This is a genomic window from Pseudomonas sp. ASL9 (genome assembly GCF_056680335.1).
On the sequence record NZ_CM155277.1, the window covers coordinates 173,014 to 230,020 of the forward strand.

General features: G+C 56.9%; 51 protein-coding genes and 1 pseudogene (1 of these 52 cut by a window edge). 34 read left to right on the forward strand and 18 right to left on the reverse strand.

Going from position 1 to position 57,007, the window contains the following annotated elements; genetic code table 11:
- Positions 1–187 precede the first annotated feature (187 nt).
- The 4 genes from AC1ME2_RS00770 (at position 188) to AC1ME2_RS00785 (ending at position 4,252) form a co-directional block, all read left to right on the forward strand.
- Entirely contained in the window at positions 188–1,255 is a 1,068-nt protein-coding gene (locus AC1ME2_RS00770) for a phosphotransferase family protein (protein WP_480438709.1), read from the forward strand.
- A 24-nt stretch (positions 1,256–1,279) separates the two neighbouring features.
- Positions 1,280–2,047 (forward strand): SDR family oxidoreductase, encoded by a 768-nt coding sequence (locus AC1ME2_RS00775; RefSeq protein WP_480438710.1) that lies wholly within the window; start codon positions 1,280–1,282, stop codon positions 2,045–2,047.
- A gap of 129 nt (positions 2,048–2,176) precedes the next feature.
- Positions 2,177–3,322, forward strand: a complete 1,146-nt coding sequence (locus tag AC1ME2_RS00780; protein ID WP_480438711.1) for a Gfo/Idh/MocA family protein — start codon at positions 2,177–2,179, stop codon at positions 3,320–3,322.
- A gap of 150 nt (positions 3,323–3,472) precedes the next feature.
- Positions 3,473–4,252, forward strand: a complete 780-nt coding sequence (locus tag AC1ME2_RS00785) for a TSUP family transporter (protein WP_480438713.1) — start codon at positions 3,473–3,475, stop codon at positions 4,250–4,252.
- Here the strand turns inward: AC1ME2_RS00785 and nudC are convergent.
- Together nudC and AC1ME2_RS00795 are read right to left on the reverse strand one after the other, a co-directional pair.
- Entirely contained in the window at positions 4,220–5,056 is an 837-nt protein-coding gene (gene nudC / locus AC1ME2_RS00790; protein ID WP_480438714.1) for an NAD(+) diphosphatase, read from the reverse strand. The genes AC1ME2_RS00785 and nudC overlap by 33 nt on opposite strands.
- A 20-nt stretch (positions 5,057–5,076) precedes the next feature.
- A complete protein-coding gene (locus tag AC1ME2_RS00795; RefSeq protein ID WP_480438715.1) occupies positions 5,077–5,889 on the reverse strand; it encodes a crotonase/enoyl-CoA hydratase family protein in 813 nt (270 codons plus the stop codon).
- Positions 5,890–6,203: 314 nt separating this feature from the next.
- Here AC1ME2_RS00795 and AC1ME2_RS00800 point away from each other — a divergent pair, with 314 nt between their 5' ends.
- Positions 6,204–8,234 carry a response regulator gene (locus AC1ME2_RS00800; RefSeq protein WP_480438717.1) on the forward strand — a complete coding sequence of 677 codons (2,031 nt, stop codon included), beginning with the start codon at positions 6,204–6,206 and terminating at the stop codon, positions 8,232–8,234.
- Between the two features lie 55 nt (positions 8,235–8,289).
- Here AC1ME2_RS00800 and AC1ME2_RS00805 read toward each other — a convergent pair whose 3' ends face one another.
- The 5 genes from AC1ME2_RS00805 to AC1ME2_RS00825 form a co-directional block, all read right to left on the reverse strand.
- On the reverse strand, positions 8,290–8,667 hold the full coding sequence (locus tag AC1ME2_RS00805) for a response regulator (protein WP_480438718.1): 378 nt from the start codon (positions 8,665–8,667) through the stop codon (positions 8,290–8,292).
- A gap of 89 nt (positions 8,668–8,756) precedes the next feature.
- Positions 8,757–9,938: a hybrid sensor histidine kinase/response regulator gene (locus AC1ME2_RS00810; protein WP_480438719.1), complete on the reverse strand. Its 1,182-nt coding sequence runs from the start codon at positions 9,936–9,938 to the stop codon at positions 8,757–8,759.
- Positions 9,932–10,549, reverse strand: coding sequence for a chemotaxis protein CheB (locus AC1ME2_RS00815; protein WP_480438720.1), 618 nt, complete (start codon positions 10,547–10,549; stop codon positions 9,932–9,934). The genes AC1ME2_RS00810 and AC1ME2_RS00815 overlap by 7 nt, the downstream gene beginning before the upstream one ends.
- Positions 10,550–10,562: 13 nt before the next feature.
- Positions 10,563–11,384, reverse strand: coding sequence for a CheR family methyltransferase (locus tag AC1ME2_RS00820; RefSeq protein WP_480438721.1), 822 nt, complete (start codon positions 11,382–11,384; stop codon positions 10,563–10,565).
- A 68-nt stretch (positions 11,385–11,452) separates the two neighbouring features.
- A complete protein-coding gene (locus AC1ME2_RS00825; RefSeq protein ID WP_480438722.1) occupies positions 11,453–14,950 on the reverse strand; it encodes a response regulator in 3,498 nt (1,165 codons plus the stop codon).
- Between the two features lie 266 nt (positions 14,951–15,216).
- Between AC1ME2_RS00825 and AC1ME2_RS00830 the strand changes: the two genes are divergently transcribed.
- From AC1ME2_RS00830 to AC1ME2_RS00845, 4 genes are all read left to right on the forward strand, one after another.
- Positions 15,217–15,585: a response regulator gene (locus AC1ME2_RS00830; RefSeq protein WP_480438724.1), complete on the forward strand. Its 369-nt coding sequence runs from the start codon at positions 15,217–15,219 to the stop codon at positions 15,583–15,585.
- A 288-nt stretch (positions 15,586–15,873) separates the two neighbouring features.
- The gene (locus AC1ME2_RS00835) at positions 15,874–16,392 is read left to right on the forward strand and encodes an Hcp family type VI secretion system effector (RefSeq protein WP_480438725.1); all 519 of its coding nucleotides are present in this window, start codon (positions 15,874–15,876) and stop codon (positions 16,390–16,392) included.
- A gap of 136 nt (positions 16,393–16,528) precedes the next feature.
- Complete coding sequence (locus AC1ME2_RS00840; RefSeq protein ID WP_480438727.1) at positions 16,529–17,827, forward strand: glycosyltransferase; 1,299 nt, start codon at positions 16,529–16,531, stop codon at positions 17,825–17,827.
- A 63-nt stretch (positions 17,828–17,890) separates the two neighbouring features.
- The gene (locus tag AC1ME2_RS00845; protein ID WP_480438728.1) at positions 17,891–18,352 is read left to right on the forward strand and encodes a hypothetical protein; all 462 of its coding nucleotides are present in this window, start codon (positions 17,891–17,893) and stop codon (positions 18,350–18,352) included.
- A 51-nt stretch (positions 18,353–18,403) separates the two neighbouring features.
- Here AC1ME2_RS00845 and cobF read toward each other — a convergent pair whose 3' ends face one another.
- Positions 18,404–19,162, reverse strand: coding sequence for a precorrin-6A synthase (deacetylating) (cobF, locus tag AC1ME2_RS00850; protein WP_480438730.1), 759 nt, complete (start codon positions 19,160–19,162; stop codon positions 18,404–18,406).
- A 130-nt stretch (positions 19,163–19,292) separates the two neighbouring features.
- Between cobF and AC1ME2_RS00855 the strand changes: the two genes are divergently transcribed.
- The 9 genes from AC1ME2_RS00855 to AC1ME2_RS00895 all read left to right on the forward strand — a co-directional run bounded on the left by AC1ME2_RS00855 (position 19,293) and on the right by AC1ME2_RS00895 (position 29,007).
- The gene (locus AC1ME2_RS00855) at positions 19,293–20,198 is read left to right on the forward strand and encodes a helix-turn-helix domain-containing protein (RefSeq protein WP_480438731.1); all 906 of its coding nucleotides are present in this window, start codon (positions 19,293–19,295) and stop codon (positions 20,196–20,198) included.
- A 241-nt stretch (positions 20,199–20,439) separates the two neighbouring features.
- On the forward strand, positions 20,440–21,750 hold the full coding sequence (locus tag AC1ME2_RS00860) for an ABC transporter substrate-binding protein (RefSeq protein ID WP_480438733.1): 1,311 nt from the start codon (positions 20,440–20,442) through the stop codon (positions 21,748–21,750).
- Between the two features lie 80 nt (positions 21,751–21,830).
- Entirely contained in the window at positions 21,831–22,763 is a 933-nt protein-coding gene (locus AC1ME2_RS00865; RefSeq protein WP_480438734.1) for a carbohydrate ABC transporter permease, read from the forward strand.
- A gap of 10 nt (positions 22,764–22,773) precedes the next feature.
- Positions 22,774–23,607 carry a carbohydrate ABC transporter permease gene (locus AC1ME2_RS00870; RefSeq protein WP_480438735.1) on the forward strand — a complete coding sequence of 278 codons (834 nt, stop codon included), beginning with the start codon at positions 22,774–22,776 and terminating at the stop codon, positions 23,605–23,607.
- 45 nt (positions 23,608–23,652) lie between these two features.
- Entirely contained in the window at positions 23,653–24,756 is a 1,104-nt protein-coding gene (locus AC1ME2_RS00875) for an ABC transporter ATP-binding protein (RefSeq protein WP_480438736.1), read from the forward strand.
- 18 nt (positions 24,757–24,774) lie between these two features.
- Positions 24,775–26,256 (forward strand): mannitol dehydrogenase family protein, encoded by a 1,482-nt coding sequence (locus AC1ME2_RS00880; RefSeq protein ID WP_480438737.1) that lies wholly within the window; start codon positions 24,775–24,777, stop codon positions 26,254–26,256.
- Positions 26,257–26,263: 7 nt separating this feature from the next.
- Positions 26,264–27,745 carry a xylulokinase gene (gene xylB / locus AC1ME2_RS00885; RefSeq protein ID WP_480438739.1) on the forward strand — a complete coding sequence of 494 codons (1,482 nt, stop codon included), beginning with the start codon at positions 26,264–26,266 and terminating at the stop codon, positions 27,743–27,745.
- 15 nt (positions 27,746–27,760) lie between these two features.
- Positions 27,761–28,699, forward strand: coding sequence for a carbohydrate kinase family protein (locus tag AC1ME2_RS00890; RefSeq protein WP_480438741.1), 939 nt, complete (start codon positions 27,761–27,763; stop codon positions 28,697–28,699).
- Complete coding sequence (locus tag AC1ME2_RS00895; protein WP_480438743.1) at positions 28,696–29,007, forward strand: chorismate mutase; 312 nt, start codon at positions 28,696–28,698, stop codon at positions 29,005–29,007. The genes AC1ME2_RS00890 and AC1ME2_RS00895 overlap by 4 nt, the downstream gene beginning before the upstream one ends.
- A gap of 20 nt (positions 29,008–29,027) precedes the next feature.
- Here the strand turns inward: AC1ME2_RS00895 and AC1ME2_RS00900 are convergent, their stop codons facing one another.
- The 4 genes from AC1ME2_RS00900 to AC1ME2_RS00915 form a co-directional block, all read right to left on the reverse strand.
- The gene (locus AC1ME2_RS00900; RefSeq protein WP_480438744.1) at positions 29,028–29,522 is read right to left on the reverse strand and encodes a hypothetical protein; all 495 of its coding nucleotides are present in this window, start codon (positions 29,520–29,522) and stop codon (positions 29,028–29,030) included.
- Positions 29,523–29,635: 113 nt separating this feature from the next.
- Entirely contained in the window at positions 29,636–29,944 is a 309-nt protein-coding gene (locus tag AC1ME2_RS00905; protein ID WP_480438746.1) for an SPOR domain-containing protein, read from the reverse strand.
- 78 nt (positions 29,945–30,022) lie between these two features.
- A complete protein-coding gene (locus AC1ME2_RS00910) occupies positions 30,023–30,697 on the reverse strand; it encodes a type 1 glutamine amidotransferase domain-containing protein (protein ID WP_480438748.1) in 675 nt (224 codons plus the stop codon).
- A 146-nt stretch (positions 30,698–30,843) separates the two neighbouring features.
- The gene (locus AC1ME2_RS00915; RefSeq protein WP_480438750.1) at positions 30,844–31,806 is read right to left on the reverse strand and encodes a LysR substrate-binding domain-containing protein; all 963 of its coding nucleotides are present in this window, start codon (positions 31,804–31,806) and stop codon (positions 30,844–30,846) included.
- An 81-nt stretch (positions 31,807–31,887) separates the two neighbouring features.
- Here AC1ME2_RS00915 and AC1ME2_RS00920 point away from each other — a divergent pair, with 81 nt between their 5' ends.
- On the forward strand, positions 31,888–33,189 hold the full coding sequence (locus tag AC1ME2_RS00920) for a D-serine ammonia-lyase (RefSeq protein ID WP_480438751.1): 1,302 nt from the start codon (positions 31,888–31,890) through the stop codon (positions 33,187–33,189).
- Between the two features lie 245 nt (positions 33,190–33,434).
- On the opposite strand, the gene AC1ME2_RS00925 is transcribed toward AC1ME2_RS00920, so the two are convergent.
- Positions 33,435–34,331, reverse strand: a complete 897-nt coding sequence (locus AC1ME2_RS00925; RefSeq protein ID WP_480438753.1) for a DMT family transporter — start codon at positions 34,329–34,331, stop codon at positions 33,435–33,437.
- 102 nt (positions 34,332–34,433) lie between these two features.
- Between AC1ME2_RS00925 and AC1ME2_RS00930 the strand changes: the two genes are divergently transcribed.
- The 10 genes from AC1ME2_RS00930 (at position 34,434) to kdpE (ending at position 46,781) form a co-directional block, all read left to right on the forward strand.
- Entirely contained in the window at positions 34,434–35,765 is a 1,332-nt protein-coding gene (locus AC1ME2_RS00930) for an aminotransferase-like domain-containing protein (protein ID WP_480441935.1), read from the forward strand.
- A 324-nt stretch (positions 35,766–36,089) separates the two neighbouring features.
- Positions 36,090–36,893 carry a glycosyltransferase family 2 protein gene (locus AC1ME2_RS00935; RefSeq protein WP_480438754.1) on the forward strand — a complete coding sequence of 268 codons (804 nt, stop codon included), beginning with the start codon at positions 36,090–36,092 and terminating at the stop codon, positions 36,891–36,893.
- A gap of 182 nt (positions 36,894–37,075) precedes the next feature.
- Positions 37,076–37,597 (forward strand): OsmC family protein, encoded by a 522-nt coding sequence (locus AC1ME2_RS00940; protein ID WP_480438756.1) that lies wholly within the window; start codon positions 37,076–37,078, stop codon positions 37,595–37,597.
- Positions 37,598–38,117: 520 nt separating this feature from the next.
- Entirely contained in the window at positions 38,118–38,549 is a 432-nt protein-coding gene (locus AC1ME2_RS00945; RefSeq protein WP_480438757.1) for a nuclear transport factor 2 family protein, read from the forward strand.
- A 284-nt stretch (positions 38,550–38,833) separates the two neighbouring features.
- Positions 38,834–38,926 (forward strand): K(+)-transporting ATPase subunit F, encoded by a 93-nt coding sequence (gene kdpF / locus AC1ME2_RS00950; RefSeq protein ID WP_480438759.1) that lies wholly within the window; start codon positions 38,834–38,836, stop codon positions 38,924–38,926.
- Positions 38,923–40,695 (forward strand): potassium-transporting ATPase subunit KdpA, encoded by a 1,773-nt coding sequence (kdpA, locus tag AC1ME2_RS00955; protein WP_480438760.1) that lies wholly within the window; start codon positions 38,923–38,925, stop codon positions 40,693–40,695. The genes kdpF and kdpA overlap by 4 nt, the downstream gene beginning before the upstream one ends.
- A 10-nt stretch (positions 40,696–40,705) precedes the next feature.
- A complete protein-coding gene (gene kdpB, locus AC1ME2_RS00960; RefSeq protein WP_480438761.1) occupies positions 40,706–42,784 on the forward strand; it encodes a potassium-transporting ATPase subunit KdpB in 2,079 nt (692 codons plus the stop codon).
- A 12-nt stretch (positions 42,785–42,796) separates the two neighbouring features.
- Entirely contained in the window at positions 42,797–43,369 is a 573-nt protein-coding gene (gene kdpC, locus AC1ME2_RS00965; RefSeq protein WP_480438762.1) for a potassium-transporting ATPase subunit KdpC, read from the forward strand.
- Between the two features lie 26 nt (positions 43,370–43,395).
- A complete protein-coding gene (kdpD, locus tag AC1ME2_RS00970) occupies positions 43,396–46,095 on the forward strand; it encodes a two-component system sensor histidine kinase KdpD (RefSeq protein ID WP_480438763.1) in 2,700 nt (899 codons plus the stop codon).
- Complete coding sequence (kdpE, locus tag AC1ME2_RS00975; RefSeq protein WP_480438764.1) at positions 46,092–46,781, forward strand: two-component system response regulator KdpE; 690 nt, start codon at positions 46,092–46,094, stop codon at positions 46,779–46,781. Before kdpD ends, kdpE begins: the two co-directional genes overlap by 4 nt.
- 16 nt (positions 46,782–46,797) lie before the next feature.
- Here the strand turns inward: kdpE and AC1ME2_RS00980 are convergent, their stop codons facing one another.
- Positions 46,798–47,418, reverse strand: coding sequence for a cell wall hydrolase (locus AC1ME2_RS00980; RefSeq protein WP_480441937.1), 621 nt, complete (start codon positions 47,416–47,418; stop codon positions 46,798–46,800).
- A gap of 238 nt (positions 47,419–47,656) precedes the next feature.
- Here AC1ME2_RS00980 and AC1ME2_RS00985 point away from each other — a divergent pair, with 238 nt between their 5' ends.
- Both AC1ME2_RS00985 and AC1ME2_RS00990 read left to right on the forward strand, forming a co-directional pair.
- Positions 47,657–48,427, forward strand: coding sequence for a phytanoyl-CoA dioxygenase family protein (locus AC1ME2_RS00985; RefSeq protein ID WP_480438766.1), 771 nt, complete (start codon positions 47,657–47,659; stop codon positions 48,425–48,427).
- A gap of 134 nt (positions 48,428–48,561) precedes the next feature.
- On the forward strand, positions 48,562–49,413 hold the full coding sequence (locus tag AC1ME2_RS00990; RefSeq protein WP_480438767.1) for a CAP domain-containing protein: 852 nt from the start codon (positions 48,562–48,564) through the stop codon (positions 49,411–49,413).
- 26 nt (positions 49,414–49,439) lie between these two features.
- Here the strand turns inward: AC1ME2_RS00990 and AC1ME2_RS00995 are convergent, their stop codons facing one another.
- Complete coding sequence (locus AC1ME2_RS00995) at positions 49,440–50,162, reverse strand: GNAT family N-acetyltransferase (protein WP_480438768.1); 723 nt, start codon at positions 50,160–50,162, stop codon at positions 49,440–49,442.
- Positions 50,163–50,438: 276 nt separating this feature from the next.
- Between AC1ME2_RS00995 and AC1ME2_RS01000 the strand changes: the two genes are divergently transcribed.
- Complete coding sequence (locus AC1ME2_RS01000; protein WP_480438770.1) at positions 50,439–50,924, forward strand: GNAT family N-acetyltransferase; 486 nt, start codon at positions 50,439–50,441, stop codon at positions 50,922–50,924.
- A 323-nt stretch (positions 50,925–51,247) separates the two neighbouring features.
- Here AC1ME2_RS01000 and AC1ME2_RS01005 read toward each other — a convergent pair whose 3' ends face one another.
- Positions 51,248–51,982, reverse strand: a complete 735-nt coding sequence (locus AC1ME2_RS01005; protein WP_480438772.1) for an HNH endonuclease — start codon at positions 51,980–51,982, stop codon at positions 51,248–51,250.
- A 227-nt stretch (positions 51,983–52,209) separates the two neighbouring features.
- On the opposite strand from AC1ME2_RS01005, the pseudogene AC1ME2_RS01010 reads away from it, so the two are divergent.
- Positions 52,210–52,467, forward strand: a pseudogene (locus tag AC1ME2_RS01010) (DUF6388 family protein); the annotation flags it as partial.
- A 245-nt stretch (positions 52,468–52,712) separates the two neighbouring features.
- Here the strand turns inward: AC1ME2_RS01010 and AC1ME2_RS01015 are convergent.
- The gene (locus AC1ME2_RS01015; RefSeq protein ID WP_480438773.1) at positions 52,713–54,209 is read right to left on the reverse strand and encodes a succinate CoA transferase; all 1,497 of its coding nucleotides are present in this window, start codon (positions 54,207–54,209) and stop codon (positions 52,713–52,715) included.
- Between the two features lie 214 nt (positions 54,210–54,423).
- Positions 54,424–56,202 carry an acyl-CoA dehydrogenase family protein gene (locus AC1ME2_RS01020; RefSeq protein WP_480438774.1) on the reverse strand — a complete coding sequence of 593 codons (1,779 nt, stop codon included), beginning with the start codon at positions 56,200–56,202 and terminating at the stop codon, positions 54,424–54,426.
- A 624-nt stretch (positions 56,203–56,826) separates the two neighbouring features.
- Between AC1ME2_RS01020 and AC1ME2_RS01025 the strand changes: the two genes are divergently transcribed.
- A protein-coding gene (locus tag AC1ME2_RS01025; protein WP_480438775.1) for an AraC family transcriptional regulator crosses the window boundary here: on the forward strand, positions 56,827–57,007 show its start. It continues 839 nt past the right edge of the window; 181 of the gene's 1,020 nt are visible here — the first part of the coding sequence; its start codon is at positions 56,827–56,829; its stop codon lies off the right edge, out of view.

Sequence of the window (57,007 nt, forward strand, 5' to 3'; positions counted from 1 at the left end):
ACGCAAAACCGAGGTCTCCGGGCCTCGGTTTTTTTTCGCCTGTCGCTCGCGGGTTCACCGCGATCAAAGCCAATGATTGGCCTGCAACACGCTCACCTATAAGGCTGTTTCCGGCTTGTGAGCGGGCGGTGGCCGCATTAGATTAGTCAATAATCTCTGCACTCCATAATAAGCAGAAGGGATAAGCATGGCGCTTACTGACCAGTCCACCAAGATCCGTTCCGGCGAAGAACTCGACGCCAGCCTCATCGATCCCTACCTCAAGGCGCATATTCCGGGCCTCAAGGGCTCGCCTGAGATCAGCCAGTTTCCGGGCGGCGCTTCGAACCTGACGTACCTGATCCAGTACCCGGATCAGGAATTCGTCCTGCGTCGTCCGCCTTTTGGCCACAAAGCCAAGTCTGCCCACGACATGGGCCGCGAATACCGCATTCTCAACCAATTGAACGTCGGCTTTCCGTACTGCCCAAAGGCTTACGTGCATTGCACTGACGAGTCGCTAATCGGCTCTGAGTTCTATGTCATGGAGCGGGTCAACGGCATCATTCTGCGCTCCGACCTTCCGCCTGAACTGAACTTCGATGCTCAGCAGACCGAAACACTGTGCAAAAATTTTATCGACACGCTGGTCGAGCTGCATCAGGTCGACTACACCGCGTGCGGGTTGGCGGACCTTGGCAGACCTGAAGGGTATGTCAAACGCCAGATTAGTGGCTGGGGCGAGCGTTACGAAAAAGCGCTGACCCCGGATGCGCCGAGCTGGGAGACAGTCAGGGCCTGGCTCAAGGAAAAAATGCCGGCGGATCATCCCCTGTCCAGCATCGTGCATAACGACTATCGCTTCGATAACGTGATTCTCGATCCGACCGATCCGATGAAAATCATCGGCGTCCTGGACTGGGAGCTCACTACGATTGGCGACCCGCTGATGGACCTGGGCAACACCCTGGCCTATTGGATCGAAGCCAGCGATCCGGCGCCGGTACAACTGATGCGCCGCCAGCCCAGCCATGCACCGGGCATGCTGACTCGCCGCCAGTTCGTCGATTACTATGCTGAGCGCTCCGGCATCCAGATCGACAATTTTGATTTCTACTACACCTATGGCTTGTTCCGTCTGGCCGGCATCGTGCAGCAAATCTACTACCGCTTTTTTCATGGCCAGACTCAGGACAAACGCTTTGCGCAGTTCATTCAGATGAACACGCTATTAGAGCAGATGAGCCTGCAAGTCATCGATAAATCCAGCCTTTGATTGCGACGATATAAGGAAGAAAACATGTCCAAGACCCAACTGTTCGACCTCGATGGCAAAATCGCTTTCGTTTCCGGTGCCAGCCGCGGCATTGGTGAAGCCATCGCCAAATTGTTGGCCCAGCAAGGCGCGCATGTCATCGTCTCCAGCCGCAAGATCGATGGCTGCCAACACGTCGCTGACGCGATCATCGCTGACGGCGGCAAGGCTACGGCGATTGCTTGCCATATCGGCGAGATGGAACAGATCCATAACGCGTTTGCGCAGATTCGCGAACAGTTCGGGCGCCTGCATATTCTGGTCAACAACGCTGCGACCAATCCGCAATTCTGCAACGTACTGGACACCGACCTGAGCGCGTTCCAGAAAACCGTCGACGTAAACATTCGCGGTTATTTTTTCATGTCCATCGAAGCGGGCAAGCTGATGCGCGAAAACGGCGGCGGCAGCATCATCAACGTCGCGTCGATCAATGGCATTTCGCCAGGCGTGTTCCAAGGCATTTATTCGGTGACCAAGGCGGCCGTGATCAACATGACCAAAGTGTTCGCGAAGGAATGCGCACCCTTCGGCATTCGTTGCAACGCCCTGCTGCCTGGACTGACAGACACCAAATTCGCCTCGGCGCTGGTGAAGAACGATGCGATCCTGAACATGGCGCTGGAACAGATCCCGCTCAAGCGTGTGGCTGCACCCAGCGAGATGGCTGGCGCCGTTCTGTACCTGGCCAGTGATGCATCCAGCTACACCACCGGTATTTCGTTGAATGTGGACGGTGGCTTCCTGTCCTGATCCCCCTGTACAGGTAAAGAAAAAACGGCCTTCGGGCTGTTTTTTTATGAGTCAAATAAAGAATATATATTCCATAGTTAACTTATTAAGAATATATTTTCCGCACAACAACTCTGACCGGACTTTGTCATGCGCGAATCTTCTGTACCCCAACCTTCTCTGCCCACATTGGGTATTGGTCTGATCGGCACGGGCTTCATGGGACGTGCCCATGCCTTGGCCTTTCGCAATGTCAGTGCCGCGTTTCAACTACCTGTGCAGGTGCATCTGGCTGCGCTGGCCGACGCTGATGCCGCACGTGCCGAGCGATGCGCCAACGACTGGGGCTTCGATCATGCTCATGGCGACTGGCAATTATTGATCAACGATCCCAGTGTGCACCTCGTAGCGATCACCACGCCCAATCACCTGCATTACCCCATGGCTATGGCGGCACTGGCGGCCGGTAAAGCCGTGTATTGCGAAAAGCCGTTGGCGGTCAGCCTCGGTCAAGCGAGTGAAATGCGTCAGGCCGCCCAAGCTGCCGGCGTGGTCACTCGGGTGGGGTACAACTATCAGCACAATCCCATCATTGGTTTGGCGCGGCAGATGATCGCAGACGGCGAACTGGGCGAGATCATCGGTTTTCAGGGAGAGTTCAGCGAAGATTTCATGGGAGATCCGGCAACGCCGTGGTCATGGCGCTGTGAAGCCACCCACGCAGGAGGCGCGCTGGCAGATCTGGGCAGTCATTTGCTGGCGCTGGCCCGTCACCTGCTGGGCGACATCGAAGCGGTGTGCGCCGACGCTCATACTGTGCATGCCCAGCGCCCAGTTGCCGTGGGCAGCAGCGAACAGCGCACCATCGCCGTCGACGATCAAACCTGTGCCCTGCTGCGCTTCGCCAACGGCGCACGCGGTACGTTCAGCAGCAGTTGGCTCAAGCATGGCTACAAAAATCACCTGAGTGTCGAGATCAGCGGCACGCGCGGCACCCTTGCATTCGATCAGGAGCGACTCAACGAGCTGCGGGTTTATCGCTCAGGGCAAGATGGGTTTCAGCGGATACTCGCCGGACCGACACTGCCTGGATACGCTGCGTTCTGTCCGGCCCCTGGGCATCAACTGGGTTACAACGAACTGAAGACGCTGGAAGTGCATGCATTGATTCAGGCAGTCTGCGGTCACGGCAACGAAGGGCCGGATTTCGAAGAGGCGTGGCAGGTCGAGCGGTTGGCGACAGCAATTCGCTTGGCGGCGGTGGAACAGCGCTGGGTCAGGGTTGATGAGGTGTAAGCGGTTCTGCTGCACGCTGCGTGAGAATGAGCCTATTCGCGAGCGGCTCGTTATAGCTTACCTTGCAGATCGATTTTTCGGCTGAGATGGGTAAAATAGCTCGCTTCTGGCGCAGCCATTCTGCCCAAGTCGTATAAGTCGATCCCTCCCATGCCTTTTGAACTCAGTGTTGACCTGACAACACTTGCCATCCTCGCCGCCGTCGCTTTTGTCGCCGGGTTCATTGATGCCATCGCCGGTGGCGGTGGTCTGCTAACCACCCCTGCCCTGATGACTGCCGGCCTTCCACCGCATCTGGTCCTTGGCACCAACAAGCTCAGTTCGACCTTCGGTTCGGCGATGGCCAGCTACACCTTTTTCCGGCGCAAACTGTTCAATCCCAAACAATGGATTCACGCGTTGATTGGCACGGCAGTCGGAGCATTGATTGGCGCAGTGGTTGCCCATTACCTGCCGGCAGAGTGGATCAACCAGATGCTCCCAGTGATTGTGTTCGGTTGCGGCCTGTACCTATTGTTCGGCGGCACACCCAAGGCGCCGCTGGACAGCAACGCGCCCATAAAGAAGAAGTGGCAACTGCCCCAAGGCCTGGGGTTAGGGTTTTATGACGGCGTCGCCGGGCCAGGCACAGGCGCCTTCTGGACAGTCAGCAGCCTGCTGCTCTACCCACTGGATCTGGTGAAAGCCAGCGGCGTGGCGCGCAGCATGAACTTCGTCAGTAATGCTGCGGCGCTGTCCGTGTTTATCTTCTCTGGCCAGGTCGACTGGTTGATCGGCCTGAGCATGGGCTCGTCGCTGATGATCGGGGCCTTCTTTGGCGCCCGTACAGCGATTCAGGGCGGAGCAAAGTTTATCCGCCCGGTGTTCATTATCGTGGTACTGGGTTTGACCGTGCGCCTAGCCTGGCAACACTGGTTCAGCGGTGCCTGAACGCCTGGCCAGATACAGATCGATCAGATAGCGGGCGATCGAGCGGTGGGCCGGTAGCGGCGGCAGATCATTGATATCGAACCAACGCGCATCTTCGATCTCATCCAGTTGCGGGACGATCTCGCCTCCGGCGTATTCGGCATGGAAGCCGAGCATCATCGAATGCGGGAACGGCCAACACTGGCTGCCCATGTAGCGGATGTTCTTGACCTCAAGCTGTACCTCTTCCATCACTTCGCGGCGTACGCAATCTTCAGCAGACTCTCCGGGCTCGGCGAACCCCGCCAGCGTGCTGTAGACGCCCGCAGCGAAGCGCGGCGAACGTGCCAGCAGGACTTCATCGCCACGGGTGATCAGCACGATCATGCTCGGCGAAATACGCGGGTAATGGCGTAAATCACACTGTTCGCAGTACATCGCGCGCTCACCCGGCACTTGCAGCATCGCTTGACCACAGCTGCCACAGAACCGATGTTCCCGCGCCCAGGTCCCTATCTGTGCGGCATAGCCGAGCTTCCTGTAGATGTCGAAGTCACCTTCGAGCATAAACTGACGAAGCCCTTGCCAGGTGCAACCCTCGACCTCCACCGGTTGTTTGAGCACCAGCAGGTAGACCGGCTCACCATCGAAGTGGCCGATGCCATGTTCGCTGAGCAACGGCAAGTCCTGACGTTTGAGCCATTCCCTCGGGAACATCACGCCGTTGCCGTCGAGCAGAAATCCCTGAGTACTGTGAACCACAGCCCAACCGCCGCTGACCTGGGTATCAAGGACGGCCGTTGTCCAGCGCCTGGGGCGTGTCATGAATAATTTCCTCTGCTTGCTTAGTTATCGAAGGCCGCTTTTTGTTTGCTCATGTGCGCGGTCATGGCCAGCCGAAGGTCTGCTGATTGCAGCATCGCTGCGTTCCAGGTGGCGACATATTCAAGACCGTCATCGATCCGATGGTCGCGCATGTAGCTGATCATCTCCTTGGTGCCCGCGATGGCGATCGGCGATTTGCTGGCAATTTCACCGGCAATGGCCATGACGCCTTCCAACAGACTCGGCGTGTCGACAAACGTGCGATTGACCAGCCCTATGCTGCGCGCTTCTTCTGCACCCATCATACGCCCGGTGTAGGCCAGCTCGCGCAGCATACCGTCGCCGATGATACGCGGAAGGCGTTGCAACGTGCCTACATCCGCTGCCATGCCCATGTCGATTTCCTTGATCGAGAACTGTGCATCTTCAGCGGCATACCGCATATCGCACGCTGAAATCAAATCGATAGCGCCGCCCAGGCAGTAGCCCTGAATCGCCGCCAATACCGGCTTCCGACAGGTATCCACGGCATTGAACGAGGCTTGCAACTGGAGGATTTTGCGGCGCAGCAAACGCGCATTTCGCCCAACATCCTTACCCAGTTCAGTGGCAACCGACGCCAGCATCATCAAGTCAATACCCGAAGAGAAGTGTTTGCCCGCACCACTCAGAACCACGACCCGCACTTCATCTGTTTCATCGATCCACTGGAAAATATCGATGATTTCGCTCCAGAACGCAGCGTTCATCGAATTGACCTTTTCCGGCCGATTAATCTGCACATGGGCGATGTTGTTGGTCAGCACGACGTGAAAAGCCTGGTAATCGGACACGGCAGTCATCCTCGAAAATACTCAAAATTTTTGGTTGGCATGGCGGTCAGACTATAACAAGCCAGCCTTACCAGCCGTAAGACTGCGGTTGTGCCATTTGCAGGACCAAAAATTAGCCGTTGGGATATACACCCACTTCTCAGGAAAGTGTGAACCGTCAGCGCGGCCCGCGGTCCAGTGATAAGACAGTCGTTCAATCGGGGCACGCCGTGCGCCCCGAAGCCAGGCTGTTCGCATAACCTGGATCAAGGCCTACTGCGCGGGATTCCCCATTACTACGGAGAAAGCAAAGCAATGCTGCAGGAAGAAGACGCGTGAGCATTTCGGAATTGGTATCCGAGCGAGCAATCATCCTGACCCCCCAAGGCCGGGAAGGTCAGGTTGCATTCACGCTTCTGGAGGAAGCAGGCTTCTCGGCATTGATCACCCCCGACTTACCCGGGTTGTGCAAAGCGCTGACAGCAGGGGCCGGGCTTGTCATCATTACTGATGAGGTTCTGCACAACGCCGATATAAATCCGTTGCTCGCCCTTCTGGATCAACAGCCTGCCTGGTCCGATATACCTATCGTGTTACTGACCCATCATGACGGACCAGAGCAATATCCATCGACCGGGCTCGGTACACATCTGGGTAACGTGACTTTTCTAGAGCGCCCTTTCCACCCGGCTACGATGATTAGCGTGGCCACCACCGCACTTCGCAGTCGCCGTCGACAATACGAAGCTCGCCTGCGGATGGAGGATATTCTGGAAAGTGAGCAGCGCTTGCAGAATGCTCTGAAAGCCGGGCGCCTGGGTTCCTGGCAACTCGAAGCAGGCGACATGACGTTGACCTGCTCGGCGATCAGCAAGGCCCACTACGGGCACGATGAGGAAGACACATTCACCTACACCGACTGGCTCAAGTCGACGTTCAGCGACGATCAGGCGCGGATGCAATCAGCCCTGCTTCACAGCCTGGAGTCCGGTGACGACTACATCATTGAATACCGTAACGTCTGGCCTGATGGCTCCCTGAACTGGGTCGACGTGCGAGCACGGGCGATTCGTGGCAAGAACGGCAAAGTCAGTTCGCTCGTGGGCGTGACCTCCGATATCAGCGAGCGAAAACAGGCCGAGAACCAGCTCCACCGTATCAACGAGACCCTTGAACAACAGGTCGAAGAACGTACGGCACAACTCAGGCACAACGAAGAAGCGCTGCGCCAATCGCAAAAAATGGAAGCTGTCGGCCAGCTCACTGGCGGGATTGCCCATGACTTCAACAATATGCTGACCGGCATTATTGGCAGTCTTGAGTTGCTGCGAAGACGGTTGTCACGGGGCCGTACCGAAGACCTGGACAGCCTGATCGATCTGGGCGTGACGTCGGCCAATCGCGCCGCAGCGCTGACCCACCACCTATTGGCCTTTTCGCGTCGGCAATCGCTTGATTCAAAACCGGTGAAAATGAACCAACTGGTCAACGCCATGAGTGAGTTGATCCATCGCAGCCTCAATGAAAGTATCCATCTCGATATGCACCTGAAGGACGATCTGTGGACCGCCGAAGCTGACCCCAATCAGTTGGAAAGCGCCCTGCTCAACCTGGTACTCAACGCCCGCGATGCAATGCCCGGAGGTGGGCATCTGACCGTCAGCACCTCCAATCAGCGTCTGGACAACACCCAAACCACTGCCCAGGAAAATCTCCAGCCGGGCGATTATGTGGTACTCAGCGTCAGCGATAGCGGCTGCGGCATGCCACAAAGTGTCGTCAGCCGAGCGTTTGACCCCTTCTTTACCACCAAGCCGATTGGTCAAGGTACAGGCCTTGGCCTCTCAATGATTTATGGCTTCAGCAAGCAGTCCCATGGCCACGTGTCGATCCAGAGTGAAGTGGGTGCCGGCACCACTGTGCAGCTGTTTCTACCGCGATTTCGTGGTGAAGAAAATCACGAGGACATCAGCTACCAAAGCAACGCGACCTACGCAAAAGAAGGTGAAACAGTGCTGATCGTCGAAGACGACCCGGCCATTCGCGTGCTGGTCAGTGAAGTACTGGGTGACTTGGGTTATGCCTTTGTCGAAGCCGGGGACGCTGATAGCGCGTTACCCATTCTCGAGTCAGGGCAGCGTATTGACTTGATGATCAGTGATATCGGCCTGCCCGGCATGAATGGCAGACAACTGGCCGACATAGGACGGCAACTGCGTCCGGATCTGAAAGTTCTGTTTATCACCGGTTATGCCGAACATGCTGCCGTGCGAGCAGGCTTTCTCGATACAGGCATGCAGATGATCACCAAACCGTTTGCGTTCGATCATCTCACCGCCAAAGTGCGGGAAATGATCGAGGCCTAGCAGTACCGAATTGAGGCACCGCAGCCCACAAAAATATTCCCTGCCAAAGCACCTATCAACACAATAGATTTTTGATCTGTGTATGCAGGCTGTCCATGGTGAACGGCTTGGCCAGGATCGGTGCATTGAGGGCGACGGGGCTTCCGGATTCCAGGATCTCGGCGGGATAGCCGCTGATGAAGATCACTTTCAACTCAGGTCGCAACTTAACCGCCGGCTCTGCAATCATCACACCTGACACCCCGCCCGGCAGGCGGTAATCGGTGATCATCAAGTCCAGATGAGGTTTGCTCGCCAGTATTTCGAACGCCTGCTCGCCGTTTTCCGCCTGCAACACCCGGTAGCCCTCACCCGATAGATAATCGGCAAGTAACATCAGGATCAGCGGTTCGTCTTCGACGATGAGTACGACATCTTCTGCATCAGAGCTCATGGGTGTGCCTTATATCTCTCAATAGCTGCCATTACGACCATGGAGCGCGGCATAGGTTGCGCTGTACGTCGAATAAATGCCAACAGCTTTTAAAGCGGCAGATGAACGCTGAACAAGGACCCCTTACCTTCTTCGCTTTCTACGCTGATCGAACCGCCATGGGCGGCGACGATCTGCTCGGAAATAAACAAGCCCAACCCCAGTCCGGCGATGACATGATCAGCCGATACTCGCTCGAATTGCTGAAAGATCCGTTTCTGGTTTTCTTCGCTGATGCCAATGCCGTGATCGAGCACATCCACCCGCGCATGCCCGGCTTCGCAGTACACCCGGACACTGATCGAGCTGCGCGCGCCATAGCGCAACGCGTTGGTCAGCAAGTTGGCAACCACCTGTTCGATGCGAAACTCGTCCCAGGTGCCGATGACAGGCTCCTCTATCGTAAAAGACAGCGTCGACTCGGCGACCGAGATCTGTGCGGAGAAGTTCTTCAGCAGGTTGCTGACCAGTTGCGCGAGATCGAAACGACTGGGGCGAATCGACAGTTTGCCGGTACGGATGCGCGAGACATCGAGCATGTCTTCGATCAAGCGAATCAAACTCTGTATTTGTCGCTCATCGCGATCAACCATGGCCCGCAGCTTGTCTGGGGTAAACGCGGCAATGTTGTCTTTGGCCAGGTGCAGTTTGCGCAACTGGGTTTCAAGAATAAGCCCGTTGAGCGGCGTGCGTACTTCATGGGAAACAATCGACATAAAGTCATCGCGCATACGCACCGCATGCTCTAGTTCGTTCTGCGTGGCCTGAAGCTGCTTAAGCAACGCTTCTTGCTCTTGTCGGCTCTGCTCGAGGGCTTCGACCTGCTGCTTCATGGCTTTGCGGTGACGATAGAGTTCGACGAATACATTGACCTTGCTCTTCACCGCATGGATATCCAGCGGTTTGTGCAGAAAGTCTACTGCGCCACTTTCATAGCCCTTGAACGCGTAATTCAACTCTCGGCCGGCGGCACTGACAAACACGATAGGAATATTTTTGGTTTTCTCGGTACTGCGCATCAGCTCAGCCAGTTCAAAGCCGTTCATTCCTGGCATCTGCACATCGAGAATGGCCAGTGCGAATTCGTGCTGCAGCAACAGCGAAAGTGCCTCGTCCGCGGACAGGGCTTTAAATACCGCGCGATCTTCACGCTTGATCAGCGCCTCAAGCGCCAACAGGTTCTCTGGCAGATCATCGACGATCAGCAGTTTGGCTTGGATTTCACTTAGCATGCGGTTCTTTCCAGCTCGATAAGCAGTCGACCGATGTCGTGCAAAGGGAGAATATGGTTCGGCATATGCAACGACAACGCCGCTTCAAGCATCGTCGGCACTTGAGCCAGTCTTGGATCTTGAACCACCGTAAATCCACCGTACTGCTTGATCAACGCCAGCCCGCGGGCACCATCCTGATTGGCTCCCGTCAGCAGTACGCCGGCCAGCCGTGCCCCATAGGCATCAGCAGCTGACTCAAAGAGGATGTCGATGCTGGGCCGTGAATGGTAGATACGCTCTTCCTGGCTCAGGGACAGACTGAAATCCTTTTCTACAGACACGTGATAGCCGGGAGCGGCGAAGTACAACGTACCAGGAACAATCATTTCTTTGTCATCGACTTCTTTGACCGGGATGGGCAGGCGCAGCTGAAAAACGTCAGCCAGCCGGCTGCGACGCTCATCAGGTAAATGCAGAACCACAATGATCGGCAGGCCGAAGCCTGGGCTCAGCGAGGCAAAAACCTTCATCAACGCGTCCACACCGCCAGACGATGCCCCAATGACAATGGCATCGACAACAGGCAAAGAGCGGATGGGCAGGTGACCCTGTTGTTCAATGGTATTCATTGTTCAGTGGTCTTCATGACTTACGGTAGATCCGTTCCTGCTTTACGAAAGCATCGAAATTTTTGCTGTAGGCGGAAAAGTCGACTGTTTCCTTGCTGCCCAGCACCAGAAAACCCCGATGACAAAGCGAGTCGTCAAACAAGCTGAACGCTCGATCCTGAAGTTTTTTATTGAAATAAATTAATACGTTGCGGCATGAAATTAATTGAGTTTCTGAGAAGACACTGTCGGTTGCCAGGCTATGATCGGCGAACGTCACGTTCTCTCGCAGGGTCTTGTCGAAAATAGCGTAGTCGTAAGCCGCCGTGTAATAGTCGGAAAACGCCCGCTGTCCACCCGCCTTCTGGTAGTTCTCGGTATAAGCACGGATATTTTCCAGGGAAAAAATCCCCTGCTTGGCCTTCTCCAGCGAACTGGGGTTGATGTCCGTCGCGTAGATGATGGTCCGATCAAGCAGGCCTTCCTCGCGCAGCAAGATGGCCATGGAATAGACCTCCTCGCCCGTGCTGCAACCCGCGATCCAGATCTTGATCGAAGGGTAAGTCTTGAGCAGTGGAACCACTTCCTGCCGGATCGCCAGGAAATGCCCAGGATCGCGAAACATTTCGCTGACTGGGATGGTCAGGAACTGCAAGAGTTGCATGAACGCGGAGGGATCGTGCAGCACGCGCTCCTGCAAGGCCGAGATGGTTTTGCAGTCTAACTGGCGTAACGCGTGATTGACCCGACGCTTGACCGATGCGCCGGAGTAATCACGGAAGTCGTAGCTGTATTTGAGGTAAATCGCCTCTATCAACAGCCGCAATTCAATTTCAGCGTTTCGCTCAAGCGACATGGCACGAATCCAGATACTCGGTTCCTAGTGTCCACTTAGTGGCGTCAATGCCGAATACGTTCAATGAATCAGATCCGTTCCATTTTCGGCAGCCATACCCGAATAAGCGAAAACAACCGGTCAAGGTCGATGGGCTTGGCCAGGTAGTCATTGGAGCCTGCCTGCAGACAGCGCTCCTGGTCGTCTTTCATGGCCTTGGCCGTCACCGCAATGATCGGCAGCTTGCGCCAGCGTGGATCCTTGCGAATCTCCACGGTCGCTTCGTAGCCGTCCATCTCGGGCATCATTACATCCATCAACACCAGATCGATGTCGTCGACCTCATTAAGTTTGTTGATAGCCTCCCGACCATTCCGAGCGATTTCAACGACCGCCCCTTTGTGCTCCAGGGCACTGGTCAGCGCGAAGATGTTGCGCACGTCGTCATCGACTACCAGGATTTTACGACCCTCAAATACTTTGTCGCGGCTGCGGGCGGTCTTGAGCATCGCCTGGCGTTCGTTGGACAACTTCGATTCAACCTTGTGCAGGAACAGTGTCACTTCATCGAGCAAGCGCTCCGGCGAACGTGCGCCTTTGATGATGATTGAGCGAGAGTACTTGAGGAGCTCGGCTTCCTCATCACGCGTCAAGTTACGCCCGGTATAGACAATCACGGGCGGAAAAGAACAGATGTCTTCGGTGGACATGCGTTTAAGCAAGTCATTGCCAAGCATGTCGGGCAGCTTGAGGTCGATGATCATGCAGTCATAGACGTTGTCGCGTAGCAGCGTCAGCGCATCCTGAGCGAACCCGACGGCGGTGATCTCTATATCATCGTCACCGATCAAGCGTGCGATGCTGTCGCGTTGCAGGGCGTCGTCTTCCACCAACAATATGCGCTTGACCTTCTGTGTCAGCTTGGCTTCAAGTTTGGCAAAGACATCCTTGAGTTCTTCACGAGTGGTCGGCTTGACCGCATAACCGATTGCGCCCATGTGCATTGCCGCTTCCTGGCGATCTTCGACCGAGATCACATGCACCGGTACATGCCGGGTCTGCGCCAGGTCCTTCAAGCGCTGCAATACCGTAAGACCCGAATGGTCCGGCAGGCGCATGTCCAGCAGAATCGCATCTGGAATGAACTGCACGGCCAGATTGAAGCCTTCGTCAGCGCCCTGGGCGACCAGGCACTGATAACCCAACTCATGGGCCAGGTCGTAAAGGATCTGGGCAAAGCTGACCTCATCCTCAATCACCAGGATGCAGCGAGTGCTGAACGGTACCTTGTCGCGATCGTCGGCAAAACATGGAACAGCAACCTGCGTCTGGTTTTTTGCCACGACAGGCACGACAACCGGTGCAACCACCACAGGAGCAGCAACCGCGACAGACTCTTGACCGTATTCGAGTTGAACCTGCTCTACATACTGCTCAGGCAGCACCAAGGTAAAAATACTGCCCTGGTCTGGCGCGCTGGTGACGGTGATGGAGCCACCGAGCAGTTTGGCCAGGTCTCGGGAAATCGACAGCCCAAGTCCCGTGCCGCCGTAACGTCGATTGGTGGTGCCATCGGCCTGGCGGAACGCCTCGAAAATACTTTCCTGATGTTCTTCGGCAATACCGATCCCGGAGTCGCGCACGGTAAAGGTGATGCCCTCGCCCGGCTGGCGTGACACGGTCAAACTGACGCTGCCACGCTCGGTGAACTTGATCGCGTTGGACAGCAGGTTTTTCAGGATTTGCTCCAGGCGCTGGCGGTCGGTGAACAGCAGCGTTGGCGCACCTGCCTGCACCTCGAGTTGGAAGTCGAGGTGTTTGTCTGCGGCCATCGGCTGGAACATGCCACGCAGTCCTTCGACCAAGCGCACCACGCTGGTGTTTTCCGGACGCATCTCGAGCTTGCCGGCTTCGACTTTGGAAATGTCGAGGATATCGTTGATCAAATTGAGCAGGTCGTTGCCTGCGGAATAGATCGACTCGGCGAATTTGACTTGCTCGGCCGTCAAATTTTCTGCTGGGTTTTCCGCCAGTAGTTTCGCCAGAATCAGTGAACTGTTGAGCGGCGTACGCAGCTCATGAGACATATTGGCAAGGAATTCCGACTTGTATTTGCTGGAGCGTTGCAGTTCTTCGGCCCGCGCTTCAAGTTCGACCTGTGCGATATTCAGCTCTTCGTTATTGCGGTCCAGCGCATCGCGCTGATTGGCCAGGGCTTGACTCTGCTCGGTCAACTGCTCGTTAGTTTGCTCAAGCTCTGCCTGCTGGTTTTCCAGATGGGCCTGGGACTCCTTGAGGATGCGTGACTGCTCTTCAAGTTCTTCGTTGGCGGTTTTGAGCTCTTCTCGCTGAACCTGCAGCTCTTCATTGAGCTGCTGGGTTTCGGCGAGTACTTCCTGCAAGCGCTGGCGGTAACGTGCAGCTTCAATCGAGGTGCCTATGTTGTCGGATATCACCTGAAGAAGCTCGACATCGCGCTCGGTCAAGGCCCGCAAGAAGCCCAACTCGATCACACCATTGACCTGGTCGTCATTGCTGGTCGGCACGATCAGAACGCTGCGTGGTGAACCCTCGCCCAGACCCGAGCTGACCTTGAAGTAATCGCCCGGCACATCGTTCAGGCTGATAATTTTATCCTGCTGAACAGCCTGCCAGATGACGCCCTCGCCACTGTAAATCAACTGCTCGCGCTGTTCCTGCTCACGGGAAAACCCGTAAGAGGCCACGCGTTTGAGGCCACCGTGCTCCTGACGGACATACATCGCCGCCACCACAGAGCCTAAATATTGGGCGAAAAACTGCAAAATATTGCGGCCCAGCAAACTCAATGTGAGTTGCCCCAGCACTTGCTCAGCCAACTCGCTTTGTCCATTGCGCAGCCAAGCCACATGCTGCAAGCGTTGTGCATTGCTCTCTTGCAACTTTAAGTTTTCACGGTATGTACTTGATAACGTTAATATATCTCGCCGACCGACATACGCCAGTAAGGCGCTGATCGACAGCACAAAAACCAGGTACAACGTGACCGTCAGAATAGTCGTGTGCATAACTTCTTCGTTGCGATTAATACGCAGCTGTTGCTCCATCGCCACCGCCTGATCGTATTCGCTACGCATCGCGTCGGTCAGACGCTGGCCCCGGCCAGCCAGAGCAACCCCCTGATAGTCGCTATTTTGGCGCCGCAGAGTGATCATCCCCTGGGCAAAATCGTTCCATTCATCCTGCAAGGCAGACACGCGCTTCAAGCGATCCACTTGCTGAGGGTTATCAGCTACCAACGCTTCCAGCCCTTTAAGTTCAGCAACCAGTCCTGGCTTGGCGACTTCATAGGGATCGAGGAAGTGCTCATCGCCTGTGAGCAGAAAACCGCGCATGCCCGCCTCCATGTCGGTGGACAGCCGGAGCGAATGGTTGGTGCTATTGATCACCTGGTCCGTATGTTCGACCCATTGGATCATCGACAATAAATAGGAGATCAGCGAGATGAAAAACACCGCGCTCAGCACACCGAGCCCCAAGGGCAAGCGCACATTGCGGCTCAGCATTTTACTGAAACGTTGCTCGTCAATCGAAGACAGGTGGTTCATCAGGAGGTCCGAGCGAATTCATTGAAACGACAGAGTTTGCCGGAAACGTCAGCAAAAGACTTTTCTCCAGCACATAAAGAGGAAATTTCAGGCATAACGCTACAACACTTCCTACAAAAACTTCATCTGGATGATGAATCGAGCAAAAAAATCAAATGGATAGTTTTCCAGCGATTTTTAACTTGAAGCCGTCTTTTATATACTCATTAACGCGTTAACAGAAATAATCAGCCGCGAATCACTGTCTTTTTTACAGGGAACACCTCATGCCCACAGCAGCCAGCACCATCCTCGTGGTCGAAGACGACAAAATCGTGCGTATGCTGATCGTCGACGTGCTTGAAGAGCTGGATTACACCGTGTTTGACGCCTCTGACGCGAAAGGCGCGCTCGCTCACCTGGGCGACACTCAAAAAACCATAGATTTGCTAATGACTGATCAAGGGTTACCCGATATGACGGGCAGCGACCTGGCGATCGCAGCCCGACAATTGCGCCCCACCCTGCCGGTGCTGTTCGCCAGCGGATATGCAGAAAATATCGAGGTGCCCGCAGGCATGCACATCATTGGCAAACCGTTCTCCATCGATCAGTTGCGGGACAAGGTGAAGGGGATTTTGGACCCGAAGGTCTGATGGGTAGCTTTTTGCGTAATTTCAATCTGCCAATGGCCAAAAGGCCTGCCTGACCTAGCCTTCACAGGCTGTTATCAAATGCGCAAGATACTCCCCTAGCGTGCGCAAGAACCTGCTCAGCCGAGGTCGAATGACTGCCACATACCTCTAAATAGCTTTAATAAACAAAGCTATCTATATGTTTTATAAGGAATAATATTTTCTGGCATAGCTCTTGATATACAAAACAGTGTTCGCAATACGTTGATTTTTGCGGGCACCCTCTGTTTATCCTGAAAGGAGCGTTTCATGCCAATACCTGCGTATTTGATTCTAGAAGGCAGCAAACAAGGCGCGATTACCGCTGGTAGTTCATCTTTACAATCTATCGGCAATGGCTATCAGGAGGGTCACGAAAACAAGATCCTGGTTCAATCCTTTGCTCATCAAGTCATCGTCCCCCGCGACCCGCAATCCGGCCAACCTACGGGCCAGCGCGTACATAAACCGCTGATGATCACCAAATTTTTCGACAAAGCCACACCACTGATTTACCAGGCCTTGGTCACTGGCGAGCTGTTAAACCACTGCCATCTTGCATTTTACCGGACGGCGACAACCGGCGGGGCAGAGCATTATTTCAGCATTGAATTGACAGATGCCCTGATCGTCGACGTGCAGTCCCGCATGCCCAATTGCCAGGACCCGGCGACTTCGCATTTCACTCAACTGGAAGATGTTTACTTCACCTACCGCAAAATAGTCTGGACCCATGAGATATCTGGCACTTCCGGTTCCGATGACTGGCGAACCGCCAATGCTGCCTAAAACAGACTGAGTGCTACGCAATATCGGCCAGCTTTGCTGGTCGATGTTCTTGTAGTGCCCACCTATCGAGACAACTGCCGACTATCCTCCCTGTGGTTTAATTGCGCCCCTTCCGACCACCCAGAAATCTCCGCACATGAGCCAGCCCCACTCGAACGTCACCACCCACGTGCTCATTATTGGTTATGTCTGGCCAGAACCGCGCTCATCGGCGGCGAGCGGGCACATGATGCAACTGATCACGTGCTTCCTCGAACAAGGCTGGCAAATCACCTTCAGCAGCCCGGCAACCGAAGGCGAACACAAAGCTGATCTGGCATCACTGGGCATTGCCGAAGTCTGCATCGAACTCAACAACAGCAGCTTCGATGCGTTCATAAGCGAACTGCAGCCGGATATCGTGTTGTTCGACCAATTCATGATGGAAGAACAATTTGGCTGGCGCGTGGAGAAGCATTGTCCTGATGCACTGCGCATTCTCGAAACCTCAGACCTGCAAAGTCTGCGCAATGCACGGCATCAACTCCTCAAGAATCACTTAAAGAAAGATCCTGATAGTGATGATTTAACTGATCTTTTTAGTTTTTCATCTCACGCTATTTTTTCGCCGATGGCTGCAAGCGATCTGGCCCAGCGCGAACTTGCCGCGATCTACCGCGCCGACATCAGCCTGATGATCTCCGACGTAGAAATCGACCTGCTCGTCGATCAGTTCAGGCTACCCATGGCGTTATTGCATTGGTGCCCGCTGATGCTCGATGGCACGCCAAGCAGCGCCCGGCCCTTCGAGGAGCGGGCGCACTTCCTGAGTATTGGTAATTTTCGCCATGCGCCGAACTGGGATGCGGTGCTATGGATGAAAACCGCGATCTGGCCGCTGATTCGTCAACAGTTACCGTCTGCGCAGTTACACATCTACGGCGCCTACACCCCACCTAAGGCCACGGCCCTGCACAATGCGGCGCAGGGGTTTCATGTGATGAACTGGGCCGAAGATGCACTTGAAGTCATGTCGGGGGCCCGAGTCTGTCTGGCACCCTTGCGTTTTGGTGCCGGTATCAAAGGCAAGATCATCGACGCCATGCTGTGTGGCACACCCAATGTGACCACACCCATCGGCGCCGAAGCCATGAGCGGCGAGCTGCCGTGGCCAGGCGCGGTCGCCACCAGCGCCAATGCCATTGCAGCTGCCGCCGTCGAGCTTTATCGGGATCAAACCCTGTGGACACAAGCACAAGCCAAGGGCTGGGCGATCGTGAAGGCGCGGTATCAACATCAGCAACACTGCGCAAACCTGATGGCCCGAATCGAGGCCTGCCGACAGAACCTTCAACAGCATCGCACCGATAATTTCACCGGGGCCATGCTGCGGCACCATCACCATAAAAGTACCCAGTACATGGCCCAATGGATCGAGGCCAAGAATCGAACTTAGCGTTGAGTTTGAAGGGGCGGAGCGGTTAACTCTGTCTCAACGCAGCGCGCCAACACGCTACTAATGCGCAAGCCAAAGGTCACTATGCGGACTAAACATTTTTTTCTCTATTTCTTACTTTTATCTTCATTGGGCTATAACGGCTGGACATGGCTCACCACCCAGAACCCTCCCGAGCTGGATAAGGTTTTTCTTAAATACCCATTGGCCGATGATGGCTTTGTCTACGGTGTCAGTACCAATGGGGGTGGCGCTACAGTGGGGTTCAGCTACAGATACTACCTAAGTAAAGGCCTGACCACAGATGAGGAAATTCTCTCTATGCTCGCCGATGAACAACCCTTTCTGATAACAAAAGATCCGGAGGTAAACGTCGAAAGCCGCGGCGCGGAGTTGGATATTCGGGTTACTGGCCGCATTAATCAGTTTCATAGCCAGGCGCTAATTCGGCAAACTGGCAGCGATAGCTACACAGTGGTAAATATCAATCTGACGTCGACCAGCGGTAAAACCGGTCATCCGTAAAATTCAATTGCAGTCCGCATTGTTACCTTCGCAGGCAACCCTGTGAAGGCCTCAGCGCGGTTTGCGCAACAAATAAGTGTCCATGATCCAGCCTTTCTCACGCCGGGCGGCTTCGCGGACGCGGCGAATTTCAGCACTGACGTCCTTGAGTTTACCCGCGATCAGGATTTCATCCGGGGTGCCCAGGTAGGCGCCCCAATAGATGTGCAGGTCGGTATCGATCAGGGTGTCGAACGTGCAATGGGCGTCGAGCATCACCACGACATTGTCGATATCACCACCCTGGCTCTGCGCCAGTCGTCGGCCAGTGGTGATCTGGATCGGCTCACCGATACGGTTCAATGGAATCCGGTGCTGGGCGACCAGCACCTGAACGCTGGTGATGCCCGGAATGACCTGATACTCAAACGACTGCGCGCCGCGCTCCAGTACCCGGTCGAGAATTCGCAGGGTGCTGTCATACAGCGACGGATCGCCCCAGACCAGAAAAGCACCCACCTCCCCTTCGCCCACTTCATCGCCAATCAGCTGCTCGAACAATACGGCGCGCTGCTCATGCCAATGCTCGATGCCCGCCTGATAGGACTGAGGATCGTCTTCGCGCTGCGGATCCTGCACCTGCACCACGCGGTAGTCGTCGCCCGTCACGTAACGCTGGCAAATCTCCTTCCTCAAACGCAGGAGATCGTCATTGGCATAGCCCTTGTCCAGAATGAAAAATACGTTCGTCCGGTTCAGCGCGTTGATGGCCTGAACCGTGATGTGCTCAGGATTGCCTGCGCCGATGCCGATCAGCAGAATGTTCTTCATGAGTACGCATCCAAAACCACGGTTATCCTCATTTTGTGCCCTTTCATACGTACCTTCGTTAAGTCCATGTTACCCCTCAGCCAAATAGTGCACATTAGGACCTGAGCGAATCATCACCGACGACCACCCCATGACCAAAACAACAAGAATCACCGACCCCTCCTATGAACTGATGGACGACCATAACGGGCTGTCGATAATTTATCGCGAGCATGGTTTTCCCTGTCCGTTGGTACGCTGGCATTTTCACAAGGAATACGAGTTGCACCTGATTGTCGCCAGCTCTGGCAAGGTGTTCATCGGCGACTACATCGGTAACTTCTACCCCGAAAGCCTGTTTTTGACCGGGCCTAACCTGCCGCACAACTGGATCAGCCAGGTGGGCGAAGACGAAGTGGTGCCCAAGCGCGACATGCTGGTGAATTTCACCGACGAACTGTTCGAGAGCGGCAATCAGGTGTTCTCCGAACTCAAGACCCTGACCCCGTTGCTGGAGCGTGCGCAGTATGGGATCGAGTTTCGCTGCAAGCGCACGATTCGTCAGGCGATGAAGCTGATGCAAAAAATAGCTGACAGCAGGGGCATCAGCCGGCTGGGGCATTTTCTCATTCTGCTGGAGCTTTTGGCCGCCAGTGACGATGTCCAGTTACTCTCGGGCACGACCTCGCCGCAATTGGCCGATGAGCACAGTATCGACCGCACTAACCGCGCCGTGGATTACATCTTCGCCCATTACGCGCGCGAGCTGCCTCTTGAAGAAGTGGCCGAGTACCTGGGCATGAAACCGACGTATTTTTCCCGGGTGTTCAAGCAGGCGACTGGCCGATGCTTCGTCGAGTTCGTCAATCGCTTGCGCGTCAGTAAATCCTGCGAGCTGCTGGCGGATGGCGATAAGCCGGTGACCGATGTGTGTTTCGAATCAGGGTTCAATAATATTTCCAATTTCAATCGGCGCTTCCAGCAGCTCAAAGGCATGACGCCATCGCACTATCGTCGTTTGGCAGTACAGCGCCTGACCGAACAAAACCTGTACTGATTCACCCCGCCCTCGCCCCCTTCAACTACGCTGAAACCGCCCGACGCTATGCAGGAACGGTACTTCAGTGCATTTTCGCGTCCATCACGAGTGCAAAATAGTATCGGTTTGAGTGCCATGCAGGATTTGTCATCTCCCTCTCAGACCGTTGTAATCAGTTCACAGTCTTCCTTACCTCCGGAAGATACAAAAACAATAACTGACCTTCTGCAGCTCATAGGGCGCAGGAGAGGAGAGATCGATGAAGACCTCAGTAAAAGTTCTACTCGCCAGCACCTGTCTCGCACTTGGCAGTACTGCCTTCGCTGGCACAGTGACCATTGCCACGGTCAACAACAGCGACATGATCCGCATGCAACGCCTGTCGAAAACCTTCGAACAACAGCACCCTGACATCAAACTCAACTGGGTCGTGCTGGAAGAAAACGTTCTGCGCCAACGCCTGACCACCGATATCGCCACAAAAGGTGGCCAGTTCGATGTGCTGACCATCGGCATGTACGAAGCGTCGTTGTGGGGTCAGAAAGGCTGGCTGGAAGAGATGAAAGACCTGCCTGCCAGCTACGCACTCGATGACGTGTTCCCCTCGGTACGCGATGGCCTGTCGGTTGACGGCAAGCTGTATGCCCTGCCGTTCTATGCCGAAAGCTCGATGACCTACTACCGCACCGATCTGTTCAAGGAAGCAGGCCTGACCATGCCTGAACGTCCGACCTGGACCGAGATCGCTGGCTTCGCTGAAAAACTCACCCACCGCGACAAAGAGCAATACGGTATTTGCCTGCGCGGTAAGGCCGGCTGGGGCGAGAACATGGCGCTGATCAGCACAGTCGCCAATGCCTACGGCGCACGCTGGTTCGATGAGCAATGGAAACCTCAGTTCGATCAACCTGAGTGGAAAAACGCGCTGAACTTCTATGTCGAAACCATGAAAAAGTCCGGGCCGCCCGGCGCATCGAGCAATGGTTTCAACGAAAACCTGGCCTTGTTCAATAGCGGCAAATGCGCGATCTGGGTCGATGCCACCGTTGCTGGCTCGTTCGTGACCGACAAAACCCAGAGCAAGGTCGCCGACCATGTCGGCTTCACTTACGCGCCGCACGAGGTCACGGATAAGGGCTCGGCCTGGTTGTACTCCTGGGCGCTGGCCATTCCGACCAGCGCAAAAAACCAGGCTGACGCCAAAACCTTCAGCACCTGGGCGACTTCCAAGGAATACGCCGCGCTGGTTGCAGAAAAAGACGGCGTGGCCAACGTGCCGCCGGGTACCCGCGCTTCAACCTACAACGATGCGTACATGACCGCTGCGCCGTTCGCCAAAATCACTCTAGAGTCATTAAAGGCGGTCACACCCAAGACGCCAACGCTAAAACCAGTGCCTTACGTTGGCATCCAGTTGGTGACCATTCCTGAGTTCCAGGCCATCGGTACGTCGGTCGGACAGCAATTCTCGGCAGCCTTGGTGGGTACAACGACAGTCGATGCTGCCTTGGCCGCCGCGCAGAACTCGACTGAGCGCGACATGAAGCGAGCGGGTTACCCGAAGAAATAGTCCGCTGACTATTGCGTGTGTCGAGAGGCCCACTGCCCCTCGACACTCTGTTGAAGCTCGCACCCTGGTTCGGAGTCATCATGAATACCTCAGCCGTTAATCCCCGTCTGGATACGTCCAGTCAACACCCCCAGGCCAAGCGTCGGCGGGTCAAACCTGGCTGGTTCCTGGTCAGCCCTTCAGTACTGCTGTTGCTGGTGTGGATGATCGTGCCACTGGGCATGACAATCTACTTCTCGCTGATTCGCTACAACCTGCTGAATCCCGGCGAGAACGAATTCGTCGGCCTGGAAAACTTCACCTACTTCATTACCGACAGCGGTTTCATCCCCGGCGCCACCAACACCTTGTTGCTGGTGGGGAGCGTGCTGGCGATCAGCGTAATTCTCGGGGTTCTGATTTCAGCGCTGCTGGAAGCCAGCGAATTTTTTGGCCGAGGCATCGTCCGAGTGTTGTTGATTTCGCCGTTTTTCGTCATGCCGACAGTCAGCGCGCTGATCTGGAAAAATCTGATTTTCCACCCTGTCTCGGGGATTCTCGCGGCCCTATGGAAGTTCTTCGGGGCGCAGCCGGTGGACTGGCTGGCTCATTTTCCGCTGTTGTCGATCATTATCATTGTGTCCTGGCAATGGCTACCTTTCGCCATCCTGATCCTGATGACCGCCATGCAGTCGCTGGATCAGGAGCAAAAAGAAGCCGCACGCCTGGACGGTGCCGGACCGTTGGCGATTTTCTGGCACCTGACGCTGCCGCATCTGTCCCGGCCGATCGCTGTGGTGATCATGATCGAGACCATCTTCCTGTTGTCGGTGTTCGCCGAGATCTTCACCACCACCAATGGCGGTCCGGGCTATGCCTCGACCAACCTGGCGTACCTGATCTACAACCAGGCCTTGCTGCAGTTCGATGTCGGCATGGCCTCGGCTGGCGGATTGATTGCCGTGGTCATTGCCAACATTGCCGCGATCATCCTGATTCGGATGATTGGCAAAAACCTCACCGACAAGTCATGAGGGCCTTGCCATGATGACGCTCAAACAATCCCGCCGCCTGCAAAGCGTGCTGCTTGGCACCCTGTCCTGGGCCATCGCGGCGCTGGTGTTCTTCCCGATTTTCTGGATGGTTTTGACCAGTTTCAAGACCGAGATCGACGCTTTCGCCACTCCGCCGCAGTTCATCTTCACCCCGACGCTGGAGAATTACCTGCACATCCAGGAGCGCAGTGACTATTTTCACTTCGCCTGGAATTCGGTGTTCATTTCCTTCAGCGCCACAGCCCTGTGCATGCTGATCGCAGTCCCGGCGGCTTACTCCATGGCCTTCTTCGAGACCAAACGGACCAAAGGCACCCTGTTGTGGATGCTGTCGACCAAGATGTTGCCACCGGTGGGCGTGCTCATGCCGATCTACCTGCTGGCCAAAACCTTCGGCCTGCTGGATACGCGATTCGCCCTGATCATCATTTACACCCTGATCAACCTGCCCATTGTGGTATGGATGATCTACACCTACTTCAAGGACATCCCTCCGGACATTCTTGAGGCCGCACGCCTGGACGGTGCCACGACCCTGCAAGAGATCTTCCGGGTGCTGGTGCCGATCTGCAAAGGCGGCCTGGCGTCCACGGCGCTGCTGTCACTGATTCTGTGCTGGAACGAAGCGTTCTGGTCACTGAACCTGACCTCGTCCAACGCCGCGCCGTTGACGGCCCTGATCGCGTCCTACTCAAGCCCCGAAGGTTTGTTCTGGGCCAAGCTCTCGGCCGTCTCGACCCTGGCCTGTGCACCGATTCTGATCTTCGGCTGGATCAGCCAAAAACAACTGGTTCGCGGCCTGTCTTTCGGCGCCGTCAAATAGTCTTTCTATCTTTCTAGAATAAAAACAGAACAGAACGGAGGCCACATGGCTAACCTGAGTATCAGAAATCTGCAAAAAGGCTTCGACGGCCATGCCATCATTCAAGGAATCGATCTGGATGTTCGCGACCGTGAATTCGTGGTCTTCGTCGGCCCGTCCGGCTGCGGTAAATCCACGCTATTACGGCTGATCGCCGGGCTTGAGGAGGTCACCGCTGGCACCATTGAACTCGATGGCCGCGACATCACTCAAGTCAGCCCGGCCAAACGCGACCTGGCCATGGTATTTCAGACCTATGCCTTGTATCCGCACATGACCGTGCGCAAGAACATGTCATTCGCCCTGGATCTGGCCGGTGGCAACAAAGCCGATATCGAGCGCAAGGTCAGCGAAGCGGCGCGCATCCTGCAACTGGAGCCGCTGCTGGAGCGCAAACCCAAACAGCTTTCCGGCGGTCAGCGTCAGCGTGTGGCCATCGGCCGGGCGATTGTGCGCAATCCAAAGATTTTCCTGTTTGATGAGCCCCTCTCCAACCTCGACGCCGCGTTACGCGTGCAAACACGCCTGGAGCTGTCACGCCTGCATAAAGAGCTGCAAGCGACGATGATTTACGTGACCCACGATCAGGTCGAGGCCATGACCCTGGCCGACAAGGTGGTGGTCCTCAACGGCGGAAAAATTGAACAGATCGGCTCGCCGCTGGAGCTGTATCACCACCCGGCCAACCTGTTCGTCGCAGGTTTTTTGGGCACGCCGAAAATGGGCTTTCTCAAAGGCACCGTCAGCCGTATGGACAGCCTAGGCTGCGAAGTCACCCTGGACGCCGGCGCCAAAGTCAGCCTGCCATTGGCCGGTGCCAGCCTGAGTGTCGGCAGCGCCGTGACCTTGGGTATTCGCCCGGAGCACTTGAACATCGCCAGGGACGGAGACTGTCAGATGCAGGTGATCGCCGACGTCAGCGAGCGCCTGGGCAGCGACACGTATTGCCATGTGCGCACCGCTTCAGGCGAAGCCCTGACCCTGCGTATCCGAGGGGACCTGGCCAGCAAGTATGGCGAAACGCTGAACTTGCACCTGGACAGCGCCCACTGCCATTTGTTCGACGCTCAGGGCCTTGTGATCACCAGAGCCTTACAGGCCGCCGCTTAAACATTCGAGACCGCCGTCATGAAACTAAACAAGCAGAACCTTTCACAACTCGCCGCCACCGTCGCTCGCCCGCTGTACACCCGGGCCGACACTCGCCAAGGGATCGCCCACATTGGCGTTGGCGGTTTTCATCGCGCACATCAGGCGTTCTACACCGACGCGCTGATGAATCTGGGCGAAGGCCTCGACTGGAGTATCTGCGGGATTGGCCTGCGCCCGGAAGATCGTGCCGTGCGGGATGCCCTCGCCGAGCAAGACTACCTCTATACGCTGTGTGAACTCGGTGATACCGACGACACAGAAACCCGAATTATCGGCTCTATCAGCAACATGTTGCTGGCCGAAGACGGCGTGCAGGCGCTGATCGATAAACTGGCCAGCCCCGAGATTCGTATTGTTTCGTTGACGATCACCGAAGGTGGCTATTGCATCGACGACAGCAACGGCCAATTCATGGCGCACTTGCCGCAGATTCACTATGATCTTGCACACCCGACTGCGCCGAAAACCGTATTCGGTCTGCTCTGCGCTGCCCTGGCAAAACGCCGAGCGAGCGCCACGCCCGCCTTCACCGTAATGTCTTGCGATAACCTACCGCATAACGGCGCGGTCGCACGCAAGGCATTACTGGCCTTCGCCGCCCTGCGCGATGCCGATCTGCATGACTGGATCGCCGCCAACGTCAGCTTCCCCAACGCCATGGTCGACCGCATCACCCCCATGACCAGCACTGCTCATCGACTCCAGTTACACGATGAGTCCGGTGTCGATGATGCCTGGCCCGTGGTCTGCGAACCGTTTGTGCAATGGGTATTGGAAGATAACTTCGTCAGCGGCCGACCAGCGTGGGAAAAGGTTGGCGTGCAGTTCACCGACGATGTGACGCCCTACGAAGAGATGAAAATCAAGCTGCTCAACGGCAGTCATCTGGCACTCACGTATCTGGGCTTTTTGCAGGGCTACCGTTTCGTTCACGAGACCATGAACGATCCGTTGTACGTGCGATACGTACGCGCCTATATGGACCTGGATGTCACGCCACAATTGGCTTCGGTGCCCGGCATTGACCTGGAAAGCTACAAAGACACACTGATCGAACGCTTCTCCAATCAGGCGATTGCTGACCAGTTGGCTCGGGTCTGCTCCGACGGCTCATCGAAATTCCCTAAGTTCACCGTGCCAACCATCAACCGCCTGATTCTTGATAAAGGCAACCTCGACCGAGCGTCTCTGGTGGTGGCGGCCTGGGCCTTGTACCTCAAGGGAGAGGATGAAGCCGGCAACACTCACCCCATCCCCGATCCTCGGGCAGAATTCTGTCAGGCACTGGTCGCCGACGATGTCTTGATCACTCAGCGGCTACTGGAGGTTGAAGAGATATTCGGTACGGCTATTGCGCAGTCCGCCGAGTTCGTTGCGGCCTTCGAACATAACCTCAACAGCCTGCGGGAACTGGGTGTCGCCAAGACACTGGAAAACCTGCTGGCCAAGACCGCGTGAGGTGAGCATGTTTCTGGGTATCGATTGCGGCACCCAAGGCACCAAGGCCATTGTGCTCGATGCCGTGAGCGGCAAGGTGCTTGGCCAGGGCGCCGCGCCGCACAGCCTGATCATCGCTGCTAACGGTCGGCGCGAGCAGGACGTGCAGCAATGGCTCACGGCGTTCGAGCAAGCCACCCGTGATGCGCTGACAGAGGCTGGCATCAGCGGCTCGCAAATCCAGGCCATCGGCGTTTCCGGACAACAACACGGCTTGGTGCTACTGGATCAGCAGGGCGACGTATTGCGCCCGGCCAAGCTATGGTGCGACACAGAATCCACCCCGGAAAACGACCGGTTGCTGGACTATCTCGGTGGCGAAGCCGGTTCGCTGGCACGCCTGGGTGTTGCTATCGCGCCGGGTTACACGGTCTCCAAGCTACTTTGGACTCTGGAGCAGCACCCTGAGCTTTTCGAGCGCATCGACAAGATCCTGCTGCCCCACGACTACCTCAACTACTGGCTGACCGGACGCTGTTGCAGCGAATTTGGCGATGCGTCCGGCACCGGCTATTTCAACGTCCGCACCCGCCTTTGGGACGTGGCGCTGCTTGAGCATATCGACCCCAGCGGCCGCTTGAGCCGAGCGCTGCCAGAGCTGATCGACGCACAGCAAGCCGTTGGCACGATTCGTCCGCAGATTGCCCACCTACTGGGGCTAAACCCGGACGCTATTGTCGCCAGTGGAGGTGGCGATAACATGATGGGCGCCATCGGCACCGGTAATATCCAGCCCGGCTCGATCACCATGAGCCTGGGTTCCTCGGGCACTGTCTACGCCTATGCGGACCAGCCACAGGTCAGCGACCAAGCCTCGGTGGCGACCTTCTGTTCTTCTTCCGGTGGTTGGCTGCCGTTGATTTGCACCATGAACCTGACCAATGCAACCAGCGCCATTCGCGAGCTGTTTGCCCTGGATATCGACAGTTTCAACCACGCTATAGCCCAGGCGCCGATTGGTGCCGAGGGGGTGCTGATGCTGCCCTTCCTCAATGGCGAGCGCGTCCCCGCCCTGCCCCATGCCACCGGCAGCATTCTGGGGCTTAACAGCACCAACCTGAGCCAGGCCAACCTGTGCCGTGCGGTGGTCGAAGGCACCACGTTTGGTTTGCGCTACGGCCTGGACCTGCTGCGCGCCAATGGCATCCAGAGCAAAACTATCCGTTTGATCGGCGGTGGGGCTAAAAGCCCCGTCTGGCGGCAAATCGTCGCGGACATCATGGACACGCCCGTCATCTGCACCGAACACAGTGAAGCCGCCGCACTCGGCGCGGCGATACAGGCCGCATGGTGCTGGTCCGAAGAAAACGGACAACATCAGGGCTTGCAGGCATTGTGTCAGCGTTGCGTGAGCCTCGACGCGAGCAGCGAAACGCAGCCGATCCGTGAGAATGTCATCGTTTATCAGCAGGTCTACGACCGCTATCGTCATTATTTACAGGCACTTTAAGGCCGTGGAGCATCTATGTTTTTAGTCTGTGGCGAAGCGCTGTTCGATTTTTTCAGCCAGCCTGACAGCACCGGGCAAAGCAATAAACTGGGCTTCCAGGCCATTGCCGGAGGCTCGCCGTTCAACGTTGCCGTCGGCCTGTGTCGCTTGGGCGTTGATGCAGCTTTTTTTGCCTGGATTTCCACCGATTATCTGGGCCGTCGCCTGCGCACGGTGCTGGACGAGGAAGGTGTGAAGCCTGATTACCTGATCGACTTCGACGCACCCACCACCTTGGCAATGGTCGCTGTGAGCGCCGACGGTTCGCCGCACTACAGCTTTCGCGGTGAAGGCTGCGCGGACCGGCAATTACAGGTTAAGCACCTGCCGACCCTGGATGAGCGCGTGCGCGGCATTCACATCGGTTCGTTCTCACTGGTCGTGCGACCGGTAGCGGATACCTTACTGGCACTGGTCGAGCGCGAAAGCAATCAGCGCCTGATTACCTTGGACCCTAACGTGCGCCTCAATCCAGAGCCGGATATCCAGCGCTGGCGCGAGCAGATCGGGGTGTTTGCCGAGCACGCTCACATCATCAAAGTCAGCGACGAGGACCTGTCCCTGCTCTACCCGGATTGCGACCCGCAAAGCGTGGCGCAAGGCTGGCTGAGTAAACGCTGTCAGCTGGTGTTCCTGACCCGTGGAACCCAGGGCGCCAGCGTCTTCACCCGTCAATACGGAAGCTGGTCGGTGCCCGCCCATGAAGTCGTCACCGCCGATACCGTTGGCGCAGGTGATACCTTCCAGGCCGCGCTGATCACCTTTCTAAGCGAACGGCAACTTGATAGCCCAAGCGGATTGGAACAGCTGTCCAGAGAGCTTATCGACACTATGCTCAACTTCGCCGTCGCTGCCGCAGCACTGACCTGCACCAAGGTCGGGCCGGATTTGCCTTATCGAGATCAATTGGTATGAACGAACAGGTCATCAACAAGGTTGTCGATTGCAAAAGCATCGAACAGGTTCGAGAAAATATCGACGGGATTGATCGTCAGATCGTATCGCTACTGGCACAGCGTGGAGCCTATGTTGCACAAGCGGCCCATTTCAAGAAAACCACTGATGACGTAAAAGCCCCACAAAGGGTCGAGCAGGTCATTGCCAAGGTGGTTTCGTTATCCCTGGAGCTCGGCGCCAACCCGGCAGTGACCGAACAGGTCTACCGGGCGATGATTAGCGCGTTTATCGATCAAGAACTGAAAGCGCATGCGGAGATTCGGTAGCCTGCTCCGCTGTCGTGCATTCAGACCGGATGTTGAGGAATCAACGCCTGTAGCTGCTTGGCAAAGTAGTCAGCCGTGAACGGATGGGTTTCAGATTCTTTCAGGCCGACGCGCTTGTTCATCAGCCACTCGTCCGTACCCGGAGTGAGCGTCAGGGATACTTGTTCCTGACCGTGAACACTGAGGCCGGTCGCAGTAATCGAGACCTGGCCTTTGGCGCCCATGGCATCGGGCACGAACACCACCTGACGGGAAGCGAAGGACAGGGTCATCCGTTGCGTACGAAATGGCGAGTTCTCGTCTGGATAACCCTTGCTTTGCGCAAGGTGCGGCTCGTATTCGAACACCATCTGCCCGCTACTTTTGAGCGGTGCCATCCAGCCCTCGATCTGTTCGAACACGTTGAGAATGCTCGATTCCCAATGTGCAAGATCAGCGTGGAACTGCTTATGCTTGTTTTCTTCGTTAAGTTGATTGGCGCTCAGCAACTCGCCCAACCGCTGTACTTCGTCCATAAAAGCGCTCCATTAGTCACCCGTACCTCGAAGCGTGGGTGATAACACACCCCGTGCCGAGTGTCGCGCGGCAACTGCTGTTCGGCAGTAGATTTGCTGCTGCTTTTATCGGGTCACAGCTTATGGTCGACCACTGAAGCCGCGTAGCTCATCTTCATAGCCAGTTGAGCTCGTTTTTCTTCGGCTTCGGCTTTTGAATTGAACGGCCCCAGCAATACTCGCTCCTTGCCCTCCCGGACTGCGACAAAAGAGGGAAAGCCGTGCTCGATAAGCCTGTCCGTCAGGTCGCTGACCGCTTTGGGTTCTGCCACCAGAACATCCCACTGAGGCGCTGTAACTTGCACGACGGCGGGCGCCTGCACCTTCACAGGCTTATCCGACTTGCCCGCACCACATCCCGCCAACATCAAAACCGCAACCATTATGGACAATCCGCGCACAACCATTCCCCCGAGTGTGAAGTGCGTGGAGTTTAGCACTGCCAAAGGCTGACAGCGTCTTCAGGCCAAGAGCTTCAACAATGCCTTTGCCGCAGCACTTGAGGACGCCGGGTTTTGGCCGGTCACCAGCTTGCCGTCGGTGATTGCCAGTACCTGCCAGTCCGAGACTTTTTCGTAGTGCCCGCCGAGGCGTTTGAGTTCATCTTCCACCAGAAACGGCACGACATGGGTAAGGCCGACAGCCTCCTCTTCGCTGTTGCTGAACCCTGAGACGCGCTTGCCTTTGACAATCGACTCGCCATTAACCTTCGCGTGGCGAAGTACACCGGGCGCGTGGCAGACGGCGCCGACCGGCTTACCGGCACTGTAGAACGCCTCGATCAAAGCGATGGATTTCGGATCTTCAGCAAGGTCCCACAGGGGGCCATGACCACCCGGATAGAAGACTGCGTCAAATTCACTGGCCTGCACATCAGCCAGCTTGACTGTACTGGCCAGCACCTTCTGCGCAGCCGAGTCTTTCTTGAAACGCTCCGTGGTTTCAGTCTGCCCGTCCGGGGCATCACTCTTCGGATCCAGGGGTGGCTGACCGCCTTTGGGTGACGCCACGGTGATCGTTGCCCCGGCCTCTAGAAACGCGTAGTACGGCGCGACAAACTCCTCAAGCCAGAAACCGGTTTTCTCGCCTGTTTCACCGAGTGCGTCATGGGATGTCAGCACCATCAGAATCTTCATATCGAGTGTCTCCTGTCAGGTTTAAAGCACTGTAGGTGGGAGTGCATGCGGAACACATAGGTTCCGAGGCATTTCACTGGATGGCGGCGCAACCCGCCCCGTCTCATTCAGCGTATTGGCGAACGTTTATCTCGCGTACGCGCTTGTCATGCTGACAGCAGGAGCGTCCTTAACCCATCGAAACGGTGGCACTCGGCCTTGAGCCACGCTGTAAAAACGACAGCGCGTGGGTCTTTCGGCTGACGGGACAGCAGCACATAGCGTGCGGGCGCCTTCACATAGGTTCCGAATACGTTGACGAGGCGCTTACTTTTAAGTTCATCGTAAATCAGGGCGGTGCGGCCCATGGCGACGCCCTGATGATTTAATGCCGCAGTGATGGCAAGGCTGGAAAGATTGAACTGCAGTCCGTCCAGTTGTTCGAGCCATTCGGGACGTGCCGTTTCTAACCACGTACGCCATTCCACAAATTCAGGCGCCCCCATCCACGGTGTGGCGTCGTGTAACAAGACAACGCCCTCCAGGCTGTCACCCGTTGCGAAGGATGGATGCTGCGCAAGGTACTCGGGGCTCGCCACGGCAATAAGGTATTCATCAAGGATGACGTCAGCGTGTATTCGGCTGTAATCGGTCGGGTCGTAACGGATGGCCACGTCGATGTCGTCGGTGTTCATCGCGTATTGGTCCAGTACCTGAAATTCGGCTTTCAGGCGCACCGAAACGTCTGGTTGTTGGCGATGAAACTCAGTCAAACGCGGCAACAGCCACTGCAACGCCAGTGACGGTAGGCAGCTTACCTGCAACGGTGCATTCGACAGACTGAGTTGCTGAAGCGTCTGGTTGATATCAAGAAACGCTTTCGAGGCGGTATCAAAGAGCACCTGACCTTTGGAGGTCAACTGCAGCCCCCGTGCCTGACGCACGAACAGCGGGTAGCCTAGACGGTCTTCCAGTTGACGAATGTGTTGGCTGACCGCGCTTTGGGTCAGGTTGAGCGCTTGCGCAGCCTTGGTAAAACTCAGCTGCCGCCCCGCTACTTCGAAACATCTCAGCGCGCCAAGGATGGAAGAATTGAGGTGTATAGGTATTAGCCTGGCTAATGAGGTCATTAAGAATGAACGCTGTTTTGGCGACCATAAGGGTTCTAGTATTTTGGTCAACAGCCAGAATTTACTACAAGGTCCATAACAATGACCGTTGCGCTCAAACCTAATGACTTATTAGCAAAACTACAATCGAGAGAACCACTTTTGTGGCTCAATCCGAACGCAGGCCAGCCCTTACCCAAGGGCGCGCCATCGGCGGACCAGATCACCGCCGCGCAAGCACGACTCAAGCAGTGCGAACCCTTGATGGCGATGTTGTTTCCCGAGCTTGATCACACTGGCGGGCAGGTCGAGTCCCGGCTGATGCCTGCGGACGAGCTGCAAAAGAGGCTGGCGTGCCCGCAAGGTAAATGGTTCATAAAACGTGACGATGCGCTGCCTGTTGCCGGGTCCATCAAAGCGCGCGGTGGCTTCCATGAAATACTGACGCTGGCCGAATCCATTGCTATCGAGCATGGGGTGTTGGAGGCGACCGGCGACCGCCGCATTCTTGCCTCGCAGCCCGCCCGGGACTTGTTTTCCAAGCACAAGGTTGCGGTCGGCAGCACGGGCAATCTGGGGCTGAGCATCGGCGTCATCGCTGCGGCCCTCGGGTTTGAAACAGTCGTTCACATGTCCACGGACGCCAAGCGTTGGAAGAAGGATCGCCTCAGGAATCGCGGCGTGCGAGTGGTTGAGCATGAAGGCGATTATGCCCAGGCGGTCGCAGCCGGGCGCTTGGAAGCCTTGAGTACACCGCGCTGCCATTTCGTTGACGATGAACGCTCTACCCTGCTTTTCCTGGGCTATGCCGCAGGTGCCGATCATTTGGCAACGCAACTGGCCGAAGCGGATCGAAAGGTTGACGCCGCACACCCCTTGTTCGTCTACATCCCTTGCGGTGTGGGTGGTGCTCCCGGGGGTATCACCTATGGCCTGAAAGCGGTGTATGGCCCGCACGTTCATTGTTTCTTTGCGGAGCCCGTCGCGTCACCCTGCATGCTCGTTCAGTTGGCAGCAGGTGGCGAACAACCGGTTTCGGTTTACGACATCGGCCTGGATAACCACACCGAAGCCGATGGGCTGGCAGTAGGGCAAGCCTCGTGCTTCGTCAGCCCGCTGATGGCTTCACAACTGGCCGGGGTGTTCACCGTCAGCGACGAGCAGCTCTACGCTCAACTGCTTGCGACGAAACACGCCATGGACGTTTCGCTCGAGCCCTCGGCAGCAGCGGGTATCGGTGGTCCGAATTGGCTGGCACACACCGCCGAAGGGCAAAAATACCTGCGTGACAACAACCTCGACCTCAGTGACGCGACGCATGTGATCTGGGCGACGGGCGGCTCGCTCGTGCCACCCGAGGAGCACCAGCGCTTCCAGGCTCGTGCCGAGGACCTGTCCCGCTGATCGCCCGCTAGGCGAAGGCATTGCCCTGTTCTTCCATTCTCCGAACCTCTGTAGTACCTGGTTGGATCGCGTCAACTCCGACAATCGCCTTCCTCATGGTATCGATGCAGTCCTTGGGGAGTACTCGTTATCGTCTAGAACAAGCCGGAAATGATAGTGAAGATCACGATTGCGCTTGCGCTAAGTGATCCCATTTGCAAGACAACTGGATCAATGCTCTAACACTGTGGCGTGACCATGAGCGGCTACTTGGCAAATTTTCTCGCGCCAGCAACGCAGAGGATCACGGCAACGGTTACCCCAAGCATGCCAATGCTGACCTGCTCGTGAAGTAATGTGGCCGCCAGCGCCAATCCAAAAAAAGGCTGTAGAAGCTGAAGCTGTCCAACGGCAGCAATGCCCCCTTGGGCAAGCCCGCGATACCAGAATACGAAACCGATCAGCATGCTGAAGAGCGATACGTAAGCCAGACTTAACCATGCAGGTGTACTGATCCCCGAGAACGAAGAGGGTGTCAGGCACCAAGTCAACGGTGCCACAACAGGCATCGAAAGAACCAATGCCCATGAAATCACCTGCCAACCTCCCAGTGTCCTGGAAAGCTTCGCCCCTTCGGCATAACCGAGACCACATGCAAGGACTGCCAACAGCATCAGGATGTCTCCTTCGGGAGATGCTGTCAGGCCCTGGGTAACGGCGAACCCCACAACCAGCACGCTTCCCAGGCCCGAAAATAACCAGAACGCAGGCCGGGGGCGCTCACCACCGCGCAAAACACCGAACGCGGCTGTGGCGAGCGGCAACATACCGAGGAAGATGATGGAATGCGCGGACGTTACATACTGTAGAGCCAATGCAGTCAACAGTGGAAAGCCTACAACAACGCCCATTGCCACTATGACCAAGGGTAGAAGCTGGCCTCGAGCAGGACGCTTTTCCCTGAAGAGCAAAAGAATGCACAGAGCAAGAATGCCAGCGATGGTTGCTCGAGCAACCGTTAGAAAGACCGGGTCGAATTCTAGAACCGCCACCCGTGTCGCTGGTAGCGAGCCGCTGAAGATAAGTACGCCGATGAATCCATTGATCCACCCGCTTGCGGTTTTTTCCATCGTCTGGTTTTTCAGGTTCGATGTACATTCCATTAAGAGTCACTCGACTGATTGCTTCATGGGGCAGGTTGCATGACGCACATCGTATGGCCGAAAATCAATACAATCAAAATATTGTCATGGATACATCTCGATATGCCTCGCTCCCGTTACAAGTCGCTGGTTGACGCCTTTGCAGCAGATATCCGCTCAGGGCGTTTGCCTCCAGGTACACGTTTGCCGACGCACCGTCAGCTTGCAGCCACAGAAGGATTGGCCTTGGTCACTGCTACCAGGGTCTATTCAGAGCTTGAAGCCATGGGGCTGGTCAGTGGGGAAACGGGGCGTGGTACTTTCGTAAGGGAGACTTCTTTACCTCCCGGTCAGGGCATAGACCAGCCCGACGTTGTAGCGGGGATGATGGATCTCAACTTCAACTACCCATCATTGCCGGGACAGACAGTGCTGTTGCGAAATGCTTTGCGCCAGCTCGCGTTGTCCGGTGACTTAGAGTCCCTTCTGCGCTACCAACCGCATGCGGGGCGTCTACATGAGCGGGCATCAGTAGCGCGCCATCTGAGTACACGTGGGCTGACAGTGCCAGCCCAGCAGGTTTTGATAGTCAATGGTGCTCAGCATGGATTGGCTGTGACAATGATGGCGCTTCTGCAACCCGGTGACGTGGTCGCTGCTGACGCGTTGACCTACCCCGGGTTCAAGGTGCTGGCTGAAGCGCTGCATCTTGAAGTGGTGCCCATTCCAGCAACTGATAAGGGGCCTGATCTCGATGCCCTCGAAAAGCTGTGTCGGGGCAGATCGGTACGTGCCGTATACACAATGCCAACACTGCATAATCCGCTGGGATGGGTGATGGGGGCTGATCAGCGCGATCAGCTCGTATCGATAGCGCGCAAACATGAGCTGTATATCATTGAGGACGCTGCGTACGCTTTTCTTGTCGAAGAGTCGCCGCCACCGCTCGCTGAATTAGCACCAGAAAGGACGGTATACGTTTCAGGATTATCCAAGAGCGTAGCTACCGGGTTACGCGTCGGATTCGTCGCAGCTCCCGCTCAAATGGTATCCGCGTTAGAACGTACGATCAGGGCGACCACTTGGAACACCCCCGGGGTGATGACTGCGATCGCAAGCGCGTGGCTCGACGATGGAACCGTCAGCAAATTGGAGGCGGAAAAGCGCACGGACGCACGGGCCAGGCAGGCCATGGCCGACGACCTGCTGGCAGGGCTTCGATACGTTCGCCATCCTTCTTCCTACTTTCTTTGGCTACCCTTGGCGGAAGATGCAAGAGCTGACCAGATAGCCATGGCGTTGATGCGCGAGCAAGTTTCGGTATCAACCGCCCAACCTTTTGCTACCTCTGCCCATGTGCCGCATGCGATCCGATTAGCGCTGGGGTCGGTGGATATGGACACGCTTCGAGAAGCGCTCGTGAAAGTGAAGCAAGTTGTTGGTGCTTATTCATAGCGGAGGTCTGCGATGAGTAGCCGCTTCTTTACTGATACTTTACCAATCACTGACATCAGCCTTCACCGTTTGCTTGATACTCCACACCAGCGGATTTAGGAGCGGCATAGAAAATTTAAGGAAATGCTGAACAACCTTTCATCACGGGTGAAATACCCACCTCACACGAACTGCACGATTGAACCCCGACGAAACACATGTCCTTCGCCGATGCCGCCACTCGCGTTAACGAAGACAAATGCCTTGAACAGAGGCGTATTAAAAACGGCCAAGTAATCGGCAACAAAAAATCATTACAACAAAGTGATCGAGGTTTGAGGAACAATGACCCACTCTATTCCAACCACGGCGAACTACAGTGTTGTGTTGGTTAATTACAAATCACTTGAGCTTACCAAAGCTTGTTTGGATCTGTTACGCGAGGGGTTGCAAACTTCTGGAGCGCCCCTGTGGGTCGTGGATAACTACTCGGACGACGCGAGCAGCGAGTACCTGCGTACGCTGAGTTGGATCAACCTGATTGAGCGAAAAAAAACCACGCATGAAGCAGGACGCATTGCACACGGTCGAGCGCTGGATGCTGCGTTGGATAAGATCAATACTGAATACGTGTTTGTGTTGCATACCGATACGCTCATCTATGACCTGAGTGTTTTTGCCATGATGATCGGTCAGTGTGCTGGCCCGCGCGAGGTTGCGGCTGTCGGATGTGTAGAGCAGTTGAATAGAGGCGTGGGTCGATCAGCCTGGCGCTTGGCTTCACGGTTTATCAAACACTACGCTCGGCGTGGCTTGCGAGCCTTGGGCCTGAACGCAAAGGAACCGAAACCGTTCAGAGAAAAACATTTAAAGAGCTTTTGTACCCTGTGGAATGTGCGGCTAATTAAAAAGCACGGGCTGCACTTTCTAGCGGATGACCGCAACCCCGGTTATGAACTGCAAGATAGAATGACCGCGTGTGGATATCAGATTGTTTTTTTATCGCCACGGAAAATATTCAGCTACCTCGACCATATCCAAAGTGGGACGGTTACCGCCATGGGTGGTTATGCGGACAGTCACCGAAGGGTGAAAGCATATAATAAACTGACTAAAGAAAAACAACTTAAACCCGCATTACAACGTTGACCACGTCCGCCCGTTCGTTTTGCATGTCAGCGCCCTCCCCGATCAGTAACACGATTGACCTTTAAAAAAACATGCAGCTGAATGCACCGAGCTTATCGCCACAGGAAAATGATCGCTGGCGCTCAATTCATAGGGCATATACCGTAGCCTTTGGACGCAAAAACATTTTCGGGGAGGAGCAAATGGCAGATAAAGTTCACCGCTACGATGTCCAGGTTACCTGGACGGGGAATGAGGGTACCGGTACGTCCTCTTATCGTGGTTACAGTCGCTCGCATGTTATCCAGGCCAAGGGCAAGCCCCCGATTGAGGGCTCATCCGACCCCAGTTTTCGAGGTGATCCGACCCGGTGGAACCCGGAGGAGCTCCTTCTCGCTTCCTTATCTGCGTGCCATAAACTGTGGTACCTGGGCCTTTGTGCCGAGGCCGGGATTGCGGTCGTGGCCTATGTGGATAATGCGCAGGGAGCAATGGTCGAGCAAAGCGATGGCTCCGGCCAATTCACCTCAGTGGTGTTGAGGCCCAAAGTGACCCTGGCTCCCGGAGCCGATATCGAAAAAGCCTTGGCGTTGCATCATGCCGCCCATGAAAAATGCTTCATTGCGCGCTCCGTTAACTTTCCGGTCAGCCACGCCCCCGAAATCTCGACAGGTTTGGGTACTTATTCGTTACCAGCCAGTAACGATTCGTCTTCGTGTGATTAGGCTGGCAGGATTACCCGTAAAACCGAATCCAGAACATCACCAGCAGGGTCGCCGCCATGAGCCAGGCCAGCACCGCGACCGCTGCGAAGTCGATCACGAATAAATTCGCTCCTATCAAACAACCTGTAACTTATTGAAAAATAAAGCATAAATGTCATTATATTTTCAGCCAAACGCTGATCCCCTGTAGGAGCTGCCGAAGGCTGCGATCGACCGGGAACCGGTCGCTTTCTTGAGACCGCTGAAGGTCGTGCCGACCTTATCGCAGCCTTCGGCAGCGCCTACAGGACCGAGTTTGCTGCGCGACAGCGCAGCGTCGAAGACGCGGCGAGGCCTCCTATACATAAGCTGCCCCCCTTTTTCATCAGCAGCATGTTCAACATCCTCTCGCTGCCGATGCCCTGAAAACGCCAAAACCACCGCCTGCCTATTCAGTCAAAATCTGTTAAGTTGTACGATGACCGATGATTAAACGCCCTGCTCTTTCGTACCTGGTACCTACAACAACAAGGAAATACCCATGAAAAAAGTCAAACTGCTTATTGGTTTTTTATGCCTCTTCAGTGGATACGTGGCGGCAGCGCCTTCGTCGGGAGAGCAAGACGTTGCCAAGGCCGTAGATCATCTGACGCAAGCCATGCTGAACAAGAACATTCCCCAACTGGAAGCGCTAACAGCAGCGAACCTTACCTACGGGCATTCCAGTGGGAAAATCCAGGATAAGAAAGACTTTATCTCCGATATTGAAACGGGGAAAAGCGCCTTCAAAACACTGGAGATGCAGAACCAGACAATCACCGTGTCGGGTGATGTGGCGTTAGTCCGTCATCACTTTTCGGGACAAGCCATCAAGGATAGCGAACTGGTCCCCACAGAAATCGAGAACTTCCAGATTTGGCAAAAGCAGAATGGCCAATGGGTACTGATCGGCCGACAAGCCTTCCATTCCTGATCTTTGCGTAACTACGGGGGACAGACTTATTTTAAGAACCGCCCTTGAAGGCGCTGACAAATAAATCCGTCCCCTTTTCACGCCGCACTGTTTGAGTGGCGTCTTTATAAGATCTTTATGTTCTTGCCCCCATTCCTTTTAACAATTTACTAGACGTCCAACTAGGCTTTTCTCATCGCTGGAGGGAATGCCATGGACTTCATCTTTTTGGTACTCGGTGCTCTGTTTTTCATCAGCCTTGTCGGCCTCGCGCGCGGCTGTGCGGCGCTTAACAGGAGACGGTCATGACAGGCTTCTATCTTTTCGGCGGCCTGATAGCAGTCGGCTTGCTGGTTTACCTGGTTGCCGCGCTACTGTTTCCGGAGGACTTCCTGTGACTACTCAAGCCTGGGTCCTGCTGGGGGTCTTTCTTCTGGTGCTGGGCATTCTGGCGTGGCCCCTTGGCCGTTGGCTGACCACCGTGATGGAGGGCAGGTTTGCCTTCGGGTCATATATCGAGTCGCCGCTTTATCGTCTGGCTGGCGTTAAGCCTGAAACCCAGATGAGCTGGCTCCAGTACGCACTCGCCTTGATCCTGTTCAACGCGCTCGGGTTGTTGGCCGTTTATGCATTGCAACGGCTGCAAGGTGTTCTGCCATTCAACCCTCAGGGATTTGGCGCTGTCAGCCCCGACTCGGCCTTCAATACCGCCGCCAGTTTCGTCACCAACACTGACTGGCAAGGCTACAGCGGCGAGTCGACGATGAGTTACCTGACCCAGATGCTGGCGTTGACGGTACAGAACTTCATGTCCGCCGCGACCGGTATCGTAGTTGCGATAGCCCTGATCCGGGGGTTCGCGCGCCACAGCGCGGACAGCATCGGCAATGCCTGGACCGACGTCACCCGCATCACCTTGTGGGTCCTGTTGCCGCTGTCGCTGATCTTAGCGTTGTTCTTCGTGAGCCAGGGCGCGATCCAGAATCTTGACCCGTACAAGGAGGTGACAACGCTAGAGGTCATGCAGTACCAGGCACCCGTGCTCAACGCTGCCGGGCAGCCAACCCTGGATGCCCAGGGCAATCCGGTCACACAGGCCAGCAGCACCGACAAGCAGACGATTGCGATGGGGCCGGTCGCTTCACAAGAGGCCATCAAGATGCTGGGCACCAATGGCGGCGGGTTCTTCAACGCCAACTCAGCACACCCCTACGAGAACCCCACCGCCGTCACGAACTTCTTTCAGTTGATCGCGATTTTCCTGATCCCGACCGCGCTGTGTTTCGTGTTCGGCCATGTCGTGGGTGACATACGGCAAGGCTGGGCCCTGCTGGCGACGATGACGATCATCTTTGTGATCGCGGTGGTAGCTGTCACCCATTACGAACAACTCGGCAATCCGCAGTTTTCATCGCTGGGCATCGATACGGCAGCGGGCAATATGGAGGGCAAGGAACTGCGCTTCGGCATCAGTGCATCAAGCCTGTTCGCAGCCGTGACAACGGCGGCTTCGTGCGGGGCGGTCAATGCGATGCATGACTCGTTCACGCCTCTGGGCGGCGCGGTGCCGCTGGTGCTGATGCAGTTGGGCGAAGTGGTGTTCGGCGGCACCGGCTCCGGGTTGTACGGCATGCTGGTGTTCGCCATCCTCGCCGTCTTTATCGCCGGCCTGATGATCGGCCGTACCCCCGAGTATTTGGGCAAAAAGATCGAAGCCTACGAGATGAAGATGGTGGCCATCGCCATCCTGGTGACGCCACTGCTGGTGCTGTTCGGTACCGCCATCGCCGTCATGGCCGAGGCCGGCAAGCTGGGGATCGCCAACCCCGGCGCCCATGGATTCTCGGAAATCCTTTATGCCTTCACCTCGGCGGCCAACAACAACGGCAGCGCCTTCGCCGGTCTGTCGGCCAACACACCGTTCTACAACACGATGTTGGCCATCGCCAGTTGGTTTGGCCGGTTCGGCGTCATCGTGCCGGTGCTCGCGGTCGCTGGCAGCCTCGCCGCCAAGAAGCGCCTGGCGGTCACCGCAGGCACGATGCCTACCCACGGGATGCTGTTCATCGTTTTACTGATCGGCACGGTGTTGCTGGTCGGCTTGCTGAACTATGTACCGGCGCTCGCGCTGGGCCCCGTCGTCGAACACCTCATCATGATCAAGTGAGACTACGAACATGACACGCAAAGCGTTCTCCTTGTTCGACCCGAAACTGCTATGGCCCGCCATGGTCGACTCCGTGCGCAAACTCAGCCCCAGAACCCAATGGCGTAACCCGGTGATGTTCGTCGTCTATATCGGCGCCATCATTACCACCGGCCTATGGGGCCAGGCCTTCATCGGCAAGGGCGAGGCCACCACCGGGTTCATCTTCGCGATTGCCTTTTGGCTGTGGTTCACCCTGCTGTTCGCTAATTTCGCCGAGGCTCTGGCCGAAGGCCGTAGCAAGGCTCAGGCGGCCTCCCTGCGAAACCTGAAAAAGGAAATATGGGCCAAGAAACTGCACGAGCCTCACTACGGTGCGCAGTGGCAATTGGCTCAATCGAGCGACCTGTGCAAAGGCGATGTGATCGTGGTTGAAGCAGGTGATCTAGGGGACTCGATGATCCCTGCTGACGGCGAGGTGATCGAGGGTGCCGCCTCGGTGGATGAGTCGGCCATCACGGGCGAGTCGGCCCCGGTGATCCGAGAATGTGGCGGCGACTTCTCGGCGGTGACTGGCGGAACTCGGGTCTTGTCGGACTGGATAGTCATTCGCGTGACCACAAACCCTGGCGAAACCTTCGTCGACCGCATGATCGCGATGGTCGAGAACGCCAAGCGGCAAAAGACGCCAAATGAAATCGCCCTGTCAATCCTGCTGGTGGCGCTGACGATCGTCTTCCTGGGTGTGACGGTGACGCTCCTGCCCTTCTCCCTGTTCGGCGTCGCAGCGGCCAAGTCTGGATCGCCGGTCTCGATCACCGTTCTGATTTCCCTGCTGGTGTGCCTGATTCCCACCACCATCGCAGGCCTGTTGTCGGCAGTCGGCGTGGCGGGCATGAGCCGCATGATGGAAGCCAATGTGATCGCCACGTCTGGCCGAGCCGTGGAGGCCGCCGGTGACGTAGACGTTCTGCTGCTCGACAAGACAGGGACCATCACCCTGGGCAATCGTCATGCCTCTGCTTTTTTACCGGCCCCTGGCATCAAGGAGTCGGAGTTGGTGGATGTGGCACAGCTGGCCTCCCTGGCCGACGAAACACCCGAGGGGCGCAGCATCGTTGTCCTGGCCAAGCAGAGGTTCAACCTGCGAGAAAGAGACATCACGGCGCTCGATGCGCACTTCGTGCACTTTTCGGCACAGACGCGCATGAGCGGCGTCGACCTGGGTACCCGGCAACTGCGCAAAGGCGCCGGCGAAGCGATCCTCAAGTATGTCCAGAGCCTGGGCGGAAACTTTCCCGACGCGGTACAAACCATCGTCGACGAGGTGGCTCGTCGAGGCAGTACTCCGCTGGTCGTCGCCGACGGAGCCAAGGTGCTGGGTGTCATCGAACTCAAGGACATCGTCAAGGGCGGTATCAAGGAGCGCTTCGTCGAGTTGCGCCGCATGGGGATCAAAACGGTGATGGTGACCGGCGATAACCGGATAACCGCCGCCGCCATCGCCGCCGAGGCCGGTGTTGATGACTTTCTGGCGGAAGCAACACCTGAACAAAAGCTGGAACTGATTCGCAGCTACCAGGCCGAAGGTCGGCTGGTGGCCATGACCGGCGACGGTACCAACGACGCCCCGGCGCTGGCTCAGGCCGATGTCGCCGTGGCGATGAACTCGGGGACTCAGGCGGCCAAGGAAGCCGGCAACATGGTCGACCTCGACAGCAACCCGACCAAGTTGATCGAGGTGGTGGAAACCGGCAAACAGATGCTGATGACCCGTGGCTCACTGACCACTTTCTCGATTGCCAACGACATCGCCAAGTATTTCGCGATCGTGCCGGCGGCGTTCGTCACCACCTACCCACAGCTCGCGGCACTCAACATCATGGGCCTGACGAGCCCGAACTCCGCCGTGCTGTCGGCGGTGATTTTCAACGCACTGATTATCATCTTCCTGATTCCCCTGGCGCTCAGAGGCGTTAAGTACCGCCCGGTCGGTGCGGCCCTGCTGCTGCGCCGCAACCTGTTGATCTATGGGTTGGGTGGGGTAATCGTTCCATTCATTGGCATAAAAGTGATCGACATGGCGCTGTCCGCTGTCGGTCTGACTTGAGGGAGTACGGCTATGTTATCTCTGCTGCGTCCGGCGTTGACCTTGCTGATTGCACTGTCTCTGATCACAGGCCTGGCCTACCCGCTACTCACCACCGCGATCGCCAGGCTGGCCTTCCCCCATCAGGCGGCGGGCAGCCTGATCGAAAGAGACGGCAAAACCGTGGGCTCCCTGTTGATCGGTCAGGGCTTCAGTGATCCGAAGTACTTCTGGAGCCGCCCGTCCGCCACCAGCCCGATGGCCTACAATCCGCTGGCCTCGGGAGGTTCGAACCTGGGGCCATTGAACCCGGCACTGGCGGATGCGATCAAGGGCCGGATCGACGCGTTGCACGCTGCCGACCCAGGAAACACCGCCACAGTGCCCGCCGACCTGGTCTACAGTTCGGCCAGTGGTCTTGATCCTCATATCAGTATCGCAGCCGCCCTGTACCAGGCGGGCCGAGTCTCGCGGGTGCGCAACCTGCCCGTCGAGCGGGTCCGCGAGCTGATTGCCGAACACTCTGAAGGCATGCTGCTTGGATTCCTGGGCGAGCCTCGGGTCAACGTACTGATACTGAACCTGGCGCTCGACGCCACACATTGAGCGTTAACTCTCACACGGTGGGCTTGATGGCCGAACAACGTCCTGACCCAGACCAGTTACTGGCACAGATCCGCGAAGAAGAAGCACACGCCAAACGCGGTCGGCTGAAGATTTTTTTCGGGGCCAGTGCCGGTGTCGGCAAGACCTACGCGATGCTGGCGGCGGCCCAGACCGCAAAGTTGCAGAACATCGACGTGCAGATCGGCGTGATCGAGACCCACGGCCGTGCCGAGACCCTGGCCCTGACAGAGGGCCTTGAACAACTGCCTCTCAAACAGGTCATCGACAAGAACCGTACGCTGACGGAGTTCGATCTGGACGCCGCACTGTTGCGCAAACCGGCACTGATCTTGATCGACGAACTGGCTCACTCCAACATCATCGGTTCCCGTCATCCTAAACGCTGGCAGGACGTAGAAGAGTTGCTCAGTGCGGGCATCGATGTCTGGTCCACCATGAACGTTCAGCATCTTGAGAGCCTGAACGACATCGTCGGTGGTATCACCGGCATCCGGGTCTGGGAAACCGTGCCCGACCATGTGTTCGACACGGCCGATGAGGTGATCATTGTTGACTTGCCGCCCGACGACCTGCTTCAACGCCTCAAAGAAGGCAAGGTCTATCTGGCCCACCAAGCCGAGCGTGCGGTGCAGAACTTCTTCCGCAAAGGCAACCTGATCGCATTGCGCGAACTGGCGCTGCGTCGCACCGCCGACCGTGTTGATAGCGAGATGCTGCAATACCGCAAAAGCAGTGCGGTAAACCCGGTATGGGGTACCCGCGACTCGTTGCTCGCCTGCATTGGCCCCCATGAACAGGGGGAGAAAACCGTACGCTCGACGGCTCGCCTGGCCGCTCAGCTCAACGTGCCGTGGCATGCCGTGTATGTCGAGACACCCGCCTTGCAGCGCCTTCCCGATGCAAAACGCCGTCGCGTGCTGGCAACCTTGAAACTTGCCCAGGACATGGGCGCACAGATCTCGACCCTGGCCGGTCAGGACGTTGCCGAGACGCTGGTCAAGTACGCGCGGCAGCACAATCTCTCCAAAATCGTGCTGGGCCGCGACGAACGCCCCCGTCGTCGGTTCTGGAAGCGGGTGCTCGCGGATCGAGTTGGCGCACTGGGTGCAGATTTGGATGTGATTCAAGTCTCTCTTCCCACCCGCCAGCGTGCACACGCAGAGACCAGCGCAACGGTAAGCAAGAGCCCTGTGGTGTGGCAACCCTATCTCTGGAGTGTGGCACTCTGCACGGCGACGACCCTGGTGGCCATGCCCTTGGCGGAGGTACTGGAACAGGCCAACATCGTCATGATTTTCCTGCTGGCTGTCGTCGCAGCAGCGGTTCGTTTTGGTCGCGGCCCGGCAGTTCTGGCGGCCTTTGTGTCAGTGGGTGCCTTCGACTTCTTTTTTGTGGCGCCGCGTTATTCGTTTGCCATTGCCGATGTCCAGTATCTGGTGACCTTCAGTGTCATGCTGGTTGTCGCACTGGTGATCGGACAAATGACCGCCGGCCTGACCTACCAGGCGCGCGTGGCGCAACGACGCGAAGACCGCATGCGGGCGCTGTACGACATGTCGCGCCTGTTGTCCGCAGCGCTAATGACCGAGCAGGTCGCCGAAATCGGCGCACACTTTCTGTCCGCCGAGTTTGGTGCAAGGTCAGCACTGCTGGTCGCTGACGACAACAACAAACTGCAAGCCGCATTGGTCACGGGGGATGCACCGCATGTCGACGTTGCCATTGCCCAGTGGTCTTTCGATAGAGCCGAACCGGCCGGCTATGGCACCGACACCCTGCCTTCGAGTTCCACGCTTTATCTGCCCTTGTCGGCCCCCATGCGAGTGCGCGGTGTGCTGGCTGTGCAGCCGCGCGACACGACCCGATTGGTGGTGCCCGAGCAGCGACGCCTGCTGGAAACCTGCGGTTCATTGCTGGCTATCTCCCTCGAGCGGATTCACTACATCCACGTTGCCCAGGACACCACGGTTCAGATGGAGTCCGAGCGCATGCGCAACTCACTGCTCTCGGCCATCTCCCATGACCTGCGAACACCCCTGTCGGTATTAATCGGGCTCGCCGAGGCGCTCAAGCTGACAAAACCACCCTTGGAGGGAGAAGCCGCCGAGATCGCTACGGCCATGGGTGAATCGGCGCTGCGCATGAATACCTTGGTCAACAACCTGCTGGACATGGCGCGCCTGGAGGCCGGCAAAGTCATATTGAACCGTCAGTGGCAGCCCATAGAAGAGGTGGTGGGCAGCGCCTTGAGAGCCGTCCAACCGATTCTCGGGAATCGCCCGGTCCGGGTTGCACTGGATGATGACGTACCCCCGGTTCGTATCGATGCCGTGCTGATTGAGCGCATCCTCATCAACCTGATCGAAAACGCCATCAAGTACACGCCCCCCGATACGCCAATCAAACTAGGGTCCAGCGCCACGCCTGAGAGCATCGAATTATGGGTTGCCGATGAAGGCCCGGGATTGCCCCACGGTCATGAGGAAGCGATCTTCAGTAAGTTTGTACGCGGCAAAAAGGAAAGTTCGGTGCCAGGCGTCGGACTGGGTCTGGCCATCTGTCGAGCCATTGCCCAGGCTCACGGAGGAAGCATTTTAGGTGTCACCCTCCCGGAAGGCGGGGCGTGCTTCACGTTACGCCTGCCCCGTGAGGAGCCCCCGGTCATCGAACCCTTTACCCCGCAGACTGGCGAGGAGCATCCATGAGCGAGCCGATGTTGCGTGTCCTGCTCATCGAGGACGAAAAGGAAATCCGACGCTTCGTGCGGATGGCCCTGCAAGCTGATGGCCTGGAGGTTTATGAGGCTGAGACCTTTCAACGCGGCCTCATCGACGCGGGGACACGCCGTCCGGACCTGATCGTGCTTGATCTCGGACTTCCCGACGGTGACGGTGTTGACTTGATCCGGGACGTACGGAGTTGGTCAGCGGTGCCGATCATTGTTTTGTCTGCCCGGGGTACGGAGTCCGCCAAGATCCTGGCCCTGGATACAGGCGCTGATGACTATCTGGTGAAGCCCTTTGGCACCGGGGAACTGCTCGCCCGCGTTCGCGCACTGTTACGCAGACACGTGAAAGATACCGAGAACCATGCGGTACTGGCCTTCGGAGACGTCCAGATCGATCTGGACAGACGTGTCGTGGAGCGCTCTGGCGCCCCTTTGCATTTGACGCCGCTGGAATACCGCTTACTGGTTCATCTTTGCTCGCACCCGAACCGGGTCCTGACACACTTACAACTGCTCAAGGCTGTATGGGGCCCAGCACACACCGCAGATACGCCTTACCTTCGCGTCTTCATGGGTGGCTTGCGTAAGAAAGTCGAAGCCGACCCTTCCCAGCCACAACACCTCGTTACCGAAACGGGCGTTGGTTACCGTTTTATTCCTTGAACATACGGTTGAAGGCCTATCGTGCGGTACCGTCGTGAGGCTTATAGAAGAGAAATTTTCCGGTCTCGGCTGTCTTGATGTATTCCTTGGCCCAGCCGGGCGACACATTCCTGTCGTGGAAATACATGGCGCCATGGGTTCGGTCCGTGAGCTGTCTGTTAAGCGCTTTTCGCGCCACTTCCTTGGCAGTTGTGTAAGGGGCATCCTCCCCTGCCCGATCCGAACGCTTGTCACACCACCACGAAAACTGACAGGCATGCTTTTCAGAGCCTTGCTTGACCACCTCGCAAATCGTCCCCGGAAAACCCTCATGGCCCAGTCGGTTCATGACAACGCTGGCGACGGCTTCCATGTCGGCAGCGGTCCCACCTTTGGCCTCCCAGTAAATGGAACGGGCAAGGCAGGTGATTGCATCGTCCAAAGGTGCTTTCCCTACTGGATCGACCGCCTGCGCTTCAGGTTGCGTGATGGCCTGGGACTTGGGCGCAGGGGGTGCGCCCACGTTCTCTGCGGCTTTCTGCTCCAGGACCTGGGCTTTGTCCACCGCCGCTTCCTTGTTTTGCGCCTGGTCAGCCGCGATTGCCTGGCCTCCGAAAAGGGCGATTGCGAAGCAGGTTGCTATCCCGATGAGGCGCATGGTCGAACCTTCTGACAGAATCAAATTTGACCCTCCACCCGCCCGACGGCTTACCAGCGCGTCGATTGGTGCACCACTTCAGCGACGTTGCTTTATTGAATAGACACGGTAGTGGCCAAATCATTCCAACCGATTACACACTGCGCTTTTGCGGTCAGATAAACTCATGGCCGCTGGCGAAGCACCACTCTCAGTGCCAGTATGAGTGGGCGTTATCTGCGTTTGCCAGGGGCGCAACATGACCACCACAGAGATTTTGTCATCACTGACCGCCAGCCGTCTTGGGGCGTTGCACCGAGACGGTTTCGTACTGATGCCTGGAGTGCTGGATGGTTCGCAAATAACCACGCTGCGCAATGCTATCGACTGCCTTGACCCGCAGCATTGGGACTACAGCGGCCTGCTCGATCATTACAAGTGCGTGTTCAACCGCGACCCGTTGTGGCTGCCGTTTCTCGACCTGATCGGGATCATCGAACTGGCAGAGGCTGCTCTCGGAACCGATTGCCACATCATCGGCCAGACCGCCTGGCGCTGTCATCCCGGCTTCGTCGGCACCAAACTGCATCTGGACTACCTGGTGATGGAGCTGCCGCAAAGCCTGCTGGCCGACCCCGCCTTCGAGTTGCCGATGCAGATCTGCACCGCGCACCTCTACCTCGACGATATCGATGCAGACCTCAGCCCCACTCGGGTGATCCCTGGTAGCCACCGAGCCGGGCGTCCGCCGGCTGACGACGAAAACCAGTGGCAGGGCCGTACTGCGCAGCCGGTGCTGTGCCGGGCCGGGGACGTACTGATGTTTCGCAGCGAACTGTGGCACGCAGGTAGCAACAACCAAACTCTCGACCGCACGCGCTACCTGTTGCAGGTGCACTACGGCCGGCGCATGGTGGCGCAGAAATTCGCGCCCTACCTGCACTGGCGCTTCAACCCCACGGTGTTGGCGGCGGCCTCGCCACGTCAGCGGCGTCTGCTGGGAGAGCATCAGGAAGCGGAATACGATTGACCCGTCGGCTTGATGCCACCTGACACGAACTATGTCGCGACTGCCAAACGATTTTCGGTCCGGCATGAAAAGGCATTGCGCTGGAGGGGGCTAAATCGCGCATCATAGGCGCAGTCAGCTCAAGAGAGACTTCCATGCGCGTTATATCATCCGTTGTGCGTCTTGCCACGTTATCGCTGGGACTGGTGTTCGCCGCCACTGCCGTGGCGACCGAGGAGACACAGTTGGTCGAGTCGATCAACGCCTACCGCAGCCAAGTGCAACGTTGCGCAGGCCAGGGTTCCCATGAGCTGCCACCGCTGGCGTCCGATCCGCGTCTGGTCTTGGCCCCCAACAATGCCGGGGACCTGCAGCAAGCGCTGGCGCGTGCGGCTTATCCGATGGTCACCGTGCAAGCGATCAGCCTGTCCGGGCCGCGTGATGCTCAGTCGGCCATGACGGCGGTGCGGGAGAGTTTCTGCCAGGTCGTGCTGGACCCGCAATTCGTCGATATCGGCGTGAGCCGCGAGGGACGTGATTGGCGCGTCGTGCTGGCGCGTCCACTGTTGGCGGGTCGCCTGGGCGACTGGCAGGCGGAAGGACAGAAGCTACTCGAAATGATCAACACCGCCCGCAGCCAGTCACGCCAGTGCGGCGCCCAATCCTTTGTCGCCACGACGCCACTGGCGTGGAACGCGGTGCTCGCGACGGCGGCCGAGACCCATACCCGGGCCATGGCCAATAACAACTTCTTCGATCACAAGGACCGCGATGGCCACACGCCGGGTGATCGGGCTGAACTGGCAGGCTACGTCGGCCAGCAGATCGGCGAGAACATCGCCGCCGGGCAAGACAACGGGCGCAAGGTGGTAGATGGCTGGCTAACCAGCCCCGATCACTGCGCCAACCTGATGAACCCACAGTTCCGCGACCTGGGCGCGGCCTATGCAGTTGATCCAAAGAGTGATGCGGGAATTTACTGGACGGCGATGTTCGGTACGCAGTGAGTGCCTGAACGCATCCTGGACCACGCCTAGAGCACGCGTGGCCCGCGCCCGGTGTTTTGCACTGCGGCCTCTCCAAGACGGTCCAGCACAAAGGCCTTCGCGTGGCGTGTCATCTGATCGAGATGGCGGTCACGCTGCTTCTCGGCATCCGCCATCGCTTTTTTCCCGTGCTGCTTAAGCAGATACATATGAATCTGCCGCACCTCCACAGAGCTATAAATCGGCGCCACGTCCAACACCGCCAACAAGCCGTCCGTACCGTGGGCGCGAGTATTCATGACCACCTGAGGACCGCGCGCACCCAACACCTGAAACCCCATCGACTCGAAACACGGCACCTTGCCAACCGTGCAGGCCAGCTCAGCGTGAGGGTATCGGCTGACCATTTCCTGCAGCATCGCGCGCGCAATTCCCCGATGTCGATGGCTCTTCAGCACAGCCATATAGGCCACTGCACAGGCCTCGGAATCGTCCTTCACCGGCAGATACAGCAAGAAACCAACGACCGTGGAAGAATCCTGGGCATCCGACGCCACGATCAACTCGACCGGCATGCCCCTGGAGCCGTCCATAGCGTCCAGGTAGAGATGCACCTCGTATCCGATACCGTACTGATACAGGTTATAGAGGGGATTACTCGGCGCGATGGCCACCGTGCTGATATCGGTCAGGTAGTCGACGACCATCTGCAGGATCTGGCTTTTGATCAACTCAGGGGGCGGGGTTTCAAACAGGGTGATCGTGGACATCGAACTTCAGACTCCGAGGGTTAAGGCGTGCCCGTGACGTCAAGGCGATCAGCGCTGGGCGGCGTCATCATAACGCGTCTTTGTGCTGACAACGGATGGTGAGGCGTGCCCATTGCGCGCCCCTGCCGTCAGGCTGTCGCTGCGGCAGTGCATCTGAGACAGCGCTGGACTTTTGTAGGTGTTCCCGGCCAGAAGCGGCCATTGCGGAACGACAAGGTATTTTCTCTCTCGACATTCCTATGAGACGATGAAGTTTCACTATCTTTTAGGGCAGTCATGGAAATTCGATTGACGGAAGCGAACGACTGGATGTTTTTGAAGCAAGTCCGTCTTGCTGCGCTTTTGGACACGCCGACAGCGTTTGGTGTGAGTCACCAAGCTGCCGCTAATTGCAGTGACGAGCAGTGGAAAGAACGAGCCTCGTCAGCGGCCGGGCCGGAATTTTGGTTGGCCATCAAGGACGATAAACCGGCGGGAATGATAGGTGGAGGGGTCAGTCAAGCGAATCGCTATAACTTGATCGGAATGTGGGTTGAACCAGCTGCACGGGGCTCTGGCGTGGCAACTCAGCTTGTTGAAGCGGTGAAATCTCGCGCGATAGAAAAAGGGCGTGATTGCGTTTTTTTGGACGTCTCTCCGGACAATGCAAGAGCCTCGAACTTCTATCTAAAGCAGGGCTTCTCTTTCATAGATGAATGGGAACATTTAGTAAGCCATCCGCATATCATGGTTCAGACAATGCTCTGGACTATACGAAACTGACTAACAGACGTGTCTGTTTGCTGTACGTCCGCAATGGGTCGATTGTGTTGAAAAAGTCGACCCGGCCCAGCTACCCATACATTGAGCGGTGAAAACGCCTTTTTTGTACGCTGCTACGTCAAATCTAAGCGCTGAACCTTCTGCGCAAAACACAGATTTCAATCTCAGATGCGTACTTTTCTGCCGTTGAAACCGAAGTCGACTTTTTCAACAGAATCGGCCAGTTGCAGCCTGTCATGAGTGTATTTTAATCAGGTGCGGTTCAGTCCATGTCGTTGCGTGCGGCCTACTTCCCGACAGCTTTGATGTTGCTTGGTGTAGAGCTATGCGAAGTCGAACATTTCCCTATGGGCAGCAAGGTAGGGCAAATGCTTCGGATTGAGCTTGCGTAGCTTCATGGATTTCGACAGGCCAAACTCTGGAGGCAGCTTCTTGGCTATGCCGGACAGCAGAATTGAGCCATCGTCTTTGAATGAGATCAGGCCTTGGTCAAACAGTCGATCGTAGTGTGGCGCCAGTAGCAGGCCGTTAAATGGATCGAGCTTGGCATCTGCTTCTGACTGGCTCCAGGGGACAATGTGCGATGCGACCAGCAGCTTGGGCTCCTTCACTCCAGAGAGTGCGCAAGCATCACCCCAAAACTCCATCAGTTGCTTCCTGAACTTCTGCTGGCCAACGCGGGCCATAATTGTCGTTGCCCGAGCGGTAATCAGGTTGGCCAAGTCTTTTGTAGTGCCGACTTGGACATCTTCCTGTTCAACGGCATCGAGCACGGTAACGATGAAGCTGGACTCGGGATTTTCCAGCACGATGGGGCTGATCATATCCACGAGTGCTTTTGGGAACTTGATTTCGCGCCCGCTGGTGATCTGAAAGTGATCGACAATATCCAGCTCAAATCGTGGCTCGAATGAGATTTGTAGGAGGCGGCGTGTGCCGTCTACGAGATTGCAGTTTTCACGAACCTCGGTGTGGGAGCCCCAAAGAATATGTTCCTTTTTACGGTAGCAGAATGGTTGTTGCCAGGATGTATCCGTTAGCTTGATGAGCTTGGCCATGCCAATCCCTTATCGATGGCGGTAAAGGCAATGAGGCTAACGGTTTACCGGCGAAGCGTCTATGTGGTGGGGCAGGATAGAAACCGTTCGCCGGGTGCGTACTGTTGAATCGCCTCCAGTTTTTGAACTTCTCCACAGGCTGGTTTGGGTCGATTCTGTTGAAAAAGTCGGCCTTAGTTTCCATGGCAAAAAAGTAAGCGCCTGAGATTGAAATCCAGAATTTTCGCAGAGGGGAACTGGACAACCTGAATCCGCTCGAGGCCCAGGCCTCTGGCGTACCGTTGACACAATACCGCGATGAGCTACTGCACCAGACGTTTGAGGCTGAGCGCTTGGGCTTCTTTGCCTGAGAGCTGACCCTGCAATTGACGGCGGCTTCCCCTGAAGAATTTGAGGCGTAGCGGATTGAGGTGCACAAGGAAGTTGCCGAGATGGCGGGCATGGAGTGGGCAAAGTATTGCGAGATGTACGGCCTGAAGGCTTGAGTGCCTGAAAAATATGGTGTCCCAGGGCAGGTTCGTATTGCATCGACGACGCCAATGCCTGTCCACCCGAAGACGTGCGTGGCGAGCAGGAACGTAGATTTGCCAGTGGTGGCGACGAAGTGCGCAACCTGGTGATGTGCACCCGGAGTCGGCCCAAAAGATTCAAACCATGCTCAAAAACCACTCGCTCAGGGGCCGGCAGGGACCTTGAGCGGGTGTCTGTTCGAGGCGCAGGCTTCGGCTCGCTAGTGGGCCGCCAGCATGCTGCCTGTTTCGTTCAAGCGGATATGCCAACTCAAGGCTTGGTTGAGGTCGTGGGGAGTATGCCCGCCTAGGCGGCAGGCGGCGGTGAAGTAATCATTGAGTGCCTCGCGGTAGTCAGGGTGTACACAGTGATCAATGATGATTCGCGCTCGCTCCCGAGGCGCAAGGCCCCGTAAGTCAGCCAGCCCTTGTTCGGTTACCAGAATGTCGATGTCATGTTCTGTGTGGTCGACGTGGCTGACCATGGGCACTACACGTGAGATTTTCCCGTCCTTGGCAGTTGATTTGGTCACGAATATCGACAAATGGGCGTTGCGGGCAAAATCCCCCGAGCCGCCAATGCCGTTCATCATGTGTGTACCGCCGACGTGGGTGGAGTTGACGTTGCCATACAGGTCAAACTCCAGCGCGGTGTTGATTGCAATGATCCCCAAGCGCCGGATTACTTCCGGGTGGTTGGAGATTTCCTGTGGGCGCAAGACCAGGCGCTCGGCGTATTTTTCCAGGTTTTTGAAGACCCGCTCGCCACAGGCACTGGAAAGGGTAATGGAGCACCCCGAGGCGAATTTCAGCTTGCCAGCATCCAGCAGGTCAAAGGTGGAATCCTGCAACACCTCGGAGTACTGCACCAGGTCGTTGAACGGGGCGTCGATCAAGCCGCACATCACGGCGTTGGCAATGGAACCCACCCCCACTTGCAGCGGCGCCAGGTTTCTCGTCAGACGCCCCATTTCCACCTCGAGCTCGAAAAACCGCACCAAATGATTGGCAATGGCCTGTGTGTCGTTGTCGGGCGGTAACATGGGAACGGCCGCCTCGGGTGTGTTGCAGATGACGATGGCGGCGATGCGTGACGGGGCGATCTCGATGGCATGGCTGCCAATGCGGTTGTTTGATTGAAGGACGGGGATCGGGCCACGGTGAGGGCGATTCTGGGGTTGGTAGATATCATGCAGCCCTTCGAAATGAGGGCTGCTCGCCAGGTTGAGTTCGATGATGATCTGTTTGGCGGCCAGTGCCAGGCTGGCCGAGTTGCCCACGGACGAGGTGGGTACGATATGCCCGTGCTCGGTGATGCACGCCGCCTCGATAACTGCGATATCCGGGGTGGGCAGGTAGCCGTCGCGCAGCTGCTCGACCACTTCAGAGAGATGTTGGTCGATAAACATCACCTTCCCTTCGTTGATGGCCTTGCGCAGCACAACGTCGCCCTGAAACGGCATGCGTCGGGCCAACAGACCCGCTTCGGCCATCATTCCGTCCAGGCCCCGGCCAAGGCTGGCGCCGGTGATCAGGTTGATTTTTAGCGGGTCGTGCTTAGCCTGCTCGATCAAGGCTAGGGGGACTGCCTTGGCGTCTCCGGCACCGCCAAAACCACTGATGCCGATGGTCATGCCGTCTTTAATGAGCAGGGCGGCCTGTGTTGCACTCATAATTTTGTCGTGCAGGGAAGCCAGCCGGATACGCGCAGCGTGCATGGAAAAAACCTCGAATGTTGGGAATAGCAGGCGGGGCACCGGACATCTGCTGTTCAACCGGTACTCGCACCCATACTGAGCAGTGCCTCTGAGAGGCACTGCTCGTCGGATTGTTCGTTAGTCTGGGCACAAGCGAAGGCCGAGACGATCAAGGCGGGCATCGCCACAGCTCGTGGTGCGGGCCATCACCTGGGTCGATCAGGCCCGCGCAGGGTCAAAACTGCTCATCGTCCAGCTCCATAATGCTTTTGCTGCCACTGCCAATAGCCGCCAGCAGGGCGTGCACGCGAGGCAGCAGTTGCTCGGCATAGAAGTTGGCAGTGATCCGCTTGGCGTCCAGGAACTGCGGGTCGCCGTTGCCCGAGTCCAGCAGGGCTTGGGCACTGAGTGCCGAGCGGGCCATCAACCAGCCGCCGCACAGGTAGCCGAACAGCATCATGAAATTGACGCTGATGCTGCCCACCAGGTGGGCGTCGTTTTTGGCGTTGTCGAGGAGCACGCGCAGAGCTGCGCGGCCAGCGCCCAGCGCATCGTCCAGTGCTGCGGCCTGGTGGGCCAGGGTGGCCGAGCCTTGCAGCAGGGCGACGGTTTCACCGATTTCGTCCAGCAAACGGGTGAGCAGTTCGCCCTCGTTGAGCAGGGTCTTGCGCCCGACCAGGTCCAGTGCCTGGATGCCAGTGGTGCCTTCATAAATGGTCAAGATACGGGCGTCACGGTAGTGTTGGGCTGCGCCGGTTTCTTCGATAAACCCCATGCCGCCGTGAATTTGCACACCGAGTGAGGTCACCTCTTGCGCCATTTCGGTCAGCCAACCCTTAACGATGGGGGTGAGCAGGTCGACGCGACCTTGATGAACTTGCGCGGCGTCGGCGTCAGGCGCGTGGGCAATGCGGTCCACTTCGGCAGCGGCCACCAACGCCAGGGCCCGCATAGCCTCGATGGACGATTTCATCTGAAGCAGCATCCGACGGACATCGGGAAAATGGATGATCGAGAAGCGGCTGCCATCCTTGCGCGTCCCTTGCAGGCGATCTTTTGCGTACTGACGCGCCTGCTGGTAGGCCCGTTCTGAGATGGCCAGCCCTTGCAGCCCAACGCTTTGCCGGGCGTGGTTCATCATGGTGAACATGCAGGCCAGCCCCTGATGCGGTTCGCCCACCAGATAACCGATGGCCCCGCCGTTGTCGCCAAAGCTCATGACGCAGGTCGGGCTGCCGTGGATGCCCAGTTTATGTTCCAGGGAAATGCAGCGGGCATCGTTGCGTGCGCCGGGCTCGCCTTGAGCATCCAGCAAGAATTTAGGCACTACGAACAGGGAAATCCCTTTGACGCCGGCCGGTGCATCCGGCAGCCGGGCCAGTACCAGATGGACAACGTTGTCCGTCATCTGGTGATCACCCCAGGTGATAAAGATTTTTTGCCCGCTGATGAGGTAGTGATCGTCCTGAGGGATGGCTCTGCTCTTGATGGCGGCCAAATCCGAACCGGCATCGGGTTCGGTGAGATTCATGGTGCCGGTCCATTCGCCGCTGACCAGTTTGGGCAGGTAAGCGGCGCGCAGGGCGGGCGAGCCATGGTGGGCGATCGCTTCAATCGAGCCTTGGGTCAGCATCGGGCAGAGGGCGAAGGCCATATTGGCCGAGTGCCAGATCTCACTGACGGCGGTGCCCATCACGTTGGGGAGGTTTTGGCCGCCCCAAACTTCAGCAGCGGTCAATGAAGGCCAGCCACCAGCCTGGAATTGGCGGTAAGCGTCGGCGAACCCTGGGGCTTCCTGCACGCCTTGCTCATTCAAGCGCGCGCCTTGGGTGTCGCCAATCCGATTGAGTGGTGCCAACACCCCGGAGCCCAGACGACCGGCTTCGGCCAGAATCGCAGACACCAATTCATCGTTGATGTCGTCCAGATGGGCCGACGCGCACAAGGCTTCAAATTCGACCAGTTCTTTGAGGACGAACTTGGTGTCGCGGTAAGGGTGGGCGTAATCACTCATTATTGTTTCCTCTCTAAAACGATGCGTTATGCAGGCCGCCTGTGTCAGCCACAGGGGGGCAAACGGCTAGGTAATAACGGGGCGATGTTCGGTATCGGCCTGAGTCACGTCAGGCCCTGGCTAAGAGCACCCGGCAATCGACTAAATTGGCCATATTCGCGGCCCCCTTGGTTCAACCGTTACGCACTAAGTGGCGCAGGCAATGGCCACTGCGTCGCAGGTGAAATTGTGCTCATCGGTGCAGGGCTTACCCGGGAACCGGTGTGGCGATTGGCGCGTATCGGGAGGGCTGTGCGTCATGTGGGCGTACGTACGCCCTACAACGGTGGCGCGCCCATTCGTTTAGCGTGCGGTTTTTCAGGCTGAATGCGCCTGTTCCGGGTGCCGTCGCGTATCTGGCGGACGGTAACCGCTTCTACTACTTGCACGTGCACGGACGGGCTTCCTTGAAGAGTGTCAGGTAATAACAGCGTTCTGGCCGGGTCAGACAGGCGTCTGCAGGTGGCGGCTAGCTTCTATCGAGAGGCCCCTTGGTGACAATAACGAAACCAGTCTAAAAATAGACATTAACGGACAGCGCTTAGGCGATAAACTGACCGCACATGCTGCAGGAATCTGCCTCCGATGGGCATCGAACGCTATTCAATCTCTATCCATTTCGCCCGAATGCTGATGAATGCCAGCCACCGTCTTCAGCTCGATGAAGCGGTACTGCTCAAGGAGGCGGGTCTTAACCGGCGCATGCTGGAAAATGCCCAGCTGCGGATCACGCCTGACCAATTCAGCCGCCTGATGCGGGCCGTCT

What these genes read in the sequence shown, in the direction of transcription:
- kdpF (WP_480438759.1), top strand. Translation starts at nt 38,834, where the DNA reads ATGACAGGCTTCTATCTTTTCGGCGGCCTGATAGCAGTCGGCTTGCTG.
- AC1ME2_RS00920 (WP_480438751.1), top strand. Translation starts at nt 31,888, where the DNA reads ATGACCGTTGCGCTCAAACCTAATGACTTATTAGCAAAACTACAATCG.
- AC1ME2_RS00780 (WP_480438711.1), top strand. Translation starts at nt 2,177, where the DNA reads ATGCGCGAATCTTCTGTACCCCAACCTTCTCTGCCCACATTGGGTATT.
- AC1ME2_RS00990 (WP_480438767.1), top strand. Translation starts at nt 48,562, where the DNA reads ATGCGCGTTATATCATCCGTTGTGCGTCTTGCCACGTTATCGCTGGGA.
- AC1ME2_RS00835 (WP_480438725.1), top strand. Translation starts at nt 15,874, where the DNA reads ATGCCAATACCTGCGTATTTGATTCTAGAAGGCAGCAAACAAGGCGCG.
- AC1ME2_RS00900 (WP_480438744.1), bottom strand. Translation starts at nt 29,522, where the DNA reads ATGGACGAAGTACAGCGGTTGGGCGAGTTGCTGAGCGCCAATCAACTT.
- xylB (WP_480438739.1), top strand. Translation starts at nt 26,264, where the DNA reads ATGTTTCTGGGTATCGATTGCGGCACCCAAGGCACCAAGGCCATTGTG.
- AC1ME2_RS00775 (WP_480438710.1), top strand. Translation starts at nt 1,280, where the DNA reads ATGTCCAAGACCCAACTGTTCGACCTCGATGGCAAAATCGCTTTCGTT.
- AC1ME2_RS01005 (WP_480438772.1), bottom strand. Translation starts at nt 51,982, where the DNA reads ATGGCCAAGCTCATCAAGCTAACGGATACATCCTGGCAACAACCATTC.
- AC1ME2_RS00865 (WP_480438734.1), top strand. Translation starts at nt 21,831, where the DNA reads ATGAATACCTCAGCCGTTAATCCCCGTCTGGATACGTCCAGTCAACAC.
- AC1ME2_RS00995 (WP_480438768.1), bottom strand. Translation starts at nt 50,162, where the DNA reads ATGTCCACGATCACCCTGTTTGAAACCCCGCCCCCTGAGTTGATCAAA.
- AC1ME2_RS00815 (WP_480438720.1), bottom strand. Translation starts at nt 10,549, where the DNA reads ATGAATACCATTGAACAACAGGGTCACCTGCCCATCCGCTCTTTGCCT.
- AC1ME2_RS00890 (WP_480438741.1), top strand. Translation starts at nt 27,761, where the DNA reads ATGTTTTTAGTCTGTGGCGAAGCGCTGTTCGATTTTTTCAGCCAGCCT.
- AC1ME2_RS00820 (WP_480438721.1), bottom strand. Translation starts at nt 11,384, where the DNA reads ATGTCGCTTGAGCGAAACGCTGAAATTGAATTGCGGCTGTTGATAGAG.
- AC1ME2_RS00840 (WP_480438727.1), top strand. Translation starts at nt 16,529, where the DNA reads ATGAGCCAGCCCCACTCGAACGTCACCACCCACGTGCTCATTATTGGT.
- kdpD (WP_480438763.1), top strand. Translation starts at nt 43,396, where the DNA reads ATGGCCGAACAACGTCCTGACCCAGACCAGTTACTGGCACAGATCCGC.
- AC1ME2_RS01020 (WP_480438774.1), bottom strand. Translation starts at nt 56,202, where the DNA reads ATGAGTGATTACGCCCACCCTTACCGCGACACCAAGTTCGTCCTCAAA.
- AC1ME2_RS00930 (WP_480441935.1), top strand. Translation starts at nt 34,434, where the DNA reads ATGCCTCGCTCCCGTTACAAGTCGCTGGTTGACGCCTTTGCAGCAGAT.
- AC1ME2_RS00880 (WP_480438737.1), top strand. Translation starts at nt 24,775, where the DNA reads ATGAAACTAAACAAGCAGAACCTTTCACAACTCGCCGCCACCGTCGCT.
- AC1ME2_RS00915 (WP_480438750.1), bottom strand. Translation starts at nt 31,806, where the DNA reads ATGACCTCATTAGCCAGGCTAATACCTATACACCTCAATTCTTCCATC.
- AC1ME2_RS00830 (WP_480438724.1), top strand. Translation starts at nt 15,217, where the DNA reads ATGCCCACAGCAGCCAGCACCATCCTCGTGGTCGAAGACGACAAAATC.
- AC1ME2_RS00985 (WP_480438766.1), top strand. Translation starts at nt 47,657, where the DNA reads ATGACCACCACAGAGATTTTGTCATCACTGACCGCCAGCCGTCTTGGG.
- AC1ME2_RS00785 (WP_480438713.1), top strand. Translation starts at nt 3,473, where the DNA reads ATGCCTTTTGAACTCAGTGTTGACCTGACAACACTTGCCATCCTCGCC.
- AC1ME2_RS00935 (WP_480438754.1), top strand. Translation starts at nt 36,090, where the DNA reads ATGACCCACTCTATTCCAACCACGGCGAACTACAGTGTTGTGTTGGTT.
- AC1ME2_RS00770 (WP_480438709.1), top strand. Translation starts at nt 188, where the DNA reads ATGGCGCTTACTGACCAGTCCACCAAGATCCGTTCCGGCGAAGAACTC.
- AC1ME2_RS00910 (WP_480438748.1), bottom strand. Translation starts at nt 30,697, where the DNA reads ATGAAGATTCTGATGGTGCTGACATCCCATGACGCACTCGGTGAAACA.
- cobF (WP_480438730.1), bottom strand. Translation starts at nt 19,162, where the DNA reads ATGAAGAACATTCTGCTGATCGGCATCGGCGCAGGCAATCCTGAGCAC.
- AC1ME2_RS00905 (WP_480438746.1), bottom strand. Translation starts at nt 29,944, where the DNA reads ATGGTTGCGGTTTTGATGTTGGCGGGATGTGGTGCGGGCAAGTCGGAT.
- kdpE (WP_480438764.1), top strand. Translation starts at nt 46,092, where the DNA reads ATGAGCGAGCCGATGTTGCGTGTCCTGCTCATCGAGGACGAAAAGGAA.
- AC1ME2_RS00825 (WP_480438722.1), bottom strand. Translation starts at nt 14,950, where the DNA reads ATGAACCACCTGTCTTCGATTGACGAGCAACGTTTCAGTAAAATGCTG.
- AC1ME2_RS00875 (WP_480438736.1), top strand. Translation starts at nt 23,653, where the DNA reads ATGGCTAACCTGAGTATCAGAAATCTGCAAAAAGGCTTCGACGGCCAT.
- AC1ME2_RS00845 (WP_480438728.1), top strand. Translation starts at nt 17,891, where the DNA reads ATGCGCAAGCCAAAGGTCACTATGCGGACTAAACATTTTTTTCTCTAT.
- AC1ME2_RS00855 (WP_480438731.1), top strand. Translation starts at nt 19,293, where the DNA reads ATGACCAAAACAACAAGAATCACCGACCCCTCCTATGAACTGATGGAC.
- AC1ME2_RS01000 (WP_480438770.1), top strand. Translation starts at nt 50,439, where the DNA reads ATGGAAATTCGATTGACGGAAGCGAACGACTGGATGTTTTTGAAGCAA.
- AC1ME2_RS01015 (WP_480438773.1), bottom strand. Translation starts at nt 54,209, where the DNA reads ATGCACGCTGCGCGTATCCGGCTGGCTTCCCTGCACGACAAAATTATG.
- kdpB (WP_480438761.1), top strand. Translation starts at nt 40,706, where the DNA reads ATGACACGCAAAGCGTTCTCCTTGTTCGACCCGAAACTGCTATGGCCC.
- AC1ME2_RS00945 (WP_480438757.1), top strand. Translation starts at nt 38,118, where the DNA reads ATGAAAAAAGTCAAACTGCTTATTGGTTTTTTATGCCTCTTCAGTGGA.
- AC1ME2_RS00870 (WP_480438735.1), top strand. Translation starts at nt 22,774, where the DNA reads ATGATGACGCTCAAACAATCCCGCCGCCTGCAAAGCGTGCTGCTTGGC.
- AC1ME2_RS00895 (WP_480438743.1), top strand. Translation starts at nt 28,696, where the DNA reads ATGAACGAACAGGTCATCAACAAGGTTGTCGATTGCAAAAGCATCGAA.
- nudC (WP_480438714.1), bottom strand. Translation starts at nt 5,056, where the DNA reads ATGACACGCCCCAGGCGCTGGACAACGGCCGTCCTTGATACCCAGGTC.
- AC1ME2_RS00940 (WP_480438756.1), top strand. Translation starts at nt 37,076, where the DNA reads ATGGCAGATAAAGTTCACCGCTACGATGTCCAGGTTACCTGGACGGGG.
- AC1ME2_RS00805 (WP_480438718.1), bottom strand. Translation starts at nt 8,667, where the DNA reads ATGAGCTCTGATGCAGAAGATGTCGTACTCATCGTCGAAGACGAACCG.
- AC1ME2_RS00980 (WP_480441937.1), bottom strand. Translation starts at nt 47,418, where the DNA reads ATGCGCCTCATCGGGATAGCAACCTGCTTCGCAATCGCCCTTTTCGGA.
- AC1ME2_RS00925 (WP_480438753.1), bottom strand. Translation starts at nt 34,331, where the DNA reads ATGGAATGTACATCGAACCTGAAAAACCAGACGATGGAAAAAACCGCA.
- AC1ME2_RS00860 (WP_480438733.1), top strand. Translation starts at nt 20,440, where the DNA reads ATGAAGACCTCAGTAAAAGTTCTACTCGCCAGCACCTGTCTCGCACTT.
- kdpC (WP_480438762.1), top strand. Translation starts at nt 42,797, where the DNA reads ATGTTATCTCTGCTGCGTCCGGCGTTGACCTTGCTGATTGCACTGTCT.
- AC1ME2_RS00810 (WP_480438719.1), bottom strand. Translation starts at nt 9,938, where the DNA reads ATGCTAAGTGAAATCCAAGCCAAACTGCTGATCGTCGATGATCTGCCA.